At 71.9% G+C, this 55,899-nt stretch carries 51 protein-coding genes (1 of these 51 cut by a window edge); 31 read left to right on the top strand and 20 right to left on the bottom strand.

Going from position 1 to position 55,899, the window contains the following annotated elements:
* On the top strand, nucleotides 1-301 hold the 3' portion of the coding sequence (locus ABCS02_RS02215; protein WP_345833981.1) for a CHY zinc finger protein. 23 nt of this gene lie to the left of the window's left edge; 301 of the gene's 324 nt are visible here — the last part of the coding sequence; its start codon lies beyond the left edge, outside the window; it ends in the stop codon at nucleotides 299-301.
* A 143-nt stretch (nucleotides 302-444) separates the two neighbouring features.
* Complete coding sequence (locus ABCS02_RS02210; RefSeq protein WP_345833980.1) at nucleotides 445-1,119, top strand: hypothetical protein; 675 nt, start codon at nucleotides 445-447, stop codon at nucleotides 1,117-1,119.
* A 1-nt stretch (nucleotide 1,120) separates the two neighbouring features.
* On the opposite strand, the gene ABCS02_RS02205 is transcribed toward ABCS02_RS02210, so the two are convergent.
* From ABCS02_RS02205 to ABCS02_RS02190, 4 genes are all read right to left on the bottom strand, one after another.
* A complete protein-coding gene (locus ABCS02_RS02205) occupies nucleotides 1,121-2,101 on the bottom strand; it encodes an NAD(P)-dependent alcohol dehydrogenase (protein ID WP_345833979.1) in 981 nt (326 codons plus the stop codon).
* A 7-nt stretch (nucleotides 2,102-2,108) separates the two neighbouring features.
* A complete protein-coding gene (locus tag ABCS02_RS02200) occupies nucleotides 2,109-2,327 on the bottom strand; it encodes a helix-turn-helix transcriptional regulator (protein ID WP_345833978.1) in 219 nt (72 codons plus the stop codon).
* Nucleotides 2,321-2,731 (bottom strand): hypothetical protein, encoded by a 411-nt coding sequence (locus ABCS02_RS02195; protein ID WP_345833977.1) that lies wholly within the window; start codon nucleotides 2,729-2,731, stop codon nucleotides 2,321-2,323. The genes ABCS02_RS02200 and ABCS02_RS02195 overlap by 7 nt, the downstream gene beginning before the upstream one ends.
* A 148-nt stretch (nucleotides 2,732-2,879) precedes the next feature.
* Nucleotides 2,880-7,613, bottom strand: a complete 4,734-nt coding sequence (locus ABCS02_RS02190; protein ID WP_345833976.1) for an ExeM/NucH family extracellular endonuclease — start codon at nucleotides 7,611-7,613, stop codon at nucleotides 2,880-2,882.
* 195 nt (nucleotides 7,614-7,808) lie between these two features.
* Here ABCS02_RS02190 and ABCS02_RS02185 point away from each other — a divergent pair, with 195 nt between their 5' ends.
* Nucleotides 7,809-8,681: a LysR substrate-binding domain-containing protein gene (locus tag ABCS02_RS02185; protein WP_345833975.1), complete on the top strand. Its 873-nt coding sequence runs from the start codon at nucleotides 7,809-7,811 to the stop codon at nucleotides 8,679-8,681.
* Between the two features lie 94 nt (nucleotides 8,682-8,775).
* On the opposite strand, the gene ABCS02_RS02180 is transcribed toward ABCS02_RS02185, so the two are convergent.
* On the bottom strand, nucleotides 8,776-9,348 hold the full coding sequence (locus tag ABCS02_RS02180; RefSeq protein WP_345833974.1) for a helix-turn-helix domain-containing protein: 573 nt from the start codon (nucleotides 9,346-9,348) through the stop codon (nucleotides 8,776-8,778).
* A gap of 193 nt (nucleotides 9,349-9,541) precedes the next feature.
* On the opposite strand from ABCS02_RS02180, the gene ABCS02_RS02175 reads away from it, so the two are divergent.
* Complete coding sequence (locus ABCS02_RS02175) at nucleotides 9,542-9,991, top strand: DUF805 domain-containing protein (RefSeq protein ID WP_345833973.1); 450 nt, start codon at nucleotides 9,542-9,544, stop codon at nucleotides 9,989-9,991.
* Between the two features lie 21 nt (nucleotides 9,992-10,012).
* On the opposite strand, the gene ABCS02_RS02170 is transcribed toward ABCS02_RS02175, so the two are convergent.
* Nucleotides 10,013-10,492: a hypothetical protein gene (locus ABCS02_RS02170; protein WP_345833972.1), complete on the bottom strand. Its 480-nt coding sequence runs from the start codon at nucleotides 10,490-10,492 to the stop codon at nucleotides 10,013-10,015.
* Between the two features lie 120 nt (nucleotides 10,493-10,612).
* On the opposite strand from ABCS02_RS02170, the gene ABCS02_RS02165 reads away from it, so the two are divergent.
* Nucleotides 10,613-11,797 carry a toxic anion resistance protein gene (locus ABCS02_RS02165; RefSeq protein WP_345833971.1) on the top strand — a complete coding sequence of 395 codons (1,185 nt, stop codon included), beginning with the start codon at nucleotides 10,613-10,615 and terminating at the stop codon, nucleotides 11,795-11,797.
* Here the strand turns inward: ABCS02_RS02165 and ABCS02_RS02160 are convergent.
* The 3 genes from ABCS02_RS02160 to fdhD form a co-directional block, all read right to left on the bottom strand.
* Nucleotides 11,773-13,362 carry an alpha-amylase family glycosyl hydrolase gene (locus ABCS02_RS02160; protein ID WP_345833970.1) on the bottom strand — a complete coding sequence of 530 codons (1,590 nt, stop codon included), beginning with the start codon at nucleotides 13,360-13,362 and terminating at the stop codon, nucleotides 11,773-11,775. The genes ABCS02_RS02165 and ABCS02_RS02160 overlap by 25 nt on opposite strands.
* Before the next feature lie 140 nt (nucleotides 13,363-13,502).
* On the bottom strand, nucleotides 13,503-15,806 hold the full coding sequence (locus tag ABCS02_RS02155; protein ID WP_345833969.1) for an FdhF/YdeP family oxidoreductase: 2,304 nt from the start codon (nucleotides 15,804-15,806) through the stop codon (nucleotides 13,503-13,505).
* Complete coding sequence (gene fdhD, locus ABCS02_RS02150; protein ID WP_345833968.1) at nucleotides 15,806-16,663, bottom strand: formate dehydrogenase accessory sulfurtransferase FdhD; 858 nt, start codon at nucleotides 16,661-16,663, stop codon at nucleotides 15,806-15,808. Before fdhD ends, ABCS02_RS02155 begins: the two co-directional genes overlap by 1 nt.
* A 99-nt stretch (nucleotides 16,664-16,762) precedes the next feature.
* Between fdhD and ABCS02_RS02145 the strand changes: the two genes are divergently transcribed.
* The 5 genes from ABCS02_RS02145 (at nucleotide 16,763) to ABCS02_RS02125 (ending at nucleotide 22,279) form a co-directional block, all read left to right on the top strand.
* Entirely contained in the window at nucleotides 16,763-17,908 is a 1,146-nt protein-coding gene (locus ABCS02_RS02145) for a molybdopterin molybdotransferase MoeA (RefSeq protein WP_345833967.1), read from the top strand.
* A gap of 96 nt (nucleotides 17,909-18,004) precedes the next feature.
* On the top strand, nucleotides 18,005-20,233 hold the full coding sequence (gene treS / locus ABCS02_RS02140; RefSeq protein ID WP_345833966.1) for a maltose alpha-D-glucosyltransferase: 2,229 nt from the start codon (nucleotides 18,005-18,007) through the stop codon (nucleotides 20,231-20,233).
* Nucleotides 20,234-20,250: 17 nt separating this feature from the next.
* The gene (locus ABCS02_RS02135; protein ID WP_345833965.1) at nucleotides 20,251-20,613 is read left to right on the top strand and encodes a metalloregulator ArsR/SmtB family transcription factor; all 363 of its coding nucleotides are present in this window, start codon (nucleotides 20,251-20,253) and stop codon (nucleotides 20,611-20,613) included.
* The gene (locus tag ABCS02_RS02130; RefSeq protein WP_345833964.1) at nucleotides 20,610-21,662 is read left to right on the top strand and encodes a cation diffusion facilitator family transporter; all 1,053 of its coding nucleotides are present in this window, start codon (nucleotides 20,610-20,612) and stop codon (nucleotides 21,660-21,662) included. Before ABCS02_RS02135 ends, ABCS02_RS02130 begins: the two co-directional genes overlap by 4 nt.
* Nucleotides 21,659-22,279, top strand: a complete 621-nt coding sequence (locus ABCS02_RS02125) for a cation transporter (RefSeq protein WP_345833963.1) — start codon at nucleotides 21,659-21,661, stop codon at nucleotides 22,277-22,279. The genes ABCS02_RS02130 and ABCS02_RS02125 overlap by 4 nt, the downstream gene beginning before the upstream one ends.
* Nucleotides 22,280-22,388: 109 nt before the next feature.
* On the opposite strand, the gene mgtA is transcribed toward ABCS02_RS02125, so the two are convergent.
* Together mgtA and ABCS02_RS02115 are read right to left on the bottom strand one after the other, a co-directional pair.
* Entirely contained in the window at nucleotides 22,389-25,031 is a 2,643-nt protein-coding gene (mgtA, locus tag ABCS02_RS02120) for a magnesium-translocating P-type ATPase (protein WP_345833962.1), read from the bottom strand.
* Entirely contained in the window at nucleotides 25,028-25,936 is a 909-nt protein-coding gene (locus ABCS02_RS02115) for a universal stress protein (RefSeq protein WP_345833961.1), read from the bottom strand. The genes mgtA and ABCS02_RS02115 overlap by 4 nt, the downstream gene beginning before the upstream one ends.
* Nucleotides 25,937-26,060: 124 nt before the next feature.
* Here ABCS02_RS02115 and ABCS02_RS02110 point away from each other — a divergent pair, with 124 nt between their 5' ends.
* Nucleotides 26,061-26,615: a flavodoxin family protein gene (locus ABCS02_RS02110; protein WP_345833960.1), complete on the top strand. Its 555-nt coding sequence runs from the start codon at nucleotides 26,061-26,063 to the stop codon at nucleotides 26,613-26,615.
* A gap of 17 nt (nucleotides 26,616-26,632) precedes the next feature.
* Here ABCS02_RS02110 and ABCS02_RS02105 read toward each other — a convergent pair whose 3' ends face one another.
* From ABCS02_RS02105 to ABCS02_RS02095, 3 genes are read right to left on the bottom strand one after another with little or no spacing between them, the layout of a single operon-like run.
* A complete protein-coding gene (locus tag ABCS02_RS02105; protein WP_345833959.1) occupies nucleotides 26,633-27,091 on the bottom strand; it encodes a universal stress protein in 459 nt (152 codons plus the stop codon).
* Between the two features lie 22 nt (nucleotides 27,092-27,113).
* Nucleotides 27,114-27,533, bottom strand: coding sequence for a pyridoxamine 5'-phosphate oxidase family protein (locus ABCS02_RS02100; protein WP_345833958.1), 420 nt, complete (start codon nucleotides 27,531-27,533; stop codon nucleotides 27,114-27,116).
* On the bottom strand, nucleotides 27,520-28,431 hold the full coding sequence (locus ABCS02_RS02095) for a universal stress protein (RefSeq protein ID WP_345833957.1): 912 nt from the start codon (nucleotides 28,429-28,431) through the stop codon (nucleotides 27,520-27,522). The genes ABCS02_RS02100 and ABCS02_RS02095 overlap by 14 nt, the downstream gene beginning before the upstream one ends.
* A 129-nt stretch (nucleotides 28,432-28,560) precedes the next feature.
* On the opposite strand from ABCS02_RS02095, the gene ABCS02_RS02090 reads away from it, so the two are divergent.
* The 5 genes from ABCS02_RS02090 (at nucleotide 28,561) to ABCS02_RS02070 (ending at nucleotide 33,235) form a co-directional block, all read left to right on the top strand.
* Nucleotides 28,561-29,562 carry a zinc-binding alcohol dehydrogenase family protein gene (locus ABCS02_RS02090; protein ID WP_345833956.1) on the top strand — a complete coding sequence of 334 codons (1,002 nt, stop codon included), beginning with the start codon at nucleotides 28,561-28,563 and terminating at the stop codon, nucleotides 29,560-29,562.
* Nucleotides 29,563-29,575: 13 nt separating this feature from the next.
* Nucleotides 29,576-30,475, top strand: a complete 900-nt coding sequence (locus tag ABCS02_RS02085) for a universal stress protein (protein WP_345833955.1) — start codon at nucleotides 29,576-29,578, stop codon at nucleotides 30,473-30,475.
* A 147-nt stretch (nucleotides 30,476-30,622) separates the two neighbouring features.
* On the top strand, nucleotides 30,623-32,221 hold the full coding sequence (locus tag ABCS02_RS02080) for a GAF domain-containing protein (protein ID WP_345833954.1): 1,599 nt from the start codon (nucleotides 30,623-30,625) through the stop codon (nucleotides 32,219-32,221).
* The gene (locus ABCS02_RS02075; protein WP_345833953.1) at nucleotides 32,218-32,862 is read left to right on the top strand and encodes a response regulator transcription factor; all 645 of its coding nucleotides are present in this window, start codon (nucleotides 32,218-32,220) and stop codon (nucleotides 32,860-32,862) included. The genes ABCS02_RS02080 and ABCS02_RS02075 overlap by 4 nt, the downstream gene beginning before the upstream one ends.
* 70 nt (nucleotides 32,863-32,932) lie before the next feature.
* Nucleotides 32,933-33,235 carry a DUF5652 family protein gene (locus tag ABCS02_RS02070; protein WP_345833952.1) on the top strand — a complete coding sequence of 101 codons (303 nt, stop codon included), beginning with the start codon at nucleotides 32,933-32,935 and terminating at the stop codon, nucleotides 33,233-33,235.
* Between the two features lie 43 nt (nucleotides 33,236-33,278).
* On the opposite strand, the gene ABCS02_RS02065 is transcribed toward ABCS02_RS02070, so the two are convergent.
* A complete protein-coding gene (locus ABCS02_RS02065; RefSeq protein WP_345833951.1) occupies nucleotides 33,279-34,931 on the bottom strand; it encodes an FAD-dependent oxidoreductase in 1,653 nt (550 codons plus the stop codon).
* 107 nt (nucleotides 34,932-35,038) lie between these two features.
* On the opposite strand from ABCS02_RS02065, the gene ABCS02_RS02060 reads away from it, so the two are divergent.
* Both ABCS02_RS02060 and ABCS02_RS02055 read left to right on the top strand, forming a co-directional pair.
* Nucleotides 35,039-35,215, top strand: a complete 177-nt coding sequence (locus ABCS02_RS02060; RefSeq protein WP_345833950.1) for a hypothetical protein — start codon at nucleotides 35,039-35,041, stop codon at nucleotides 35,213-35,215.
* 2 nt (nucleotides 35,216-35,217) lie between these two features.
* Nucleotides 35,218-35,484, top strand: coding sequence for a metal-sensitive transcriptional regulator (locus tag ABCS02_RS02055; protein ID WP_345833949.1), 267 nt, complete (start codon nucleotides 35,218-35,220; stop codon nucleotides 35,482-35,484).
* Here ABCS02_RS02055 and ABCS02_RS02050 read toward each other — a convergent pair.
* Nucleotides 35,468-36,613: a cation:proton antiporter gene (locus tag ABCS02_RS02050; RefSeq protein ID WP_345833948.1), complete on the bottom strand. Its 1,146-nt coding sequence runs from the start codon at nucleotides 36,611-36,613 to the stop codon at nucleotides 35,468-35,470. The two genes, ABCS02_RS02055 and ABCS02_RS02050, sit on opposite strands and share 17 nt — an antisense overlap.
* A 140-nt stretch (nucleotides 36,614-36,753) precedes the next feature.
* Between ABCS02_RS02050 and ABCS02_RS02045 the strand changes: the two genes are divergently transcribed.
* From ABCS02_RS02045 to ABCS02_RS02025, 5 genes are read left to right on the top strand one after another with little or no spacing between them, the layout of a single operon-like run.
* On the top strand, nucleotides 36,754-38,139 hold the full coding sequence (locus ABCS02_RS02045; RefSeq protein WP_345833947.1) for a ferric reductase-like transmembrane domain-containing protein: 1,386 nt from the start codon (nucleotides 36,754-36,756) through the stop codon (nucleotides 38,137-38,139).
* Nucleotides 38,136-38,630, top strand: coding sequence for an FMN-binding protein (locus tag ABCS02_RS02040; protein ID WP_345833946.1), 495 nt, complete (start codon nucleotides 38,136-38,138; stop codon nucleotides 38,628-38,630). Before ABCS02_RS02045 ends, ABCS02_RS02040 begins: the two co-directional genes overlap by 4 nt.
* Nucleotides 38,627-39,385, top strand: coding sequence for an FAD:protein FMN transferase (locus ABCS02_RS02035; protein ID WP_345833945.1), 759 nt, complete (start codon nucleotides 38,627-38,629; stop codon nucleotides 39,383-39,385). The genes ABCS02_RS02040 and ABCS02_RS02035 overlap by 4 nt, the downstream gene beginning before the upstream one ends.
* A 41-nt stretch (nucleotides 39,386-39,426) precedes the next feature.
* Nucleotides 39,427-40,095 (top strand): response regulator transcription factor, encoded by a 669-nt coding sequence (locus ABCS02_RS02030; protein ID WP_345833944.1) that lies wholly within the window; start codon nucleotides 39,427-39,429, stop codon nucleotides 40,093-40,095.
* Nucleotides 40,092-41,309, top strand: a complete 1,218-nt coding sequence (locus ABCS02_RS02025) for a HAMP domain-containing sensor histidine kinase (RefSeq protein ID WP_345833943.1) — start codon at nucleotides 40,092-40,094, stop codon at nucleotides 41,307-41,309. Before ABCS02_RS02030 ends, ABCS02_RS02025 begins: the two co-directional genes overlap by 4 nt.
* Before the next feature lie 63 nt (nucleotides 41,310-41,372).
* On the opposite strand, the gene ABCS02_RS02020 is transcribed toward ABCS02_RS02025, so the two are convergent.
* Together ABCS02_RS02020 and ABCS02_RS02015 are read right to left on the bottom strand one after the other, a co-directional pair.
* Nucleotides 41,373-42,296, bottom strand: coding sequence for a trypsin-like peptidase domain-containing protein (locus ABCS02_RS02020; protein WP_345833942.1), 924 nt, complete (start codon nucleotides 42,294-42,296; stop codon nucleotides 41,373-41,375).
* A gap of 68 nt (nucleotides 42,297-42,364) precedes the next feature.
* Nucleotides 42,365-43,639 (bottom strand): wax ester/triacylglycerol synthase domain-containing protein, encoded by a 1,275-nt coding sequence (locus ABCS02_RS02015; RefSeq protein ID WP_345833941.1) that lies wholly within the window; start codon nucleotides 43,637-43,639, stop codon nucleotides 42,365-42,367.
* A 171-nt stretch (nucleotides 43,640-43,810) separates the two neighbouring features.
* Here ABCS02_RS02015 and ABCS02_RS02010 point away from each other — a divergent pair, with 171 nt between their 5' ends.
* Genes ABCS02_RS02010 through ABCS02_RS01995 form a run of 4 tightly spaced genes read left to right on the top strand, consistent with a single transcriptional unit; the run spans nucleotide 43,811 to nucleotide 47,769 of the window.
* Complete coding sequence (locus tag ABCS02_RS02010) at nucleotides 43,811-44,920, top strand: ABC transporter ATP-binding protein (RefSeq protein WP_345833940.1); 1,110 nt, start codon at nucleotides 43,811-43,813, stop codon at nucleotides 44,918-44,920.
* Nucleotides 44,917-46,125, top strand: coding sequence for an ABC transporter substrate-binding protein (locus ABCS02_RS02005; RefSeq protein WP_345833939.1), 1,209 nt, complete (start codon nucleotides 44,917-44,919; stop codon nucleotides 46,123-46,125). Before ABCS02_RS02010 ends, ABCS02_RS02005 begins: the two co-directional genes overlap by 4 nt.
* 13 nt (nucleotides 46,126-46,138) lie before the next feature.
* Nucleotides 46,139-46,957 carry an ABC transporter permease gene (locus ABCS02_RS02000; protein WP_345833938.1) on the top strand — a complete coding sequence of 273 codons (819 nt, stop codon included), beginning with the start codon at nucleotides 46,139-46,141 and terminating at the stop codon, nucleotides 46,955-46,957.
* The gene (locus ABCS02_RS01995; RefSeq protein ID WP_345833937.1) at nucleotides 46,954-47,769 is read left to right on the top strand and encodes an ABC transporter permease; all 816 of its coding nucleotides are present in this window, start codon (nucleotides 46,954-46,956) and stop codon (nucleotides 47,767-47,769) included. The genes ABCS02_RS02000 and ABCS02_RS01995 overlap by 4 nt, the downstream gene beginning before the upstream one ends.
* 71 nt (nucleotides 47,770-47,840) lie before the next feature.
* On the opposite strand, the gene ABCS02_RS01990 is transcribed toward ABCS02_RS01995, so the two are convergent.
* The gene (locus ABCS02_RS01990; RefSeq protein ID WP_345833936.1) at nucleotides 47,841-48,851 is read right to left on the bottom strand and encodes an aldo/keto reductase family protein; all 1,011 of its coding nucleotides are present in this window, start codon (nucleotides 48,849-48,851) and stop codon (nucleotides 47,841-47,843) included.
* A gap of 81 nt (nucleotides 48,852-48,932) precedes the next feature.
* Complete coding sequence (locus ABCS02_RS01985; RefSeq protein WP_345833935.1) at nucleotides 48,933-49,826, bottom strand: alpha/beta fold hydrolase; 894 nt, start codon at nucleotides 49,824-49,826, stop codon at nucleotides 48,933-48,935.
* A 94-nt stretch (nucleotides 49,827-49,920) separates the two neighbouring features.
* On the opposite strand from ABCS02_RS01985, the gene ABCS02_RS01980 reads away from it, so the two are divergent.
* The 4 genes from ABCS02_RS01980 (at nucleotide 49,921) to ABCS02_RS01965 (ending at nucleotide 55,826) form a co-directional block, all read left to right on the top strand.
* Entirely contained in the window at nucleotides 49,921-50,418 is a 498-nt protein-coding gene (locus ABCS02_RS01980; RefSeq protein ID WP_345833934.1) for a MarR family transcriptional regulator, read from the top strand.
* 47 nt (nucleotides 50,419-50,465) lie between these two features.
* Nucleotides 50,466-51,413 carry an AraC family transcriptional regulator gene (locus ABCS02_RS01975; protein ID WP_345833933.1) on the top strand — a complete coding sequence of 316 codons (948 nt, stop codon included), beginning with the start codon at nucleotides 50,466-50,468 and terminating at the stop codon, nucleotides 51,411-51,413.
* 58 nt (nucleotides 51,414-51,471) lie between these two features.
* Nucleotides 51,472-54,102, top strand: a complete 2,631-nt coding sequence (locus ABCS02_RS01970) for a glucosidase (protein ID WP_345833932.1) — start codon at nucleotides 51,472-51,474, stop codon at nucleotides 54,100-54,102.
* Nucleotides 54,103-54,203: 101 nt separating this feature from the next.
* Nucleotides 54,204-55,826 carry a hypothetical protein gene (locus ABCS02_RS01965; RefSeq protein WP_345833931.1) on the top strand — a complete coding sequence of 541 codons (1,623 nt, stop codon included), beginning with the start codon at nucleotides 54,204-54,206 and terminating at the stop codon, nucleotides 55,824-55,826.
* The last annotated feature ends 73 nt before the right edge of the window (nucleotides 55,827-55,899 follow it).

Below are 55,899 nucleotides of genomic sequence, written 5' to 3'. Positions count from 1 at the left end.
CGGCCCCACGGTGGACGACCAGACGCGCTGCATCCACTACCGGACACCGCTCGACGTGATCGCGATCCGGTTCGCGTGCTGCGGCGAGTTCTACCCGTGCCATGCGTGCCATGCGGAGACCGCCGGGCATCCGGCGCGGCAGTGGCCGGTCGCGGAGCGCGGCGAGCGGGCGGTGCTGTGCGGGGTGTGCAAGGCGACGCTGACCATCGCGGATTACCTGGAGGCCGACTCGTGCCCGGAGTGCGGGGCGGGGTTCAATCCGGGGTGCAAGCTGCATACGGAGTTGTACTTCGAGGTGTGAGGAGTCGCGAGTTATCCACAACTTCGCGTCTGGCCCTGCGAAGGCGCTCGATCGCCGCCCAGAATGATAAATGCCCCGGCGCGGCGACACTTTCGTGTCTCGTCCGGGGCTTACGTAGAAAAGCTTACCGGAAAGCTCCACTGATGTCACAACCTCACGAGTCGATCTGGCGCGGTGGCGTTGCGTCATTGATCGGCGGTCCGCGATTCCAGACCTATCTGTCGGCCACGACCACGCCTGCCGAAGCCATCCGGCTCTACTCGTGGAACATCGAAGTCTCGGCGAGCCTCTGGGGCGGCTTCCACCTCGCAGAGGTCTGCCTGAGGAATGCCCTGAACGACCGATTGGTCGAGCACTTCGGCACACGGGCCTGGTGGGATTCCGCGCAGCTTCACGAATCCGACCTCGCCGTCGTCCGATCAGCCCATCGGCACCTCTTCCGGTCGAGGCCGGGCGAGTTCACCCCGGGTCATGTCGTGGCCGAACTCGGATTCGGCTTCTGGATCGGACTCCTCGGAAATCGCTATCACGCTCGGCTCTGGGAGGCGGCGAAGCTCGACAGCGCCTTCCCGCATTACGCCGGCCGTCGGCGCGACCTGCACACCGCGCTGGAGCGTCTACGCAAATTGCGTAATCGCGTGGCCCACCATGAGCCGATCTTCAACCGAGACCTCGCCTACGATCACGAATTGCTGCTGTCGATCCTGGGCTACCTGAGTTCGGACGTCGCGCGCTGGTGCCGGACGCATTCACGGTTCGGCAGCATCATCCTGCGGAGAGACGCGGTCGTCTCAGGGCTGCACATCCCCGCGTTCTGACCTACAGCACCACCACGACCTTCCCACGCGCTCGCCCCGCACCGACGTGGTCGATCGCCTCGCCCGTCCGCTCCAGCGGATACGTGGTGTCGATGACCGGACGGAAGGCGCCCTCACCGTAGAGGCGGGCGAGTTCGATCAGGTCCTCCTGGTGTTCGCGCGCCATCAGGCCGACCAGGCGCTGGCGGGAGGTCGTGTTCCTCAGGCCGGCCGCCGCGATGCGTTCGGTGCCGCCGAGGATGCTGCCGCCGGCCTCCCCGCCGACCAGGACGAGCGCGCCCTCCGGGGCGAGGCTCGCCCGCAGTGCGCGCAGCGGGCGGTTGCCCGCGGTGTCGATGATCGCGTCCCAGACCCGGCCGAGGCCGAGCGGGTCGGTGGTCGTGTAGTCGATCGCGTCCGCGGCGCCCAGCTCGCGGACGAGCGCGGTCTTCGGGCCGCTGCACACCCCCGTCACCTCGGCGCCGCGGGCGGCGGCGAGCTGCACGGCGAAGTGGCCGACGCCGCCGGCCGCGCCCAGCACCAGCACGCGGTCGCCCTCCCCCACGTCCGCCGCGGCCAGCGCCTGGAGCGCCGTCACCGCTGAGATCGGTATGGCTGCGGCCTCCGCGAAGCCGAGGCCGGCAGGGATCGGGACCACCGCGGCACGCGGGGCGCACACCCGCTCGGCGAGGGCGCCGGCGGCCGAGCCGAACACCGCGTCGCCGGCCCGGAGGTCGTCGACGTCGGCTCCGACGGCCTCCACAACCCCCGCGAAGGCGGCGCCGCGCACGCGCGACGACGGGCGGCGCATCCCGAAGCCCATCAGGCGCATCAGGTACGGGCGGCCGGTGGTGAGGTGCCAGGTGCCCGCGTCGATCCCGGCCGCCTCGACGCGCACGAGCACGTCGGCCGGGCCGATCGACGGGACGGGGACGTCCTCCACGCGCAGCGCAGCGGTGGTGCCGTAGGCGTCCTGGACGACGGCGCGCATCGTGGTGGCCATGATTCCCTCACTCCTCGGGGTACTGGAAGACGTCGTCGAGCGGGACCCCGAACACCCGCGCGAGCTGGAAGGCCGTCTCCAGGGACGGCGAGTACCGGCCCTGCTCGATGGCGATGATCGTCTGGCGGGTGACGCCGACGCGGTCCGCGAGCTCGGCCTGGGTCATCTCCCCCGCGCCGAAGCGGAGGGCACGGATGCTGTTGGTCACGCGGGTGGGCTTCACCATGCCGGCAGCCCCCTGCGGTAGGCGACCAGCGACGCGATCGAGCCGACGACCGCGGACAGCACGAAGGCCGCGTAGACCGCGTTGGCGATCCAGAACCACGGGCCCTGGAACAGCGCCAGCACGAGCGCCGCCAGGGCGCCGGCGATGACGAACGCCTTGCCGACCCGCTCACCGAAGACCTTGATCTCGCGGTCGCGCTGGTCGCGCTTGTCGGCCTCCCGCGGGTTCGCGGTGGAGATGGCGATCCGCGCGACGATATTGGCCACGATCGAGCCGACGACCGTCCAGATCAGCAGCGGCACGTAGTCGCCGGGGCCGTTGACCGCGAGCAGGATCAGATAGGTCGCATAGCCGAGGACGGCGACGACCAGGTAGGCCCACGCGTTCTTCTCGTCGAAGGACACCTCGCACCTCCATGTCAAAGATTGTGTACATGGCGAGTGTAAAGCGAGCGCGACACCGTGTCAATGATTTTTTACACGCTGAGAGTCCCGGAGACAAGCGACCGCCGGGCGCAGCGTGCGCGCCCGGCGGTCGTCGTGTGTCAGGACCTTATTGCTGGTGCCCCACGGCCTTGCCGTTGGACATCTTCAGGTCGTTCCAGCCGATCACCGCGCCGGCGCTGTCCTGCGCCGACAGGGTGTAGTCGCCCTTGGCGAGCGGGTTCGGCACCGTCAGGTGCAGGACGCCGTCCGCCGGGACCTGGATCCAGCCGTCCCCGACAGGCTTGCCGGAGATCCAGACCGAGACCCACTGACCGGCGTACTTCGTGCCGAGGGTGAGGTCGATCGGGTCGCCCGCGTGGTAGGCCTTGTCCTTGAAGCCGACCTTGCCCTGGAGGGCCTTGGTCAACGCGGACGCCGGAGCGGCCTTGGGATCGGTCGTGGGCTTGCCGTCGGTCGGGGCGGCCTCCACCGTGAGCGGGATGCGCACGGTCGTGCCGGACTCCTTCGCGGTGAGCACCAGGGTGCTCGCGCCGGCGGCCGAGGCCGGGACCGTGAAGGTCACGGTCGCGTTGCCCGCGGCGTCCACCGGCACGCTACCGATGACCGCCGAGCCGCCCCAGCTCAGCTCCAGCGAGGTGTTCGCCGGGCTGCCGAGGCTGGTCAGGTTCAGCTTCTGCACTCCGAAGCTCACCTGCTGGCCGCGCGTCAGCGTCGTCGTCGGCACGTCCGTGACGGACACGCCGCGGCGGGCGAAGCTCGGCGACAGCGGGCTGTGCGCGGAGATGTAGCCGATCCAGGCGTCCCGGTCGATGAGACCCGAGTCGCGCGTGTCGGTTCCGGCCGCGAACGCCCGGAAGTTGTCGCCGCCCTGCGCGAGGAACGAGAACGTGCCGATCCGGTACGACTTCGCGGGGTCGATGGGCGCGCCGTTCACGAGGATGCTCGTGATGCGGTCGCCCTCCGGCCGGGTGGCGTCGTACGCGTAGCTGACGTTCTTCGACAGGCCCAGGTTGAGGAACGGCCGGCTCGGCACGGTGCCGTCGGCGTTCCGCTGCCACTGCTGTTCGAGCGCCTGCTTGAACTGCGCTCCGGTGAGGGAGGTCGTCCACAGGTTGTTCACGAACGGCAGCACGGCGTTCGCCTGCGCGTAGGTGACCGATCCGTCCGTGCCGTACAGCAGCTCGGCGCGGAGGCCGCCCGGGTTCACCACGCCGATCTCGGCGCCGCCGAGTTGGGCGGGCGACAGGGTCGACAGCAGCGAGTCGGCGACGAGGTTGCCCAGGGTGGACTCGCTCATCCGGTCGTCGCGGGCGCCGTTGATGTACGCCGTGGTGATGTCGGAGGTGACCGAGCCGACCTTTTGGTTGCCGATGACCGCCGCGTCGGCGAGCGCCTTGTCGACGATCGTCTTCACGGTGGCGACCCGCGGGTAGGCGGCGACGAGGCTCGCGTCGCTGTCCGTGGTGCGCGCCACGTTGCGGTCGGTGTGGCCGGTGACCTGCTTGGTGTCGCCGTCCACGGTCAGCGTGATCTGGCCGATGTTCTCGCCGTAGCTGCCGGTCTGGACGATCGGACGGGTCGCGCCCGCGACACCCGGGACCGGGCCCTCCCACGCGTACTGCTTGTGGGTGTGGCCGGTGAAGATCGCGGAGACCTTCGCGCTGGTCTTGGTCACGATGTCGGCGAAGGCTCCGCCGGCCGCGACCTCCTGGTCGAGCGTCGCACCGTCCGGCGTGCCGAAGCCCGCGCCCTCGTGGTACTCGGCCACGATGACGTCGGCCTCGCCGTTGGCGGGGTCGCCGTCGGTGAGCTGGCCCGCCACGCGGTTCACGGCCTCCACCGGGTCGCCGAAGTCGAGCGTCGAGACGCCGCCGGGCGAGACCAGGGTCGGGGTCTCCTGCGTGACGGCGCCGATGACGCCGACCTTCAGGCCGTCGACGGTGAACACCTGGTACTCCGGCAGCGCCGGGGCCTTCGTGCCCTTCTGGTAGACGTTCGCGCCCAGGTAGCCGAACGTCGCGGCGTCCTTCACCCGGCCGGTGAGGTCGGCGAAGCCCTTGTCGAACTCGTGGTTGCCCACGGCGCTCGTCTTCAGGTCGAGCGCGTTCAGCACGTCGATGGTCGGGACGTCGCCGGCCGAGGCCGAGGCGAACAGGGAGGCGCCGATGTTGTCGCCCGCGGAGAGGAAGAGGGTGTTGCCCTCGCCGCCCTCGGCGCGCAGCTTCTCGACGGTGCCGGCGAACTTCACCGTGTTGCTGTCGATCCGACCGTGGAAGTCGTTGATGTTCAGCAGGCTGAGCGTCACCGGGGCGGCCTTCAGGCCCAGGCCGATCACGACCGGGTCGTGGTCGCTGGAGCGGTACGGGCCCGCCTCATAGAAGTTGGTGACGTTGTAGTTGTAGCGGCTGTACTCCAGGGCCACCGACTCGACGGAGTTGATGTTCCAGACGTCCGCGCCGGTGATCGCCGCGTTGGCCGCGGGCGAGGCGAGGACATGGTCGAGCGAGCCGACCGTCCCGCCGAAGGAGTAGGTCGCCTTCGTGGTGCGGGTGCTGACCTGGTCGATGTAGCCGGCGTCGGTCAGGACCTTGATCGGGTCCTCGTTGAGGTAGGCGTTGAAGTCGCCGATCAGGAGCACCTTGTCGGAGCCGAGCGTGGCCTTGCGCTCGTTCGCGAACGCGACGAGGGCGGTGGCCTGCTTGACGCGGGAGGCGTTGGACGCGCCCTGCCCGTCGCCCTGGTCGGCGTCGGCGCCGGTTCCGGAGCCCTTCGACTTGAAGTGGTTGACGATCGCGATGAACGCCGACGAGTCCTGCGCGCCGACCTTCTTGAAGGCCTGGGCGAGCGGCTGACGGGCGTTCGAGAACGCCGCGTCGTCGAGGATCTTCGATTCGCCGACCGGAGCGGCGACGGCCTTCTTGTAGATGAAGGCCGTGCGGATGACGTCCTCCGAGGCCGGGAGCTTCGACGGGGAGGGCACGAACGCCCAGACGTCGCTGCCGGCCGCGGCGTTGAGCGCGGAGACCAGGGTCTTCAGCGCGTCGTCACGGTTCAGGCCGAAGCGCGCCGAGTTCTCGATCTCCTCCAGCGAGACCACGTCGGCGGTGAGGGCGTTGATCGCGGCGACGATCTTGTCCTGCTGGCGCTTCAGGCTGGTCGCGTCGGCGGCGCCGCGGGCGTCGCAGCCGGAGTTGACGGTGATCTTGTTGCCGTCGCGGTCGGTGTAGAACGTGCAGCCGGTGAGCTGGTCGCCGGTGGTCGGGAAGTAGTTCAGCACGTTGAACGTCGCGAGGCGGAGGTCGCCTCCCACGTTGGCCGGGGCCGCAGTGCGGGTGTTCCCGAAGGTGACGGGCTGGACGGTGGCCGCGTTCGCCGGCGTGAGCTCGGTGGTCGGCTGGAACTTCCAGGCGTCGTTGCGGTAGTCGAGGATGACCGGCGTGGTGAACGTGACCGGCGCGCCGACGCGGACCGGGCTGGTCAGCGACAGGTACGGCAGCGGCTTGGACTTGTTCGCCGAGCTGAGGAAGTTGGTCGAGGCTCCGTCGTCGAGGGTGACCGAGCGGGCCTTGTTGTCGGCGAGGGCCGCGGTGTACGCCGCGCTGCCGGGACGGGCGGTCTCGGTCGCCTGGACCAGCGGCTTGTCGCCGGCCGCGAGGCCGATCTCGCCGTACTGGTTGGCCGAGTAGACGTCGGTGACGGTGAAGGCGCCCTGCGGTGCGATCAGCATCCCCTCCAGGCTCTCGCGCTGCGCGTCGGTGGTCGGGAGGCCGACGGTCGCGGGGGTGGGTGCGGTGGCGGTGCTCTTGTCGAGCTTGTCGACCTTCGTCGCGGTGAGCTCGGTGAGGCCGTTGTACTCGCTGACGGCGCCCGTCACCTGCACGTAGTCGCCCACGGCGACGCCGGAGGCGGCGGAGGAGCCGAAGACGAAGAGGGCGTCGGACGCGGTGTGGGTCGCGAGGTCGATCGCGCCGCCCGTGCCCGGGGTCTGCAGGTAGAAGCCGTTGAAGCCTCCGGTCGGGTAGGCCGCGGTGACGACGCCGACGGTGCTGACCGTCTGGCCGGCCTTCGGGCTGGTGTCACCGGTGCCCTGGATGTCGGAGATGGCGATCGTCCCGGGCGGACCGGGGTCGGTCCCGGTGCCGGGGTCGGTGCCTCCGCCGTCGCCCGGGTTCCCCGGATCGGTGGCCGACGCGGTGTTCTGCGGGGTGATCGTCGCGCTCAACGAGAGGTCCGCGGCGTTGTCGTCGGTGTCCGTGAAGGCCGTCCGGTTGAGAGACTTCACATCCGTGTTGCCACTCGGGGCCGTCGCTGTCTTCGAGCCTTCGAAGGTGTTCGAGGTGCCGTAGCCGATCAGGTCGGCGACGGTCGCGTTGCCGGTGACGGAGCCGGTCGGGAGGGTCACCGCAGTGGCCGACTTCGCCAGGATGAGGGTGCCGGAGGCGCCGGATGGGTTGAGCCCGTTGCTCGCGGCGTCGGGCGTCGGGAGCGCGGCGCCGGCCGTGCCGTTGGAGGACCCGGCGACGAGGTAGTAGCCCTTCGCGGCGATGGTGCCGCTCAGCGGGACGACGCCGTTCGCCGCGCCCGTCCCGGTCGCGGAGCGGTACTGCACGCTCCACCCGGTCAGCGCGACGGGCTGGGTGCCCGGGTTGTAGAGCTCGACGAACTTGTTGGCGTAGGCGGCTCCGGCGCTGCCGCCGGACAGGTACGCCTCGTTGATGACGACACCGGTGCCGTCTGTGCTGGCGAAGGCCGGCGTCGCGGCGAGGGAGCCGGCGGCGAGGCCTGCTCCGACCGCCACGGCGGTGGCAGCGCGCCACAAAGTGCGCAGTCTGGTTGACATTTCTCTCCTCGATCGGAAGGGGGGAACTCGTTCGAGCCCGCGGTCACCTTAGGGATGGCGGAGAACCGCGCACTGTCTTGTGAGTGAACGTACAGAAAACTCGAACAGGGGTAGACCGCTCATTTGAGCACTCGTCCGGGGGACGGCCCGCGCCTCCCGCGGCGGGGCCGGCCCGGGTGGGCCATGATGGTGTGCATGCGGATCGACGAGATCGCCCACTTCCGGGCGCTGGCGACGGAGGGCCATCTGGCGCTGGCCGCCGAGACGCTCGGGGTCTCGCAGTCGACCCTCTCGCGCTCCCTCGCCCGGCTGGAGGCCGAGGCCGGCGTCGAACTGTTCGACCGGCGCCGCGGGCACCTGGAGCTCAACCAGTACGGCGAGATCCTGCTGGCCCACGCATCCCGGGCCGAGGCGGAGCTGGAGACCGCACGCGCCCGCATCGACGCCCTGCGTGACCCGGCCGCCGGGATCGTCTCCCTGGCCTACGTCTCGTCGTTCGGGAGCTGGCTGCTGCCGCGCGTGGTCAGCGAGTACCGCAGCCTGTTCCCGGACATCCGCTTCGCCCTGCGCGGCGGGACCGCGGACACCGTGCTCGACGCGCTGCGCGAGGGCTCGGCCGACCTGGCCTTCCTCAGCCCCGACCCGCGCGACGCCGAAATCGAGTGGGTGCCGCTGACCGCGGAGCGGCTGGTGCTCGGCGTGCCGGAGGGGCATCCCCTCGCCGCGCGCACAGAGGCCTCCTTCGCGGACCTGTCGGCGGCCGAGCTCGTGGCGCTGCGTCCCGGCTCTGGACTGCGGACGATCGCAGACGCCTACTTCGCCGCGCACGGCGAGGTGCTGGCGCCGGTGATCGAAGTCACCGAGCTGTCGACATTGCGGGCGCTGGTGCGCGACGGCGTGGGCGTCGCGCTCATCCCGGATACGCCCGTGGAGCCGGGGATCGTGGCGGTCCCGCTCGCCGACGAGGCGGAGCGGGTGATCGGGATCGCCCGCAACCGCACCCGGTCGCAGCCGGCGGCGGCGGAGCAGTTCGCGCGCTTCGTGCGCGAGGAGCTCACGGCGCTTTGAGGCGGCGCCCTCCATCGAAGGGCACGTTGGTGTCGTTTTCGACGCCCGGAAGCGACAACGACGTGCCCCTCGGCGGGTGGGGGCGTGGGGGTGGTTACGCGGCGGCGAGGAAGCCCAGCACGCTCCAGAGGCGGTCGATGTCGGCGGGGAGCTCGTCGAGGCGGCCGCGTTCGGCCGCGATCATGTAGGCGCCGAAGAAGCCTTGAACCGCCACCACCGCGACCTCGCGGGGCGTGAGTCCCTGGGGCAGCGACGGCTCCTGTTCGAGGTAGCCGGCGACGACGCCCACCCAGTGGTCGTAGGGGTCGGCGTCCGGACCGGGCGGGAGGATGGTCTGCGAGAGCGCCATCGCCGCGCGCACCCGCACGTCCGACGCGAACACGGCGCCGACCCTCCTGGTCAGCTCGGCGGCAGCCGCCACGCCGCGCAGGCCGCTCGCGTCGACCTCGGAGACGATCGCCGGCCAGTTGCCGTACTTCTCCACGACCAGGGCCTTCGCCAGGTCGAGCTTCGACCGGAAGTGGAAGTACACCGCGCCCTTGGTGAGCCCGGTGCGCTCGACGATCCGCTCCAGCCGGGCTCCGGCGTAGCCGTGCTGGTCGAACTCGTCCGCGGCAGCCTCGAGGATGCTGGCGCGGCTGCGCTCGGCGCGCTCCTGACGTGGCATGCGGGGGTCTCGATCCGTTCGATGCGGCGGTCCCCCCAGCGGCCAACTCTAACCCGGGACGGCCCCCGGACTGGGCACGGCGCTCGATTGAGCGGCGAGTCGTGTCGCTGTCGTCCCTCAGCGCGAAGGACGCTGGTGCGCCGGACGGCGCGCCGTCGCATCCTGTACTCGTACCCCACGGGAGGAGGACCCGATGTCGACGCCACCAGCCGCCCCGCTCTGGGCGCCGCTCTACAGCGCGAACATGGGGGACGCGATCCGCCGGTTCTTCACCAAGTACGCCGACTTCACCGGCCGGGCGAGCCGCAGCGAGTACTGGTGGTTCTTCCTGTTCGACGTGCTCCTGGCGATCGTCTACTGGACGTTCGTCGTCGTGATCGGCCGGCTCAGCGGGAGCCTCGGGATGACCGGCTCCACGCGCGCCGTCGGCCCGCTCTTCTGGGTGCTGCTGGCCGTGTGGATCGTGTGGGTGTTCGCGACCCTGGTGCCGCACCTGGCCCTGGTCTGGCGCCGCCTGCACGACGCGAACCTGGCCGGGCCGCTGTACTTCATCTCGTTCGCGCCGTTCGGCTGGGTGGTGCTGCTCGTGCTCACCGCGCTGCCGCCGAACCCGGTGGGGGCGCGCTTCGACCGGCCGCGCTAGGAGGTCAGCCGGTCGCGGAGGTCAGCAGGAGTCCGCGAACAGCCGCCGCGGCCGCTCCGGGTCGGCGTCGTCGAACAGCACGGAGGCGACCTCGCGCGGTGCGCCCAGCGGGTCCTTGCGTCCCGTGGCGACGAACGACCAGTCTGCGTCGCGCTCCGGGTCGTGCTCGATCCAGACCGAGAAGTTCCAGAACCCGCGCAGAGTCTCGCCGAGCAGGCCGGGGCCGTCGACGACGAGGACGCCCTCCGGCGACGCGGTGCGGAACGGTGTCACGACCTCGCTGCGGAGGCTGTCGGGGGTGATGTGCGCCGTCGCGTGGGTGCGCTCGGCCTCCTGTCCCGACGCGCGCAGGGCCTCAGCGAGCGCGTCCGCCGCCGCGGGGAGGTCGGCGCCGGCCACACCCGTGACCGCGATGAAGCGCGGCCCGCGCGTGTAATGCTGGAGGAACTCGGCGGCGAGCCCGTCGAAGAAGGACGCGCGGTCGGTGGTGGTGCTGCCCATGCGGCGAGTATCCCACCGGGACGGGGAGGCTGCCAGCGGGCTCATCCGGCAGACCTTACCGTTCACGCAGGTGCGCGGCCTACCCTGGAGGGGTTGCGGTCCTGGTGGGAGGAGAACGACATGGATGCGGGTCAGGGAGACGAGCTGCAGCCGCCCGAGGCGGTGCCGGAGCTTCCCGACGAGCGCGCGATGGGCATGATGAGCGTCTCGCCGCAGCGGGAGGCCGAGTTGGAGTCCCGGGCGCGCGAGTGGATCCGCGACCTGGCTGCCGCCGACCCGGGCAGCGAGGCGTTCCGCCGCAAGATCACCGGCTTCTCCCGCCTCGGCGACGCGGAGATGCGGGAGTCGAGCGACGCCTCCCGGCAGCTGCTGAGCCGCCCGGCCACAGCGCTGGCGGCGGCGCGCGGCAAGGCGGTCCGGACCGACCCGCAGTACGGCGTCCTGCGCACCCTCCAGGCGCTCCGGGCGACGGTGAGCGACTTCGATCCGCAGCACACCAGCAAGAGCTACCGGATGCTGGCGCGGATGCCCGGCGGCCGCCGCCTCCGCAAGTACGTCGAGCGGTTCGAGTCGGCGCAGAAGCAGCTCGACCAGATCGTGGTCTCCCTCGACCACGGCGAGGAGTGGCTGCGCCGCGACAACGAGGAGATCGAGAACGAGCGCACGGCGCTCTGGAAGACGACCGAGCGGCTGAACGAGTACGTCACGCTGGCCGCCGCGCTCGACCGTGCGACCGTGGAGCGCGCCGACGACCTCCGCCTCACCGACCCGGTGCGGGCGGCGACGCTGGAGAAGGAGGCGCTCTTCCCGATCCGCCAGCGCCGCCAGGACCTGACCACCCAGATCGCGGTGTCCGTGCAGGCGTACCTGGCCCTCGACGTCATCAAGAAGAACAACGTCGAGCTGATCAAGGGCGTCGAACGGGCCAAGACCACCACGGTCTCCGCGCTGCGCACCGCCGTCGTCGTGGCGCAGGCCCTGGAGAACCAGCGCCTCGTCATCGACCAGCTCGGCGCGCTCCACCAGAGCACGAACGCCCTGATCGGCCGCACCGGCGAGGTGCTGCGCGACCAGACCGAGCAGATCCAGAAGGAGCAGACCACCTCCGCCGTCGACGCGCAGGTGCTGCAGCGCGCCTTCGACGACGTGTTCGCGACGATGGACGGCATCGACGTGTACCGCGGGCAGGCCATCACGAGCATGTCCCAGACGGTGGACGCGCTGGAGCACCAGGTGGCGCGGTCGCGGAGCTACCTGAAGCGGGCGCGACCGGAGCGGGGTCAGTCGAGCCAGGCGAACCCGTAGGGGGCGAGCGTCCGGCCGTCCCAGCCGTCCGCCAGCGCCGCGTGGTGCCCGTCACCGATCGCCACCGTCGCCTCCCGGCCGGAGAGGTTGTGCAGGGTGAGGAGGCCGTCGCGCCGCAGGGCGAGGACGGCGGGGTCGCCCGCGTCCACCGTCGTCCAGCCGGCGGCGCCGGCGTGGGCCTCGCGGCGCACCCGGGCCAACTCGCGGGCGAGCGTCAGCAGCGAACCGTCGTCGTCCTCCTGCGCCCGCGCGTTGACCGTGCGGAAGCCGAACGGGCCGTCCACCTGCGCGCCGAGTGTCAACGGCGACACGGAGGCCGCCGTGAAGCCGCCCCACGCGGAGTCGTCCCACTGCATGGTCGTGCGGGCGGCGCCGCGACCCCTGACCCTCAGATCGTCGCCCTGGCCGAGCTCCTGCCCGGCCTGCAACAGTGGGACGCCGGGGAGCGCGTGCAGGAGGCTCAGCGTCATCCGCACGCGGGCGGCGGGCTGGAGCATCGGCGCCCAGCCGCTGCGGATGCCGCGGCCGTAGATCAGGGCGTCCTCGTCCGGGGCGAAGCGCGCGAACACCTCCTGGCGTTCGTCGTCGCTGAGCAGCGACAGGTCGGCCTCGTCGGCGTTTCGGATGAAGTTGAGCCGGGAGTCCGCCGGGATGCTGTGGTCGAGGCGGCTCAGCGCGTCGACGATCGGCTGCGCCCGCTCGCGCGCCAGGCCGAGGAAGGTGGCGTTGTTGAGGCTGAAGTCGATGACCGCGTCGAACCGGTCGTTCTCGATGAGCGACGCCATGGCCTCCGGGGGCTCGGATGCCTCGGCGATCAGCGCGACGTCCGGGCGGATCTCCCGCAGCCGCGCCCGCAGCCGGTCGAAGAACACGGCGTCGTCCACATCCGTGTCCGGCCTCCCCTTTCCCTGCACGAGCAGCAGCGCGGCGTCGATCCGGAAGCCGTCCACGCCGACGCCGAGCCAGAAGGTCAGGAGCTGGACGATCTCCTCGAAGACGTCCGGGTCGGTGGCGTTGATGTCGGGCTGGAAAGAATAGAACTGGTGGTGGTAGTAGCGTCCGGCCTGCTCGTCGAAGGTCCAGACGGTCTCCTCCTCGCCGGGGAACATCGGATGGTCGCCCGGCTCGGTCGAGTCGTCGTCGCTCCAGACGAAGAACTTCCCTGCGCGGCCGTCGGTGTCCTCCCGCGCCGCGAGGAACCACGGGTGGCGGTCGGAGGTGTGGTGCGGCACGGCGTCGATCAGCACGCGGATGCCGTGATCGTGGGCATGGGCGAGGAACGCGCGGAGGTCGTCCAGGTCGCCGAAGCGCGGGTCGACGGCCAGGTGGTCGTCCACGTCGTAGCCGTTGTCCCTCCGCTCGCTCGGGTAGAACGGCAGCAGCCAGATCCAGGTGACGCCGAGGGAGGCCACATGGTCGAGATGGTCCATGGCGCCGGCAAGGTCGCCGAACCCGTCGCCGTCGCTGTCCGCGAACCGTGAGAGGTCGAGGCCGTAGACGAGCGCGCCGGGATCCGTGGCCCAGCCCGCCGGGTTGTCCGGCAGGCGTTCGTGAGTGCTTGGCATGACCCACACATACCCCCGTTCGCTGTCGAAGGGCACGTAAGTGCCCCTAAAACGGCGTTTTAGGGGCGTTTACGTGCCCTTCGGCGTCAGCTGAAGATGGCCCACCCGGTGCGGTCGAGTTGCGTGTCACGCGGTGCGGCCTACCCCGCCACCGGCTCCAGCCGCACGATCACCGCCTTCGACACCGGCGTATTGCTCCCGGTGGCCGCGCTCTGCTGCGGCACCAGCACGTTCGCCTCCGGGTAGTACGCCGCCGCGCACCCGCGCGCGGTCGGGTACGACACCACGCGGTAGTTCCGCAGCACACGGTCGACCTCGTCCGCCCACTCGCTGTGGATGTCGACGCGCTGGCCGTCCGCGAGCCCCAGCTCGGTCAGGTCGTCGGGGTTCACGAAGATCACGTCGCGGCCGTTCTTGATGCCGCGGTAGCGGTCGTTGAGGCTGTAGATCGTCGTGTTGAACTGGTCGTGGGAGCGCAGCGTCTGGAGGATCAGCCGGCCCTCCGGGCGCTCCAGCGGCTCCAGCTCGTTGACCGTGATCATCGCCTTGCCCGTCGCCGTGTCGAAGCGGCGCTCGTCGCGCGGGCCGTTCGGGAGGACGAAGCCGCCCTTGCGGCGGACGTCCGCGTTGAAGCTCCCGAAGCCCGGGACGACGCGGCTGATGTGGTCGCGGATGACGTCGTACTCGGCCTCGAAGCCGGCCCAGTCGAGCTGGGGAGCTCCGTCGCGTGCCGCGAGCGTCGCCTGCGCGAGGCGGCACACGATCGCCACCTCGGACAGCAGCCCGGGCGCGACCGGCGGGATCCTGCCGTGCGTCGCGTGCACGGCGCACACGCTGTCCTCCACCGACAGGAACTGCGGGCCGCCGGCCTGGAGGTCCACCTCGGTGCGGCCGAGCGTGGGCAGGATCAGCGCCTCCTCGCCGGTGACGACGTGCGAGCGGTTCAGCTTGGTGGAGACCTGCACGGTCAGGCCGGCTCCGCGCATGGCCGCCTCGGCGGCGGCGGTGTCCGAGATCGCGGCGACGAAGTTGCCGCCCATCGCGAAGAACACGTCGATGTCGCCGCGCTGGAGGCCCTCCAGCGTCTGCAGCGCGTCGAAGCCGTGCGCGCGCGGCGGGTCGAAGCCGAACTCGGCCTGCAGGGCGTCCAGGAATTTCTCCGGCATCTGCTCCCAGATGCCCATCGTCCGGTCGCCCTGCACGTTGCTGTGCCCGCGGATCGGGGAGGCGCCGGCGCCCGGCTTGCCGATGTTGCCGCGCAGGAGCAGCAGCGTGATCAGCTCCTTGAGCGTCGCGACGGCGTTCTTCTGCTGCGTCAGACCCATCGCCCAGGTGATGATGACCCGCTCGGAGCGGATGTAGAGGTCGGCGAGGAGGTCGATCTCCTCCAGGGTCAACCCGGTGGCCTCCAGCACGGTGAAGTCGTCCAGCGTCGCGATGTGCGCGCGGAACTCCTCCAGGCCGAGGGTGTGCTCGGCGAGGAACTCGTGGTCGAGCACGGTGCCGGGAGCCGCGTCCTCGGCCTCCAGCACCCGCTGCGAGACGGCCTGCAACAGCGCCATGTCGCCGCCCGAGCGGATCTGCAGGAAGTGGTCGGCGATCTGCGTGCCCTTGCCGATGATGCCGCGCGGCTTCTGCGGGTTCTTGTAGCGGATCAGCCCGGCCTCCGGCAGCGGGTTGACCGCGACGATGGTGGCGCCATTGCGCTTGGCCTCCTCCAGCGCCGTCAGCATGCGCGGGTGGTTCGTGCCGGGGTTCTGGCCCATCACGACGATCAGGTCGGCCTTGCCGAAGTCGTCGTAGGCGATGGTCGACTTGCCGATGCCGATGGTCTCGCTGAGCGCCGTCCCCGTCGACTCGTGGCACATGTTCGAGCAGTCCGGGAGGTTGTTGGTGCCGAACGCGCGGGCGAAGAGCTGATACACGAACGCCGTCTCGTTCGCGGTGCGGCCGCTGGTGTAGAACGCCGCCCGGTCGGGCGACGCGAGGCCGTTCAGGCGGTCGGCGATCAGGGCGAAGGCCTCGTCCCAGCCGATCGGCTCGTAGTGGTCGGCGCCCGCCGGCTTGTGCACGGGCTCCACGAGGCGGCCCTGCATCCCGAGCCAGTACTCCGACTTGTCGAGCAGGCTGGTCAGCGAGTTCTCGGCCCAGAAGCCGGTGGGGACTGTGATCGGCGTCGCCTCCCAGGTGACGGCCTTCGCGCCGTTCTCGCAGAACTCCAGGATGTTGCGGTCACCCGGGTCGGGCCACGCGCAGCTCATGCAGTCGAAGCCGTTCTTCTGGTTGATCGCGGTCATCAGCTTCGCGGTGCGGGCCGGACCCATGTCGCGGATCGCCGGCTCCATCGAGTGCAGGATGGCCGGCACGCCGACGGCCCACTTCTTGTTGTGGCCGACCTCCAGGTCGGGGTACTCGTCGCCGGGGTTGACGTCCGTCTTGGGCATCAGGCCATCGCTTTCTGCTTCAGTTCCGTGACAGTGATCCGCTCGCCTCCGGAGTAGACGACCATCGACGACCCGCGGAGGAACCCGACGACGGTGAGGCCGAGCTCCCGGCCCAGATCGACCGCGAGCGACGACGGCGCCGAGACCGCCGCGAGGATCGGGATGCCGGCCATCGACGCCTTCTGGACCAGCTCGAAGCTCGCCCGGCCGGACACCATCAGCACGGTCCCGCTCAGCGGGAGGCGGTCCTCCTTGAGCGCCCAGCCGACGACCTTGTCGACCGCGTTGTGCCGGCCGACGTCCTCGCGCAGCACGAGCAGCTCGCAGGTCGCGGCGTCGAAGAGGGCGGCGGCATGGAGGCCTCCGGTCTTCTCGAACATCGCCTGCCCCTCGCGCAGCCGGTCGGGGAGCGTGGTCAGCAGCTCGTCGGTGACCGCGACCGGGTCGGCGTCGACCGGGTACGCGGAGCGGGTGCGCACGGCGTCGATGCTGGCCTTGCCGCACAGGCCGCAGGAGCTGGTCATGTAGAAGTTGCGGTCGAGGCTCGCGTCCGGCCGCGGGACTCCGGGCGCCAGCGTCACGTCGAGGACGTTGTAGGTGTTCTCGCCGTCGACCGTGCCTCCCGCGCAATAGCGGATGGCGCTGAGCTGGTCGCCATGCGAGATCACGCCCTCGGAGACGAGGAAGCCGGCGGCCAGGTCGAAGTCGCTCCCGGGTGTGCGCATGGTGATCGAGAGCGGCGATCCCGCGACCCGGATCTCCAGCGGCTCCTCGACGGCCAGCACGTCCTCGCGCCGGCTGCGCGATTCGCCGACGACGATGCGCGTGATCTGTTTTCGCGATGTCGTGCGACTCATGCCTCAGGCTTACCACGGCGTAGCGTTGTGACCCTACCGGAATGCCCGCGGCGGTCATTCGAATACTGCGGGAAGAGGATCGGGAATGGGCATGGCGCGGTGAGCGGGCACCACGGACGGCCGTCCTGGCAGGAGGCGCGGGCCATCGCGGCGGCGGCGGGGAGCGCGCTCCCGCCCGAGAGCGTCGCGCTGCACGACGCCATCGGGCGACGGCTCGCCGCCGACCTCGCGACGTCGATCGACCTCCCGCACTTCGCGTCGGCGGCGATGGACGGCTGGCTGGTCGCGGGCGACGGACCGTGGACGCTGGTCGAGGCGGACCCCGGGCGCGGTGAGGCCGCGCCGATCGTCACCGGCGCGCTCGTACCGGCCGACGCGTTCGCCGTGCTGCGCAGCGAGAGCGGCGAGGTCGCGGACGGCGTGCTGCGCTCGACCGTCGCGGGCGAGCCGAGGGCCGGCCACCACATCCGGCACCCCGGCACCGAGGCGCTGACCGGGGAACGGCTGATCGCCGCGGGCGCCCTGCTCAACCCGGCGCACGTCGCCCTCGCCGCGGCGACCGGAGCAGATGAGGTGCTCGTGGCGGCGCTCCCCTCAGTCGCGCTCGTGTTCACCGGCGACGAGGTCGTGACCTCCGGCCTCCCCGCGCCGGGGCGCGTGCGCGACAGCTTCGGTGTGCAGCTCCCCGCGCTGGTCGGGATGCTCGGCGGCCGGGTGACCGGCGTCGCGCGGGTGCCCGACCGGCTGGACGAGACCGTGGCCGCGCTGCGCGACGCCGACGCGGCGCTGATCGTGACGACGGGAGGCACCGGGGCGTCGTCGGCCGACCACCTCCGCGACGCCCTCCGCGCGCTCGGCGCTCGCCTCCTGGTCGACGGCGTGGCGATGCGGCCGGGCGGCCCCACCCGAATCGCGGAGCTGCCGGACGGCCGGCTCGTCGCGGCGCTCCCCGGCAACCCGCTCGCCGCGATGCTCGCGGCGATCACCCTCGGGGAGCCGCTGCTCGCAGGGCTCGCCGGGAGGCCTCCCGTGCCGACGCACCCCGCCGGCGACGCCGAAGCCGAGGGACGGGTGGGGACGACCGTGCTCGTCCCGTACTCAGAAGTCGACGGCCGGGCCGTCGTCGCCCGCTGGCGCGGCGCCGCGATGCTGCGCGGCCTCGCCGCCGCGACCGGCATCCTCATCGTCCCGCCGGACTCCCCCACCGAGTCCCTCCCCCTCCCCTGGCGCACCAACGAGACGTGACCATTCGCGGAAATCGCGGGTGCGATTTCCGCGATTGCTCACGTCTCGGCGGAAAGGGATACGGTGGCAGCGGCCGGAAGGGGCGAGAGGAGAGAGATGGACGAGATTGCGGAGGGTGCAGAGCCCGAATCGACCGAGATCACCTACGACGAACAGCTCTACCCCGCCCGGCCCCGCCGGCTGCGGCCCCGCGCGAACCTGCGTGGCGGCGCGATCCGCCGCACCGTCTCCGACCCGCGGGCGGCGAACGGGCTGAACCCGGCCTACGTGCAGTGGCTGGTCCGCCAGTCGATGCTCAAGGACGCCGACGTGCTCAGCCGTCAGCTCTCCGGTTCTCCGAGCATGTGGCGCAACCCGTACGCGCGGCCGGACGCGCGCCGCGCGGTGTCGACCTCCGACGTCTGGTTCACCGCATACCCGATCTCGCTCATCACCCGCAGAGACCAGAGCTTCCTCGCCGCCCTCGCGGACCCGGAGCTGTGGACCGTGTTCGAGCGGATCGGCATCAACGGCGTGCACACCGGCCCGGTGAAGCGGGCCGGCGGCATCCGGGGCTGGCAGGAGACCCCGAGCGTCGACGGGCACTTCGACCGGATCGGCACCCAGATCGACCCGATCTTCGGCGACGAGGAGACCTTCCAGCGGATGACGGACGTCGCGGAGGAGCACGGCGGCGTCGTCATCGACGACATCGTGCCGGGCCACACCGGCAAGGGCGCGGACTTCCGCCTCGCCGAGATGGCGTACAAGGACTACCCCGGCATCTACCACATGGTCGAGATCCCGCCGGAGGAGTGGCACCTGCTCCCCGAGGTGCCGGAGCACCGCGACTCGGTGAACCTCGACCCGGCGACGGAGGCCTCCCTCGCCGAGCGGGGCTACATCATCGGCGAGCTCCAGCGCGTCATCTTCTACGCCCCCGGCGTGAAGGAGACCAACTGGAGCGTCACCGCGCCGGTCGTCGGCGTCGACGGGGTGACCCGGCGCTGGGTCTACCTGCACTACTTCAAGGAGGGCCAGCCCTCGGTCAACTGGCTCGACCCGACCTTCTCGGGGATGCGGCTGGTGATCGGCGACGCCCTCCACTCGCTCGGCGACCTCGGCACGAGCGCGCTGCGGCTGGACGCGAACGGCTTCCTCGGCGTCGAGAAGAGCGCGGAGGGCCTCCCCGCCTGGTCGGAGGGCCACCCGCTCTCGCACGCGGCCAACCACGTCATCGCCGGAATGGTCCGCAAGGTCGGCGGCTTCACCTTCCAGGAGCTCAACCTGACGGTGGAGGACATCCGCGACACCGGCGCGGTCGGCGCGGACCTCTCCTACGACTTCATCAACCGGCCCGCCTACCACCACGCCCTCGCGACGGGCGACACGGAGTTCCTGCGGCTCACCCTGCGGACCTCGCTGGAGCTCGGGGTGGAGCCGGCGAGCCTGGTGCACGGCCTCCAGAACCACGACGAGCTCACCTACGAGCTGGTGCACTGGGCGACGCTGCACAAGAACGACCTGTATCCGTTCCGCTACCAGGAGCTGCCAGGCGGCGAGCTGGCCGAGCTGATCCGGTCGGAGCTGGTGGAGAAGCTGACCGGGGCGGCCGCCGACTACAACCTCGTGTTCACGACGAACGGGATCGCCTGCACCACGGCCTCCCTCATCGCCGCGACCCAGGGGCACACGACGCTCGACTCCATCACCGAGGCGGACGTCCCGGCGATCCGCGACGCGCACCTGCTGCTCGCCGCGTTCAACGCCTGGCAGCCGGGCGTGTTCGCGCTGTCGGGCTGGGACCTGCTCGGCGCGCTCACCGTCCCGCGGGACCAGGTCGCCGACCTGATCGCCGACGGCGACACCCGCTGGATCGAGCGCGGCGCCCACGACCTGCTCGGGATCGCCCCCGAAGAGGAGCGCTCGGCCTCCGGCATGCCGCGCTCGCGGTCGCTGTACGGCACCCTCCCCGAACAGCTCGCCCGGCCGGACTCGTTCGCGAGCGGGCTCCGCGACCTCCTGCGCATCCGCTCCCGCTACGGCATCGCCACGGCCCGCCAGGTCGACGTGCCGGACGTGGCGCACCCCGGGATGCTGGTGCTCGTGCACGAGCTGGAGTCGCTGGACGAGCAAGGCCTCCCGATCGTGCAGCTCACGGTGCTCAACATGAGCGCGGAGGCGGTGGACGGCACGGTGCGGTCGGACGCGCTGCCGCTCGGCGCGACGGTGATCGACGCGGGCGACGACAGCGAGGTGACGACGGTCGACAACCTGAGCAGCTTCCCGCTCAGCATCGGGCCGTACGGCGTGCGGTTCCTGGTGCTGCGCCGACCGGAGGCGTGATGTGATTTAATCTGCGTATGGATGCAGATAAGCCGATATGCGGACGTCTCCCCGACAGCCAGTTCGTCGAGCTCGCGGTCGAGGTGTTCGGGATGCTCGCCGACGCGACGCGGGTGCGCATCATCCTGGCGCTCCGCGACGCGGGCGAGCTGTCGGTGAACCACCTGGCGGACATCCTCGACAAGCAGCCGGCCGCCGTCTCCCAGCACCTGGCGAAGCTGCGGCTCGCCCGGATCGTGGCGACGCGCCAGGACGGCCAGCGGGTTTTCTACCGGCTGGAGAACGAGCACGCGAGCCGGCTGGTCACCGACGCGATCTTCCAGGCGGAGCACTCGCTCGGCGGGACGCCGCGGCACCACCACGAGGAGGCGTCGGCATGAGCGGGGAGACGCACACCCACCACGCGCACGAGCACGACCGCGGGCACGACCACGAGCACGGGCACGGGCACGGGCACGACCACGACCACGACCACGACCACGACCACCCCACCGGCTTCAAGGGCTTCCTCTACGGCCTCTTCGTCCCGCACTCCCACGACGCCGCCGACTCCATCGACGACGCCCTGGAGGCCAGCACCGAGGGCGTTCGCGCACTGAAGATCAGCCTGTTCGTCCTACTCGGCACCACGCTGCTGCAGGCGATCGTCGTCGGGTTCAGCGGGTCCGTCGCGCTGCTCGCCGACACCGTCCACAACTTCTCCGACGCGCTGACCGCGGTTCCGCTCTGGGTCGCCTTCGTGCTCGGCCGGAGGATGGCCTCCCGGCGGTACACCTACGGCTACGGCCGCGCCGAAGACCTCGCCGGCCTCTTCATCATCGCTGTCGTCGCGCTGTCGGCGGTCGTCGCGGCCTGGCAGTCGATCGACCGGTTCTTCCACCCGCACCCGCTGGAGAACCTCGGTTGGGTGGTCGTCGCGGGCATCATCGGCTTCGCCGGCAACGAGGCGGTCGCGATCTACCGCATCCGCGTCGGCCAGCGGATCGGCTCCGCCGCCCTGGTCGCGGACGGCGTCCACGCGCGCATCGACGGGTTCACCTCGCTCGCCGTGGTGGTCGGCGCGATCGGCGTCATGCTCGGCTTCCCGCTCGCCGACCCGATCGTCGGCCTCCTCATCTCGGCCGCGATCATCGTGCTGCTGTGGGGCACGGTCCGCAGCATCGGCCGCCGGCTCCTCGACGGCATCGAGCCCGAGCTCGTCGGGCGGCTGGAGCACGCGCTCGAAGACACCCCCGGCGTGACCGCGGTGCCGCGCGTGCAGCTCCGCTGGGTCGGCCACCGGCTGCACGGCAGCGCACGGCTGACCGTCGACGCCGCGACTCTGGCCGACGCCCAGCGCATCACCGAGGCCGCCCGGGCGCACGCCACTGCGCACCTCCGCAACCTGGACGAGCTGAGCCTCGAACTCGTCCCTGCGCAGCCTCGATGACCGACGCGGTGCTCGACCACGCGACCCGACGCCGCCTGATCCGGTTCGGCATCGGGCTGGAGGCGGTCACGCTCGGCTGGAACGTGGTCGGCGTGGTCGTGCTCGCCGTCCTCGCCTACACGAGCGCGTCGGTCGCGCTGCTCGGTTTCGGCCTGGACAGCCTGATCGAGATCTTCGCCAGCGTCGTCGTCATCTGGGAGCTGACCGGCGCCGGCGAGCGCCGCCAGCGTCTCGCCCTGCGGCTGATCGGCGTCGCGTTCGTGCTGCTGGCCGCCTACCTCCTCGTCCAGGCGGTCATGGCGCTGCTCGCCGGCCACCGCGCGGCCCCGACCCCCGGCGGCGCGGGCTGGACGGCGGTGACCGCGCTGGTGATGTTCGCCCTCGCCTTCGGCAAGGCCCGCACCGGCCGCCGGCTCGGCAACCCGGTGCTCATCACGGAGGGCCGGGTGACGCTGGTCGATGGCATCCTGGCGACCGCCGTCCTCGCCGGCATCGCACTCGACGGCCTGTTCGGCTGGTGGTGGGCGGACCCGGTGGCGGGGCTCGTCATCGTCGCGTACGCGGTGCGGGAGGCGGTGGCGATCTTCCGGGGCGGGGACAGCCACCCGGCCGAGTAGGACCGCCGTTGCCGCGCAGGAAGACACGTCGGGATCTCCTTCCCAGGAGGCTTCTGAAAGAGTTCCCTCGGCGAGTCAGCCGCATTGTCCTGCCCGCGAGAGCGCGGGGTCAGCCTGCCCGCGGCGAGCGTGTCGTGAACCGCGCGGCCCGCCGCGCCACCCGGTGCGGGTACGCCCGGCGGCGCACCGCGGGCGCCCGCGGGGCGCTCAGCCGGGCGTAGTACCAGACCTTCGCCAACTCCACGAGCACGAGGTACACCAGCACCAGGCCGACCAGCGCGAGGAAGAACAGCGCGGGCAGCGGCGTGAAGCCCAGCAGCCCGGCCAGCGGCGAGTACGGCAGCCAGGCTCCGACGGCCACCACCGCGAGCACCGAGACGGCGAGCGGCAGGGAGGCGCGGCTGCGCAGGAACGGCACCCGCCGCGTCCGGATCACGAACACGATCAGCGTCTGCGTCGCGATCGACTCGATGAACCAGCCGGAGCGGAACTCGGGCGGGGCCGCGTTGAACGCGAACAGCATGAGCCCGAACGTGGCGAAGTCGAACAGCGAGCTGATCGGGCCGAACAGCAGCATGAAGCGGCGGATCGCGCCGATGTCCCAGTGCGACGGGACCCGGAGCTGCTCCGCGTCCACGTTGTCGCTCGGGATGGCGAGCTGGCTGGAGTCGTAGAGCAGGTTGTTGAGCAGGATCTGGCCGGGCAGCATCGGCAGGAACGGCAGGATGACCGACGCGATCGAGGCGCTGAACATGTTGCCGAAGTTGCTGGAGGTCCCCATCAGCACGTATTTGATGGTGTTCGCGAAGATCCGGCGCCCCTCGGTGACGCCGTCGGCGAGGACGTCGAGGTCCTTGTCCAGCAGCAGCACGTCGGCGGCGTCCTTCGCCACATCCACGGCGGAGTCGACCGAGATGCCGATGTCGGCGCTGTGCAGCGCCAGCGCGTCGTTGACGCCGTCGCCGAGGAAGCCGACCGCGCGGCCCTTCTGGCGCAGGGCGCGGATGATGCGCGCCTTCTGCTCGGGCGAGACGCGGGCGAAGACCGTGGCGGCGCGGGCGGACTCCGCGAGCTGAGCGTCGTCGAGGGCGTCGACCGCCTCACCGGTGAGGGTGCCGGTCGCGGGCATCCCGAGCTCGGCGCAGACGCGCTCGGCCACGACGGCGCTGTCGCCGGTGGCGATCTTCACCCCGACGCCGAGGTCCGCGAGCCGCTGCAAGGACGCGCGCGCGTCCGGCTTCACGCCGTCCACGAACGCCAGGAACCCGCGCAGGGTCAGGCCGGTCTCGTCGCCGGGGGTGAGCGCGGTCAAGTCGCCGGCCGCCCTCGTAGCGATGGCGATGACGCGCGAGCCCGCGGCGTAGAGCTGCGACAGCGTGCCGGCCGCCGACGGGTCCGCCTGCGCGCAGAGCGGGAGGACGGACTCCGGCGCGCCCTTCACCACGACGATCGGCGCGGAGCCCGTGGCGGCGACCAGGGCTCCCGCCATCCGGCGCTCGTGGTCGAACGGCACGGCGTCCAGCCTCCGGTACGCCGCGACCGGAGCGGAGGCCGCCTCGGCGCTCTCCCACAGCGCGGCGTCGAGCGCGTTCAGGCCGACCGTCTGGGGCGCGGCGGGGTCGGTGTCGGTGGCGAGGAGGCCGAGCAGCAGCACCTCGTCGGCCTCGACGCCGTCGAGCGGGACCGGGCGGTCGAACACGATCCGGCCGGTCGTGAGCGTGCCGGTCTTGTCGGTGACCAGGAGGTCCAGATCGCCCAGGTCCTCGATGCAGACCATCCGCTTCACGAGCACGCGTCGCCGCGCGAGCGCGCGGGAGCCGGCGGCGAGGCTGGTGCTCACCACGGCGGGCAGCAGCTGCGGGGTGATGCCGACCGCGATGGCGAGCGAGAACAGCAGCGACTCGATGAGCGGCCGGCCGAGGAACAGCGCGGCCACGAAGATCAGGGTGGTCAGGATGATCGCGACCAGCAGCAGGAAGGTCGAGAACTGGCCGAGCCCGCGCTGGAACTCGGTCTGCGGCTGCTGCGTGCCGAGTCCGACGGCGATGCGGCCGAACTCCGTGGTCCCGCCGGTCGCGACCACGACGCCGACGCCGCCTCCGGCGTGGACGACGGTGCCCATCAGGGCGCAGCAGGCGAGGTCGCCGACGCCCGCGCCCTCCGCCACCGGGTCGAGCGACTTGGCCGCCGCGTGCGCCTCGCCGGTCACGATGCTCTCGTCGCACTCCAACCCGTTGGCCTCGATGAGCCGCAGGTCGGCGGGGACGACGGAGCCGACCGAGAGCACGACCACATCGCCGGGGACGAGCTCGGTGACGTCCACGCTGCGGCGCGTTCCGCCGCGCAGCACGATGGCGGTGTGCCTGAGTCGGTCGTGGAGGGCGTCCGCGGCCTGCTCCGCCCGGAACTCGTTGACGAACCCCAGCCCGACGCTGACCACGAGGATGACCGCGATGATGACGGCCTCCGTCCCCTGGCCGACGAACGCGGAGACGATCGCGGTCGCGAACAGCAGGATGAGGATCGGGCTGCGCACCTGACGGCCGAGCACGCGCCACGGGCGGGCGCGGTGGCCGCGGACCGCGTTCGGGCCGACTGCGGCGAGCCGGGCGGCGGCCTCCTCGTCGCTCAGGCCGGCGGCCGCGGTCCCCTGGCCCGCGAGTACGGCCGCTGCGTCCTGACAGGCAGAGACCCGGACCGGACTCGGCGCGGCGGATGCGAGGACCGCCGCCGTGCCCGGCGCCGCGCTCACCCGTCCTCGCGGCGCGCTCGCGCGATCACGACGGGGACGCGGACGTTCAGCAGCACGTCGTGGCCGACCGAGCCGAGCATGACACGCTTGGCGCCGTGGCGATCGCGGGTTCCCACGATCAGCATTCTGCTGCCTTGCGCCGCCTCCACCAAGCCTTGCGCGGGCGCCGCCTCGATCGCCTCGGCGCGGACGTCGATGCCCGGCCGACGCTCGCGTGCGCTCTGGGCGGCCGCGTCCACGATCCGCTGCCTCCGGTCGTCGAGCGACACCTCAGGCACCAGGCCCGCGAGCAGCGGGTTCGCGGTGTAGCCGACGCAGACCAGGCGCAGGCCCTCCCCGAGCGCCGCCGCCTCGTCCGCGGCGAACGCGACGGCCGTCTCGGCGGGCGCCTTGCCGTCCACACCGGCCACGACGCCCGACCCCTGGCCGGCCCAGCCGTGCGGGACGACGGCGACCGGGCAGGCCGCGGTCGACGCGACGCGGAGGTGCAGCGAGCCGGCGAAGCCGCGGTCGCGCTCCGGACGCGAGCGGGCGCCCACCACCAGGATGTCGGCACCGCGGGAGGCCGCCGTCAGCTCGGCGCCGACGTGGCCGTACAGGTACCGCGTGCCCACTTCGAGGCCGGAACGCCGGCGCGGCGCGGGCTCGGGACCGGTCAGGGCGGGCACCCGCGTCGACGCCTCCTCCGCGATCCGGAGCGCCGCCTCCCGCTCCGTCGCCAGCAGGGACTTCGCCGCAAGGATGAGCAGGTCGCTCGGGCCGTCCGCGTCGTCGCCCCAGGCGTGCGCGAGCACGAAGACCAGCTCCAGCCGGGAGCCGTCGCGGACCGCCCGCCGCGCCGCCCACTCCAGCGCCGCCCGGTGCTCGGCCCTGCCGTCGACCCCGACCATGATCGTCCCGGTCATCGCATCCTCCAGCCCTCGATGAACGCGACGAGTCTCGCGGCCCGGGCCTGCGGCGCCCAGTGCCGAAAGTCCCGCGTGACCTTCGGCCCTCCCCGCTGCGCGCGACCCGCGCCAGGGTGGCGGCATGAACGACACCACACCGGCCGCCCGCGCGGCCATCGTCTACGAGTCCATGTTCGGGAGCACCCGCCGGGTCGCGGAGGCCATCGCGGACGGGCTGCGACCGTTCGCGTCGGTGACCGTCCTGAAGGTCAAGGACGCGCCGGAGGCGTTCCCGGACATCGACCTCCTCCTCATCGGCGCGCCCACGCACGTGCACTCCCTGAGCCGGCCGTCCACCCGCGTGGAGGCGGCGAAGTGGGGAGACGACCCCGAGCGCCGGCTCACCCTCGAACCCGACGCCGAGGGCATCGGCGTGCGCGAGTGGCTGGAGACCTGCGGCGACGTGCCTGCGCGGTTCGCCGCGTTCGACACCCGCGCCGACATGACGGAGCTCTTCAGCGGCTCGGCCGCCGCGGCGATCGACAAGCGGCTGCGCAAGCTCGGCTCCCACCGCCTGCTCGCCAAGCACAGCTTCCTGGTCGACAAGGACAGCGTGCTGGAGGCCGGGCAGCTCGATGACGCCCGCGACTGGGGCCGCACGATCGGCGCGGCGATGGGGACTCCCGCCGCGGTCTGAGGCGGCCCCCGATCAGCTCACGACCCGTGGATCACGAGCACCGGGCAGTCCGCGTGCTCGACCACGGACCGCGACACCGAGCCGAGCAGCAGCCCGGTGAACCCGCCGAGTCCGCGGCTGCCCACGATCAGCATCTCGGCGTCCTCCGCCTCGGCGATCAGCTGGCGCGCGGCCGACCCCGAACGGACGACGGTCGAGTACCAGGGCGGCAGGGTGTCGCCGAAGACCTCGCGCGAGGCCTCCTCGGCGATGCTGTGCGCGTCCCGCTCGGGATCCCAGCCGCCCATGACGTAGCCGGGCCAGGACGGCGGGTACTCCCACACCGTCACGCCGACCAGGCTGCAGCCCAGCCGCTCGGCCATCCGCGCGCCGCGGCGCAGTGCGGACAGCGACTCGGCGGAGCCGTCCAGGCCGACGACGATGCGGCCGCCGGGGTGGATGCGGTCCTCGGACTCTTCGCGGGGCGCGTCGCTCATGATGCTTCCTTCCGTGTGCGGTTCACCAGCGCTCGGGCTCCGGCTCGCGCCGGAACCGCCGGCCCGTCATCGTCTCGATGTCGATGTGGACGTAGCGGTACTTGAGGGTCGGGATCCACGGCTTCAGCGGAGCCTTGTCGGCCTCGTCGATCTCCGCCTGATGGTCGAGCTGCCTGGCATGGCCGTGGACGACGACGCTCCATGCCTCCGCGTCGGTCCAGCCGTCGGTCTCGAACGCCACCGTGTCGTGCACGGTCAGCTCCAGCAGCTTGGTGCCGGGGGCGGTCCGGATCAGGATGCTCGACCCGTCGGAGTAGAAGTTGACCGGGTAGATGTCGGGCTCGCCGCCCACGGCCGTCGCCAGCCTCCCGACCGTCGCGCCCTTCAGCACCTCGCGGCACTCGTCGCGGTCCAGCACGTGGACCGGGTCATCCGATGACATGGCTCTCTCCTTCCGTCTTCGGCTGCTCCGCCCGCGCTCCGGCGGCCGGGGCGTGCACCACGATCGTCGGCGAGGACAGGTTGAGCAGCACGTCGTAGGCGACAGCGCCGAGGCTGCCGAGCTGCGCGTGCGCCCGGCGCGAGTCCCCGATCACGAGGAGCTCCGCGCTGCGGGCCAGTTCGTTGAGGGCGGCGCCCGCGGGCCGGCGCACCACGCGGCTGCGGATGACGATGCCGGGCTGCCGCGCCCGCGCCCGCGAGACGGCCGCCGCGAGGAAGCCACGCGCCTCGTCGTCGCGCCGGAGCTGCCAGTCGCGCCGCTCGTCGGTATAGTCCGGGTCGAAGGGGATGTGTGCCTCCGACGAGCGGACGGTCATCAGCTCGCAGTGGTGGTCGCAGGCCAGGTCCGCCGCCAGGTCGACCGCCGCCTCCCCGGCCGGCGTGTCGTCCACGCCGACGATCACCCCGCGCCGCATCCGCGACGCCGCCTCCGGGACGATCGCGACCGGCCCCGTGGCGAGGTTCGCGAGCTGGAGGCTGCGCGAGCCGAACGCGCGCCCGTAGTGGAAGCCGGTCTTGTGGGTGCCGACGACGATCATCGTCCCCTGGTCGCTGAACGAGGCGAGCTCCGCCATCGGGCTGCCGGTGCGGACCTCGCCGTGGATCGGCACGTCCGCCCCGAGGGACCGCGCGTAGGCGACCTCCTCCCCCAGCCGCTTCTCCGCGTCCTGGTCGACCTCGTCGATGAGCAGCGCCCCCACGGCGCCCCACTCGTCGTCGGCGACGTGGACGAGCGTCACACCGAGCCCCCGATCGCGGGCCCCCGCGACCGCCCACCGGATGGCTGCACGGGCCGGGACCGAACCGTCGACGCCGACGATGTACCTGCGGATCTCCATGAGGGGCACCTCCGCCTGCAGTCTGCTCACCCGGCACGGCGGCTCGAAGGGCCATAGGTCCCGTGGGACCTTCGGCCCACCCGGCGCACAGCGGCGGCGCTTGACTCGCTGACGGAACGGAGGCGCACGATGCCGGTGATGAGAGCGTGGCGCACCACGGGGACGAGCGGCGGGCTCGAAGCGGTCGAGGCCACGGTGCCGGAGCCGGAGGCGGACGAGGTGCTGGTCGAGGTGGAGGTGTGCGGGATCTGCCGCACCGACCTCCATGTGATCGACCACGAGATCCCCGTGCACCGGCCGCGGGTGACGCCGGGGCACCAGGCGATCGGCACGGTGGTCGACGTCGGCGAGGACGTGACGTCGCTGCAGCCGGGAGCCCGCGTCGGCGTCGCGTGGCTGCGGCGCACCTGCGGCGAGTGCGCCTTCTGCCGGCGGGGTGCGGAGAACCTCTGCCCGAACTCGGAGTACACCGGCTGGGACGCCGACGGCGGCTTCGCCGAGTACCTGGTGGCGCCGGCCGCGTACGTGTATCCGATCGCGGCGGACGCCGACGCGCTGGAGACCGCACCCCTGCTCTGCGCCGGGATCATCGGCTACCGGGCGCTCCAGCGGGCGCAGCTCCCGCCGGGCGGAACCCTCGGGATCTACGGCTTCGGGTCGAGCGCGCACGTGACCGCGCAGCTCGCGATGGCCGGCGGGGCACGGGTGTTCGCGATGACGCGCGGCGTGCAGAACCGCGAGCTCGCCCGGGAGCTCGGCGTCGACTTCTTCGGCGAGGAGGACGAGGAGCCGCCGGAGCCGCTGGACGCCGCGATCGTGTTCGCCCCGGCCGGCGGGCTCGTCCCGGTCGCGCTGCGGGCCACGGCGAGCGGCGGCACGGTGGTGCTCGCGGGCATCGAGATGTCCGACCTCCCGCCGCTGTCGTACACCGAGTCGTTGTTCCGCGAGCGCGACCTGCGCACGGTCACGGCGAACACCCGGGAGGACGGCGCGCGCTTCCTCGCGCTCGCGCGCAACCTCCGGCTGCGGCCGACGGTGACGGCGGTGCCGTTCGACGGGCTGGCGGGCGCGATCGACGATCTGCGGCGGGGCAGGACCGGCGGCTCGCTGGTGCTGCGCGTCGCCTCGTGAAAGGGAGAGGACGATGACCGACCGGACGGTGGTCTGCTGGGACGGCTCGACGGGAGCGGAGGCGGCGCTCGCCTGGGCGCTCCGCCGCGCGCGCGACGAGGGCTCGACGGTCGAGCTCTTCGACGTGGTCAACGTCGGCACATTCCTGGGCGACGACGCGGCGCTCGACCGGGCGACCGAGCAGGAGGAGGACCGGCTCGACTCCCGGGTGGAGGAGCTCGCGGCCTCCCATCCCGGCCTCGTGTCCGGAGCGGAGCTGCTGGTCGGTGATCCGCTCGAGGTGCTGACCGCCCAGACCCGGGCCGACACCCTCGTCGTGGTCGGCACCCGGCACCGGGTCGGGCCGCGCGTCCGCTACGGCTGGTCGCTCGGATCGCGGCTCGCGACCGCGGCGGCAGGCCCCGTGGCCGTGATCCCGGTCGAGGAAGGGGAGGCCGCGGCGGCACGGACGGGCGTGGTGGTGGGGGTGGACGGCTCCGCGGTGGGCCGGCTCGCCCTGGAGTACGCCGCCCGCGAGGCCGAGGACCTGCGCCAGCCGCTGACCGTCGTGCACTGCTGGGTGGCGCCGCTGTCCGAGCAGCCGCTGGTCGTCCCCGACGACCAGTTCGTCACCTCGCAGGAGAGCGAACGGCAGGACCTGCTCGACGACCACGTGCGCACTGTGAGAGCTGCACACCCCGGCCTCGTCGTGCACGCGGCCCTGCTCCGGCAGAACCCGATCTCGGGCCTCCGCATCCAATCGGAGCACGCGTCGCTGCTCGTCGTCGGCAGCAGGCGGCTCACCGGCTGGAAGCGCACCTGGCTGGGCTCGGTCTCCCATGGTCTCATCCTCGACCTCGCCGCTCCCACCGTCGTGGTCGGTCAGGACACGCAGGTGTACGCGGCACCGCGGGAAGCTACACTCGGCGCGTGAGGGCACGCGCCGCTCCCGGACAGCGGCCCGCTGCCCGCTGCCGAGAGGAGGCGCACCATCCCGAGCGATGAGCCCATCACCTTCCCCGACGCGCCGCGGGCCGAACTGGACCGCGCCCTCGCCGAGCTGGTGGAGCAGGCGCGCAAGGTGCTGGACACCCAGGGCAGGCTGCGCGCGCTCGTCCGGGCGAACCGGGCGGTGGTGTCGCACCTGGAGCTGCCGGTGGTGCTCCGGACGATCATCGAGTCCGCCGTCGAGCTGGTCGGCGCGCGGTACGGCGCACTCGGGGTGATCGCCGAGGGCGGAGGCCTGGAGCAGTTCATCCACGTCGGGATGTCGGACGACGTGGTGGCACGGATCGGACACCTGCCGGAGGGCCACGGGCTCCTCGGCGCCCTCATCGACGATCCGCGTCCGATCCGGCTCGACTCGATCGCCGACGACCCGCGGTCCTCCGGCTTCCCGGATGGCCACCCGCCGATGACGGCGTTCCTCGGCGTCCCGATCGCGGTGCGCGACGCCGTGTACGGCAACCTCTACCTGACCGACCCGGTCGCCGGCGGCTTCACCGAGGACGACGAGCAGCTCGTCAAAGCGCTGGCCGCCAACGCGGGCTTCGCGATCGACAACGCGCGGCTGTTCGCCGAGACCGTCGCCCGGCAGGCCTGGAGCGCGTCCGCCGCCGAGCTGACGGCCGGCATCCTGGGGAGCGACGCGGAGCAGTCGCACGAGGAGCTGGCGACCCGCACGGCGACGCTGGTCGGCGCCGGCGCGGTGCTCGTCCTCAGCGTCGACGCGCACGACGGCGCGTTCCGCGTGCTCGGAGCGAGCGGCGCCGCCGGCGACCCCGACCCGACGGCGACCAGCCGGATCCGCAGCGCGATCGAGGGGGCGCAGCCCACGCGGCTCGACGAGCTGACCGGCATCCTGCTCCCCGACGGGCGCGAATCGGGACCCGCGCTCGTCATCCCGTTCGACGGGAAGACGGGCGACCCCGAGGTGCTGATCGCCGTCCGCGCGGCCGGCGATCCCGCCTTCTCGGCATTCGAGCTGGAGCGGACGGTGACGTTCTCGCGCCAGGCCGCCCTGGCGATGGAGCTCGCGGAGGCGCGGGCCGACCGCGAGCGGGTGGTGCTCCTGGAGGACCGGGCCCGCATCGCCCGCGACCTCCACGACCACGTCATCCAGCAGCTGTTCGGCGCCGGACTGGAGCTGCAGAGCGTCCAGTCGGCGCTCGGCCCCGGGCTGCTGGCCGACCGGATCGACGGCACCGTGAAGTCGTTGGACGACGCGATCGCGCAGATCCGCACGGCGATCTTCTCCCTGTCGCGCCAGCAGGGACCCGCCGAGAGCCTCCGGCACCGGGTGCTCGACATCGTCCAGGAGGTCGGCGAGGCCCTGCCCCGGCCGGCGACGGTCTCCTTCTCCGGCCCCGTCGACCTGGTGTCGGACGCCGCGCTCGCCGACGACGTCGCGGCGTTCGTGCGCGAGGGCCTGACGAACGTGGTCCGGCACGCGGGAGCCGGTACCGCCACGGTCGAGGTGGTGGCGTCCGCGGACGAGCTCACGGTCGACGTGGTGGACGACGGCGCCGGGATGGGCGAGACGAGCAGGCGCAGCGGGCTCGCCAACCTGTCCGAGCGCGCGGAGCGCCGCGCCGGCGCGCTGGACGTCGAGTCGACCCCGCAGGGGACGCGGCTGCGGCTCCGGCTGCCCGTGACCGTCTCCGTCGAGGGCGCGCGATGAGCCCGCCCCCGATCCGCGTCTTCCTCGCGGACGACCACGAGATCGTCCGCCGCGGTGTGGCCGCGCTGATCGACGGGCAGGACGACATGGAGGTCGTGGGCGAGGCGGCGACGGCCGCCCAGGCGCGCGCCAGGATCCTCGCCGTGCGGCCCGACGTCGCCGTGCTCGACGTCCGGCTGCCCGACGGCAGCGGCATCGACGTCTGCCGGGCCGTCAAGCAGGCGGAGCCGGGCATCCGCTGCCTGATGCTCACCGCGTACGACGACGAGGACGCCCTGCGCAGCGCGATCATCGCCGGCGCCGACGGCTACGTGGTCAAGGACATCCGCGCGAGCACGCTGCTGGACGACGTCCGGGCGGCCCACCGCGGCAAGCACCTCATCGACCCGCGCGTCGCGTCGCGCGTCTCTGCGACCCTGCGCGAACCCGCCGACGACCCGCGGTTCGCCTCGCTCGGCCTCCGGGAGCGCCAGGTGCTCGCGCTCATCGCCGACGGGCGCACCAACCGCCAGATCGCCGAGCGACTGGGGCTGGCCGAGAAGACGGTGAAGAACTACGTGAGCTCGCTGCTGGCGAAGCTGGGGCTGGAGCGGCGCACGCAGGCGGCGGTGCTGCATCTGGAGCGGCGCGGGCGGGGGTGAGTTGGGCGGAGGCGAGGCGACCCTTGTTCGACCCTTGCCGTGCCGCGGGCGCGCGCGGTCTGATGGCCGCATGAGAAACCACTACGAAGCGTCCCGCATGGGGATGCACGACGTGCCGCCCGCGGGCCGCGTCCTCGTCGTCGCGGTCGTCGCCTGGAGCCTCGCCTGGAAGGGCGCGTCGCTCTGGCGCGCCGCCCGGAACGGCAGCAAGCCGTGGTTCGTCACGCTGCTGCTGACCAACACGCTCGGCGTCCTCGACGCCGTCTACCTGTTCGGGGTGGACCGCCGCCACGGCAGGGAGGAGCTGGAGGAGGTCGCGATCCTGGAGGTCACCGGCGAGCCGGAGCAGGAAGGCCACACGCAGGAGACCTGAGCCGCCGCGGGACCTTCGGGTCCCCCGCCGACTTCACGTTGCCTTATGCGGCTACGGCCTCCCGCTCCCGAATCGCCGCGCCCGCCGCCCAGGTGCGATATCCCCCGTCCAGGTTCACGACGTCCCACCCGTGCTGGCTGAGGATGCGCGCCGCGGTGTGCCCGCGCTGCCCCACCTGGCAGTGCACGACGACGGGCCCGGCCGGCAGCTCGGCGAGCCGGTCGCGCAGGTCGTCCACGGGGATGTTGACCGCGCCGGGGATCGCGCCGGCCGCGTGCTCGCCCGCAGTGCGGACGTCCACCAGGGTGGCGCCCGCCGTCAGCGCCGCGTCGAGCTCGTGCCACTGGATGGCGCTGGTCGTGCCGGTGCGGAGGTTGTCGGCCACGTAGCCGAGCTGGTTCACCGGGTCCTTCGCCGAGCCGAACTGGGGCGCGTACGCGAGCTCCAGGCGCGCGAGCCCGGAGGCGGTGATGCCGCCCGCCATCGCCACCGCGATGACGTCGATGCGCTTGTCCACGCCCTCCCCGCCGACGAGCTGCGCGCCGAGGATCGCGTCGCTCGCCGGGTCGACCAACAGCTTCATCGACATCGGCTGCGCGCCCGGGTAGTAGGTCGCGTGCGAGGTCGGGTGGGTGTGGATGACGCGGTGCCCGCGGCCGGCCGACACCAGCTGCCGCTCGCTCCAGCCGACCTTCGCGGCGACGGAGTCGAACACCTTCACGATCGCGGTGCCGAGCGCGGGCGTGTTGCGCTCGTCGTGGCCGGCGATCACGTCGGCGACGGAGCGGCCGTGCCGGTTGGCCAGCCCGGCCATCGTGACGAGAGCCTCCTCGCCGGACAGCGCGTCGATCTTCTCGACCCCGTCGCCGACCGCGTAGATGTGCGGGTCGCTGGTGCGGTTGCGCGCGTCGACCGCGATGCCGCCGGTCGGGCCGAGTGCGATACCGGCGGTCCGCGCGAGGTCCACGCTCGGCACCACGCCGGACGCGTCGACGAGGAAGTCGGGGCGCAGCGCGCTGCCGTCGTCGAGGAGGACCACCCCATCCTCGACCGTGTCGATCGTGACGCCGGTGCGCACGTCGACGCCGTGGCTGCGGAGCTGCGCCTCCAGCGGCGCCACCATCTCGGGATCGAGCGGGCTCAGGAGGTGCGACCCGCGCTGCACCACAGTCACGTGGAGGCCGCGCCGCACCAGGTTCTCCACCGCCTCCAGGCCGATGAATCCGCCGCCGACGACCAGCGCCGACGTGTTGTCGGCCGCGGCGTCCACCAGCCGGCCGATCGCGTCCACGTCGTCCACCGTGCGCAGCGTGTGCGTCGGGATGCCGGAATGCCCTGCCGCCTCCCGGGCGGAGGCGCCGACCGCGAGGATCAGCTCGTCGTAGCCCTCGGTGGACGTCTCGCCGGTCCCGAGGTCCAGCACGGTGACGGTGCGCCCGGCGGCGTCGACGTCCAGCACCTCGTGACCGGTGCGGACGTCCAGCCGGAACCGGGAGGCCAGCGACTGCGGCGTCTGCAGCAGCAGCGACGAGCGGTCGCGGATCACGCCGCCGACGTAGTACGGGAGGCCGCAGTTCGCGTAGGAGACGTACGGGCCGCGCTCGAACACGACGATGTCGCGCGCCTCGTCCAGCCGGCGCAGCCGGGTCGCGGCCGACATGCCTCCGGCGACGCCGCCGACGATGATCGTTCTCACTGGGATGGTCCTTCCTCCGTGCACGGGCAGGGGTGGATTGCGGATACCCCCGCCGGTATCGTACTATACCTCCAGGGGTATCCCGAATCCCCGAGAGAGGACCTCCCATGTGTTATCCCGTCACCTGCTCGACCTGCGGCAAGACGACCTGGAACGGCTGCGGCCAGCATGTCGGCGACGTGCGCAAGAACGTCCCGGCGGCGCAGTGGTGCGACGGCCACGCCGACCAGGCCACGACTGCGACCGGCGCCGGCGTCCTCGGCCGCCTGTTCGGGCGGAGCTGACCGTGGACCGCGCCCCCGCCGACATCAAGCCCGTGCTGAACCGGCTCCGCCGCGCACAGGGTCAGCTGAACGCAGTGATCGCCGCCGTCGAGAACGGCGGCAAGTGCCGGGATGTCGTGATCCAACTCGCCGCGGTCTCCAGCGCGCTCGACAAGGCCGGCTTCCAGATCATCGCCACCGCGATGGAGAAGTGCCTGAACGACCCGGACGACACCACCGATCCGATGACCGTCGAGGAGCTGGAGAAGCTCTTCATGACGCTGGCGTAGCCCGGACGGTCCGCCGCACCACCGCCGCCACCGAGACGGCCGACGTCGCCAGGCTGATCAGCGCGCCGAGCAGGATCGCCCCGCCCTCCCCCGGCGCCAGCGTGTGCGTCTGGAGGCCGAGCGTCACGGCCGCGACGGGCACCCCGAGCTGACCGGCGGAGGCGACGGCCTGCGCCCACGGGAGCCCGGCGATCCGCGAGGCCAGGTGCGCCAGCACCGCCCCGACGCCGAGCGCGACGCCGAGCAGGATCATCGCCGGGTGCGCGAGGAGGGCACGCAGATCGAGAGAGGCGCCGAGCCAGACGAAGAAGAGCGGCCCGAAGAAGCCCTCCGTCATCCCGAAGAGCTGCCGCGCCAGCCGGTGCGGCTCGCCCACCGCCGACAGCACCAGCCCGAGCGCGAAGCCGGCGATCATGATGGAGAGCTGCGCGAACTGGGCGATGGCCGCGAAGGCGAACAGCACCAGCAGGCTGAGCCGCAGCTCCAGCGCGAACCGGCGGCGCTCCGAGTACGCGTGCAGCACCCGGCGCCGGCCGGAGCGGACCCAGCGGGTCAGCGCCACCCACAGCCCGACGGAGAGCGCGGCGATGACCAGCACCCCGATCCCGGCGGTCAGCGCCCTCCCCGGCACGACGACCAGCGGCAGGAGGACGACGCACACGACATCCGCGACCGCGATCTGCGCGACGAGCTGGGCGGCCGAGCGCTTGTCCACGTTCACGGACTGCAGCATCGGCAGCACGAGCGCCGCAGACGACGAGGCCAGCAGCACCCCGTAGAGCAGGCCGTTGCCGGAGTGCGCCACGGCGGCGAGCACCGCGGCCAGCACCGCGGAGGCCGCGCCGACCAGTCCCGCGCCGAGCGCACCGCGGGCGAGCGCGGCCCGGACCTCGGGATCGCGCACCGGCACGTGCGAGCCGACCACGACCATCGTCAGCCCGAACCCGATGGAGGCCAGCAGCGTGAAGTCGTCGTTCGCCGGGTCGACCAGCCGGAACCCGGAGACGCCGATCAGGAGGCCGCCGAGCAGCTCCCCCGCCACCACAGGCACGCGCCAGATCGAGCGCGCGGCCGCCAGCGGGCCGAGCAGTCCCACGGCCACCACCAGCGCCAGGAGGGCGAAGCTCATGCGGAAACCGTAGTCGCCCCCGGCGGGCGACCGGCGGCGACACCGCCGTCACGGCGCGCCGCCCCACTCCATAGCCGATCCTTAGGCCGTTCTCAGCCGACGTAAGAATCCACAAAGATTCGACCAGCATCGTTGGAGGCATGACAGAGACCTGGGCCGCGACGACGGCACCCGCGCGGCGGCCCCGTGCCCGCCGCGGCGCCGCGACCCGGCACCGGCGCGGCGCGCTCACCGTGCGCGTCCTGCTCGGCGCCAGCGTCATCGCTGTTCTCGGGATGTGGTGGTTCAGCGTCCCCGCGAACTTCGCCTCCACGCCCGCCAACGCGATCACCTCGCTCGGCGAGCTGAGCGGCCTGGTCGGCGCCCTGCTGGTCTGCTACCAGGTGCTGCTGATCGCCCGGGTGCCGTGGTTCGAGAACGCGGTCGGGCTGGACAAGCTGGTCTCCTGGCACCGATCGCTCGGCGCCTCCGTCATCTTCCTCATCGTCGCGCACGTCGTCTTCATCGTGCTGGGCAGCGAGGTCATCGACAAGAGCACGCCCTGGGACGAGTTCTGGACCGTGTACTACTCGTATCCGGACATGCTGCCCGCTCTCGTCGGGACCGTCGCGTTCCTGGCGGTCGGGCTCTCCAGCGCGCGACTCATCCGGACGAAGCTGTCGTACGAGGTCTGGTACTGGCTGCACCTCACGACCTACGTCGCGATCTTCCTCACCTTCCTCCACCAGCTGAGCGCCGGTGTGCACTTCGTCGGGAACCCGGTCAACCGCGTCCTCTGGATCGGCCTCTACCTCGCCACCGCCTCTGCGGTGCTGACCTGGCGCTTCATCCTGCCGACGATGGACGCCTGGAAGGGCCGGATGCGCGTCGTCGCGGTCGTCCCGGAGGGCCACGGACTCAACAGCGTCTGGCTGGAGGGGCCGCACGTCGACCGGCTCGGCGTCCGCGCGGGCAACTTCCTGCTGTTCCGCTTCTTCGCCTGGGGCCACCTCGGCACGGCGCACCCGTACTCGGTGTCGGCGGTGCCGGCGAACGGGCGGCTGCGCATCACCGTCGGCACGCTCGGGGACCATTCCAGCCGGCTGACCGCGCTGAAGCCGGGAACGCTCGTCTTCGCCGAAGGACCATTCGGGCACTTCACAGCCGACCGGGCCAGCCGCGGCAAGCTGCTCCTGATCGCCGGAGGCGCGGGCATCGGCCCGATCCGGGCGCTCGCGGAGGAGCTGGTCTACCGCGGCGGCCGTCCGGTCGTCCTGTACCGGGTCAGCGCGCCGGAGCAGCTCGCGCTCCTGGGCGAGCTGCAGGCGATGGAGGGCGTCACCGTGATCCCACTCGTCGGCCGACGCGCCCAGCTCGGCTACGACCCGCTCGGCCCCGGCCACCTGGTCCGGATCATCCCCGACCTCCACAATTGGGAGGCGTTCATCTGCGGGCCGGAGGGCATGGCCGAGCAAGTGGAGTCCTCGCTGCGCGAGCTGCGGATGCCCAAGCGTTTCATCCACCGAGAAGAACTGAGCATGTCATGAACAACAAGTCCTGGCGCGGGACCGTGCTGTTCACCATCATCCTGGTGGTGATGGGCGCCACCGTCGGCCTCAAGCTGTACGGGGTCGGCGAGCAGACCACCGCGGCGTCGTCGGTCCACGCGACCACGACCGCGCCGCCGGCCACTCCCACGCCCACCGCGAGCAGCACGCCGACCACGACCCCCACCTCGTCCGCCGCCGCTCCCGCCCCCGCCGCCACCACGAAGACCGTGACGGGGACCGCCGTGGACACCCGCTACGGCCCCGTCCAGGTGAAGGTCACGTTCGAGGGCACCAAGATCACCGCCATCGACGCCATCCAGTACCCGACGGAGAGCGGCCGCGATCAGGAGATCAACTCGCAGGCCATCCCGATGCTGCAGCAGGAGGCGATGTCCTCGCAGTCGGCGAAGATCGACACCATCTCGGGCGCCACCTACACGTCGGAGGGCTACATCCAGTCGCTGCAGTCGGCCATCGACCAGCGATGAGGTTCCTGGAGACGGTCATGGGCATCCCGATGTCGATCGACATCCGGGAGGCCGAGGAGAACGTCGCGGCGGCGGCGGCCGAGCGCGCGTTCCGGGTGCTCCGGGACGCCGACGCGCGCTTCTCCGCGTACCGTCCCGACAGCGAGCTCAGCCGGGTGAACGCCCGCGGCGGCGACGCGTCCGGGGCGAGCGACGACTTCGCGGAGGTCGTCGGGCTCGGCTCGGCGATGGCGGAGGCCTCGGGCGGCGCGTTCCGCATCCGGCGGCCGGACGGCGCCTGGGACCTCGACGGCGTCGTGAAGGGCTGGGCGGCCGACCGCGCGGCGCGCTCGCTCTCGCTGGGCGGCCTCCGGGACTTCTGCCTCAACGCGGGCGGCGACGTCGCGGTCTCCGGCAGCCCGGGCGAGGGCCGGCCGTGGAACGTGGGCGTGCGCTCCCCGGAGAACGCCGCGGAGATGCTGGCGGTGCTGGAGGTCCGGGACGGCGGCGTGGCGACCTCCGGCGCCTACGAGCGCGGCGCGCACATCGTGGACGGCCGCACGGACGGCGCGGCGACCGGGCTGCGCAGCGCGACCGTGGTGGCCGCCGACCTCACGACGGCCGATCTCCTGGCGACGGCCGTGTTCGCGCTCGGCGAGGACGGCATCCGCTGGGCCATCGGCAACGGCGCGCGCGGTGTGCTCGCCGTCGACGCGTCCGGCCGGCTCCTCGGGCTCGGCGAGCTGGCCTTCGCCGGAGCGGAGGAGCCGCGGTGAGCGGCGACGGGCTGGCGGGCGACCCCTCCTATACTGCGGGCATGAGTGAGCGCCGCCGGGTCCTGGCCGCCGAGGACGACAGCCGTCTCGCCGGGATGCTGGAGACGCTGCTGGTCTCCGACGGCTACGACGTGGTGCTCGCCCGCGACGGGCAGCGCGCGTTGCACCTCGGCCTCACCGAGAGCTTCGACGCCGTCGTGCTCGATCGCGGCCTCCCTGCGGTCGACGGGCTCGGCGTGCTGCGCGGCCTCCGCAGCAACGGTGTGACCACGCCCATCCTCATCCTCTCGGCGCTCGGCACCGCCCCCGACCGCGTCGACGGCCTGAACGCGGGCGCGGAGGACTACCTGGCCAAGCCGTTCGACATCGACGAGCTGCTCGCCCGCGTGCGCGCGCTCATCCGCCGGGCGTCGTCGGAGGTCCCGACCGTGCGCTTCCCCGGCGGACAGTTGGACGTCGGCAGCCGCACGGTGACGCTCGGCACCGGCGAGCGCATGGTGCTCTCGGACCGGGAGGCCGGCCTCCTGGAGCTGCTGGCGCGGCGGCCGGAGCAGGTCTTCTCGCGGGCCGTGCTGCTGGACGAGGTGTTCGCCGACGCGGACGACCCCGGCGTGGTCGACACGTACGTGCACCACCTCCGCAAGAAGTTCGGCCGCACCCTCATCGAGACCGTGCGCGGCGTCGGCTACCGGCTGGGCGGGGTCGGATGAAGGCCGACCTCCGCGAGCTGCGCACGGCGTCGGCGCGGCTGGCCCTGCAGTTCGCCGGCATCATCCTGGCGCTCTTCGTCGTGCTCGGCGGGGTCGTCTACATCGTGGTGTCCACCGGCCAGACGGAGGCCGCCAAGCGCGCCCTGGCGGACGCGTCGCAGGTGGACTCCGTGCACGACGCGCCGCACGACCTGCTGGTGACCGTCATCCTCCCGCAGGGACGCGACATCTCGCCGAACATGCCGGACGGGCTCCCCGACGAGCGCGCGCTGCAGGACGTCGCCCAGAACGGCGGTTCGATCACCGAGACGGTCGTGGCCGACGGCAGGGCCTACCTCACCCAGACGGACGTGCGGCGCGGCAAGGTGGTGCAGATCTCCTACGGCCTGGCCGAGCAGCAGGAGGAGATGGGCCGCCTGCTCACCGCGCTCATCATCTCCGGCGTGATCGCGACGGTGGCCGCCGCGCTCGTCGGCCTCCTGCTCGCCCGCCGGTCGATGCGCCCGATGTCGGAGGCCCTCGCGCTGCAGCGGCGGTTCGTCGCGGATGCTGGCCACGAGCTCCGCACGCCGCTGACACTGCTGAGCACCCGCGCCCAGCTGCTGCGGCGGCGCCTCTCCCGCGGCGGCGACGCCTCGGCGGACGAGGACGTGCGGTCGGGGCTGGACGAGATCGTGGACGACAGCCGGGCGCTGACCGAGATCGTGGAGGACCTCCTCACCGCGGCGGACCCGCGCCAGAACACGGACCCGGAGCGGGTCGACATCGGCGAGCTCGCGGCCGTGGTCGCCCGCTCGGCCGAAGGGCGCGCGCACGAGCGCGACATCGCGCTGACCACGCAGGCCACGCCGGGTGCAATCGTCACCGGCGCGCCCGTGTCGCTGCGCCGGATGATCGTCGCGCTGGTCGACAACGCGCTCGACCACGCCGCCTCGCGGGTGACGATCGACGTCTCGACCGACCGCGACGAGGTCGTGCTCGCCGTCTCCGACGACGGCCCCGGCTTCGGCCTCCAGGACCGCGCCTTCGACCGCTTCGCCACGGCGCGCGCGGAGGGCGCCACGGCGGGACGCGAGCGGCACTACGGCCTCGGCCTCGCGCTGGTCGCGGAGGTCGTGGACCGGCATCGCGGGCGCGTCACCGCCGCCGACCGCCCCACCGGCGGCGCCGAGGTCACCGTCCGCCTCCCCCAACCTTCGCCGAAGGGCACGTAATTGTCACTTCCGGGCCGCTGAAGTGACAACTACGTGCCCCTCGGCGGTGGGGGCGGGTGGGAATTAGGCGTCGGTGAGTTCGGTGGGCTCCACTATGGCGTCGACGAGGGCGCCGTTGCGCCAGACGGTGAGCTCCAGCCGCCGCCCGATCGTGCTCGCGATCATCAGCCGCTGGAGGTCCGCGACCGCGTGGATGCGCATGCGGTCGAGCGAGATGAGCACGTCGCCCGGACGGACGCCCGCCAGGTCGGCCGGGCTGTCCGTGACCACCGACATCACCTGGATGCCGGTGCGCGCGCCGGCCTTGCGTGCGATCTCCGGGTTGAGCGTGATCTCCGCGCCCGCGATGCCGAGCCAGCCGCGGCGGACGCGGCCCTCGCGCATCAGGGTGTCCATGATCTGGCGGCTCGTGGCGTTGATCGGGACGGCGAGGCCGAGGCCGGTTCCGGCGACGGCGGTGTTCACGCCGATCATGCGGGCGTTGCTGTCCGCGAGCGCTCCCCCGCTGTTGCCCGGGTTGAGCGCGGCGTCGGTCTGGATCACCTCGTCCACCACGCGGCCCGACCGGGTCGGCAGCGACCTGCCGAGCGCGGAGACGATGCCGGCCGTCACGCTCCCGGCGAGGCCCAGCGGGTTGCCGACGGCGACGACGAGCTGTCCCACCTGGAGCCGCGCAGCGTCGCCGAGCTCGACCGGCGCGGGGACGGGCGCGTCCGCCCGCAGCATCGCGAGGTCGGAGAGCGGGTCACGGCCGATGACGCGCGCCCGCACGCGGGTGCCGTCCTCGAAGGCCAGGTCCACGCTGCCCGCCGCCTCCACGACGTGGGCGCTGGTCAGGAGGTGGCCCTCGGCGGAGATGACGGTGGCGCTGCCGAGGCCGACGCCGCGGAAGGTCCGGGCGGTGACGGCGGCGACGGCCGGGCCGACGACGCGCGCGACGCGCACGACCGCGGCCGAGTAGGCGTCCAGCGCGTCCGAATCCGTCATGAGACGAGTGTGCGCCCGGCGGCAGCCGCGGTGGCCTCCCGTTCGCCGACGGCTGACGACGGGTCTGCTCAGCCGCGGGCGATCGTGTGCAGAGCCTCCGCCACGGCGTCCGCGACCAGCAGTGCCGCGGGGAGGTGGCCGGCATCGGTCTGCACGCTCACCCGGAAGCGTCCGGCGTAGGAGGCCGCCACGAAGCCGGTCCGGACGTTCGCCGAGAGCAGGGCCAGCGGCCACGCGCTCACCAGCTCTGCGCCGTCGAGGCGCAGCGTGCGCACCGGGCCGGGGAACTCGGACGCCACGGCCGAGACCGCGCGCTGGGTGCGCGCGACGCGCATCAGGAGCGCCGCCGAGCGCGGGCCCGACATCCACTCGAACGTCCCGGCGGCCCGGGCCCGCGCCTTCTCCGACCGGGTCTGCGCCGCAACGCGGGCCACCCCCGCGCGCGCGTCGGCGTCGGCCACGGGTACCTGGACGAGCATGACGCCGGTCGCGTTCCCCTCCCCCGGCGGACGCGGGAGGCGCACCGGCGACGAGACCGGCAACGTCGCGGGCAGCTCCTCGCCCGCCGCGACGAGGACGGCGCGCAGCCCCTGCCCGACCGCGGCGAGGAAGGCGTCCCCGATCGTGCCGCCGGCCCGGCTCGCGCCGTCGTGCAGCTCAGCGAGGCCGACGTCGAGGAAGGCGACATCCCGCGTTGCGCCGAGCGGGCCGAGCAGAACGCGGGAACGCACCGTGCGGCGGAACACGGCGGTGGTCTGCGCGGCGACCTCGCGGAGCCGCCGGAGCGGCGACAGCCGTTCCGCCGGCGGGAGGGGGACCGCCGCGGCCGGTCCTCCAGCGACGCCCGCGGCCCCGTCGTCGCAGAGGGCCGCGATCAGGGCCTCCGCCTCCAGACCGTCGGCGAGCGCATGGTGGAGGCGGAAGAGGACACCGCACCGCCTCCCGTCCACGCCGGGCACCAGCAGCAGCTCCCACAGCGGCCGGTCGAGAGGGAGGCCGGTCATCAGGGTCCGCGCGCAGATCTGCTCGAACGTGAGCACATCCGCGCCGTCCGCTCTCGCCCCCCAGAGCCGCACGTGCCGGTCGAGCTCCGGCTGCGACGGTTCCCAGTGCCAGGCCGCGCCGGAGGCCACCGGTCGCCGGCAGAGCGCGGGCGACGACCGCACCCGGACGGCGAGCACCGTGCGCAGCCGCCCGAGGTCCGGAACGCCGCGCGCATCGACGAATCCGCCGGGATCCAGCACGCCCGCCAGCGTCACCACATTGGGTTGCGCGCCCTCCAGCGCGAAGTTGGCCGCGTCCACCGCGGCGATCGCCCCGGCCGGTGCGTCACGCCCCACCATGCCGCCAGGGTAGCCGCGGCACGAGGGGATGCGCACTGAAGATTCGGACTGCATGTCACCCCGCACACGGCTGGAATCGACATTCGTGACCAGATTTTGCTGCGGATCCCGTAGTCAGGCCAACATCCGATCGCATATGATCACTACGCCCACCGTCGAAGGAGACTGGATGTGAGCGAGCAGCCCGCCATCAGGCTGACCGGACTGACCAAACGATTCGGGACGGTCGCGGCCGTCGACGACCTCGACCTGGAGATCGCCGCCGGCGAGTTCTTCTCCATGCTCGGGCCGTCCGGGTCGGGCAAGACCACCGTGCTGCGCTGCATCGCCGGCTTCGAGCAGCCGACCTCCGGGACGATCGAGCTGTTCGGCCAGGACGTGACCGGCAAGCCCGCCGCCGCGCGCGACGTCAACACGGTCTTCCAGGACTACGCGCTGTTCCCGCACATGAGCGTGCTGGACAACGTCGCCTACGGCCTCCGGGTCCGTGGCGTGGGCCGGACGGAGCGGCGCAAGCGGGCGATGGACGCGCTCGCCTCGGTGCAGCTGACAGGCTTCGCCGACCGCAAGCCAGCGCAGCTCTCCGGCGGCCAGCGACAACGCGTGGCGCTCGCCCGCGCGACGGTGGTGCAGCCGAAGGCGCTCTTGCTGGACGAGCCGCTCGGCGCCCTCGACCTCAAGCTGCGCCAGCAGATGCAGGTGGAGCTCAAGCAGCTCCAGCACGAGCTGGGGATCGCGTTCGTGTTCGTCACGCACGACCAAGACGAGGCCCTCACCCTCTCCGACCGGATCGCGGTGTTCAACAACGGGAAAATCGAGCAGCTCGGGACGCCGCGCGAGCTCTACGAGCACCCGAACTCCCGGTTCGTCGCGGACTTCGTCGGCACCTCGAACCTGTTCGACCGCGAGCGCGCCCGCAGCATCCTGGGCCTCGACGGCGAGTACTCCATCCGCCCGGAGAAGCTCGAACTGCACACGCTGCCCGACCACTCCGGCGCGCCGTCCGCGGCCGGGACGCTGGTCGAGTCGGTCTACGCGGGCAACAGCATCCGCCGGGTCGTGGACCTCGACGCGGGCCTGAGGATCTCTGTGCTGGAGAGCAACGACCGCACGCACCGCGCCGAGCTCGAGCGAGGCTCGCGCGTGCACGTGACCTGGAACGACGACGACCTCCGGAGGCTCGGCGGCGGCGCGGAGGACCCGCCGCGCGACGCGCCAGGACACCTCCAGGACGCAGATGTACCTCGCAGCAGAGGTGTAGAAGAGAGGCAGGACTCATGATCCGTGCAACGAAGCGCGTGGCGCGCTCCGCGGCCGCAGCCGCGGCCGTCTCCGCCGCCCTCCTGGTGCTGGCCGCCTGTTCCGGCGGCGGCTCCACCGGCGGCTCGGCCGGCTCGGTTCCGAACGTCCCGATGGCGAAGAAGCTCGGGGCCAACGAGAACCAGCTCAACCTGATCGTCTGGGCGGGCTACGCCGAGGACGGCTCCAACGATCCCAAGGTCAACTGGGTGACCCCGTTCGAGCAGAACACCGGCTGCCAGGTCAACGCCAAGGTCGCCGGCACCTCCGACGAGATGGTGCAGCTCATGCGCACCGGCGACTACGACGGCGTCTCGGCCTCCGGCGATGCGACCCTCCGCCTGGTCTACGGCGGCCAGGTCGCGCCGGTGAACACCAAGCTCGTCCCGAACTACACGACCATCTCCAGCTTCCTGAAGAACAAGGCGTGGAACTCCGTCGACGGCCAGATGTACGGCATCCCGCACGGCTGGGGCGCCAACGTGCTGATGTACAACAAGGCCGCCGTCACCCCGGCGCCCGACTCCTGGTCGGCCGTCTTCGACGACGCCTCGAAGTACGCGGGCAAGGTCACCGCCTACGACTCGCCCATCTACATCGCGGACGCCGCGCTGTACCTGAAGGCCCACGACCCGTCGCTCGGCATCAAGGACCCGTACTCGCTCACCGAGAAGCAGCTCGACGCGGCCGTCTCTCTGCTGAAGAAGCAGAAGACCTCCATCGGCGAGTACTGGTCGGACTACACGAAGTCCGTGCAGTCGTTCGAGTCCGGCAGCAGCGTGGTCGGGACCTCCTGGCAGGTCATCGCGAACCTCATCCAGAGCGACGGCAAGGTGCAGGTCGGCACGACCGTCCCGAGCGAGGGCTCCACGGGCTGGTCGGACACCTGGATGATCTCGTCCAAGGCGAAGCACCCGAACTGCATGTACCAGTGGATGAACTGGATCACCTCCCCGACGGTCAACGCCCAGGTCGCCGAGTGGTTCGGTGAGGCCCCGGCCCAGACGAAGGCGTGCGAGAAGACCCAGGACCCGACGTTCTGCGACCAGTACCACGCGCTGGACGCCGGCTACGCCTCGAAGATCCACTACTGGACCACGCCGCAGACCAAGTGCGTCGACGGCAGCGGCAGCGACTGCACCGCGTACAGCGAGTGGGTGACCAAGTGGCAGGAGATCAAGGGATGACGGGAGTCCGGGGATGAAGGCGCGCCTGGGCTTCCTGCTCGGGCCGCCCCTGCTCTGGCTCGTCGTCATCTACCTGGGCTCGATCGCCGTCCTCCTGGTCTCCTCCTTCTGGACGGTGAACGGGTTCACGGGCGCGGTCGTCCCGACCTTCACGCTCGAGAACTACGCGACGCTGTTCACCGACCCGCTCTACGGGACGGTCGCGTTGCGGACGCTGCTCGTGGCGCTGGGGGTGACGCTCATCGACGCCGTGGTCGCCTTCCCGATGGCTCTGTACATCGCGAAGGTGGCCCGGCCGAGCCGGCGCGCGCTCTACCTCGTCGCCGTGACGACGCCGCTCTGGGCCAGCTACCTGGTGAAGGCGTACGCCTGGCGCATCCTGGTCGAGCCGGGCGGTCCGATCGCGGTCGCGACGGGAGGCTACACGCCCGGGTTCGGCCTGCCGGCGACGATCATGACGCTGGCGTACCTGTGGCTGCCGTACATGATCATCCCGGTCTACGCCGGCTTCGACCGGGTGCCCGACTCGCTGTTCGAGGCCAGCTACGACCTGGGCGCGTCGACCTGGCGCACGATCAGGACGGTCGCCTTCCCGCTGGTGTTCCCGGCGATCGTGGCCGGGTCGATCTTCACCTTCGCGTTGAGCTTCGGCGACTACATCGCGGTGGGGATCGTCGGCGGCAAGACCCAGCTGCTCGCGAACCTGATCTACGGGCAGCTGGTGACGGCGAACAACCAGCCGCTGGCGGCGGCGCTGTCGGTGATCCCGCTCGTCGCGGTCGTGCTCTACCTGCTCGCGGTCCGCCGCACCGGCGCATTGGAGAACGTGTGAAGCTGCTCTCGACCCCCGCGCGGATCTTCGTCGGCCTCTGCATGCTGGTCGGCCTGGTGATCCTCTACGTGCCGCTGCTGCTGATCGTGCTGAACTCGTTCAACAGCTCGCGGACGTTCTCTTTCCCGCCTCCCGGCTTCACGCTGCAGTGGTGGGTGGACGCGTTCCAGTCCCGCGGCGCGGCGGACGCGCTGGCGACCTCCGTCATCGCCGGCCTCTGCGCCTCCGCGATCGCGCTGGTGCTCGGGACGATGGCGGCCTTCGCCGTACAGCGGTTCCGGTTCTTCGGCCGGCAGAGCATCAACTTCCTGGTCGTGCTGCCGATCACCCTGCCGGGCATCGTCACCGGTATCGCGCTGGCGTCGACGTTCACGACGGTGCTCGGCCCGGTCGGCGTGACGCTCGGGATGGCGACGGTCATCATCGGCCACGCCACGTTCTGCATCGTCATCGTCTACAACAACGTGCAGGCGCGGCTGCGGCGGATGGGGACCTCCCTGGAGGAGGCCTCCGGCGACCTCGGGGCGCGCGGCTGGCAGACGTTCCTGTGGGTGACGCTGCCGCAGGTGCGTGGGGCGCTCGCGGCCGGCGTGCTGCTGGCGTTCGCGCTCAGCTTCGACGAGATCGTGGTGACGACGTTCACCGCGGGACCGGCGGTGCAGACGCTGCCGATCTGGATCTTCCAGAACCTGTTCCGGCCGAACCAGGCGCCGGTGGTGAATGTCGTCGCCGCGGTCCTGACGATCCTCGCGATCATTCCGGTGTGGATCTCGCAGCGCCTAGCCGGCGACTCGGTCACGAGCCGCGTCTAGGCGCGCGCACATTTGTGCCGAATGGCGACTCTGGACGCGCCAGAGTCGCCATTCGGCACGAATCGTGAGGGTTAGGCCTCGCGGTGCTGGGGCGAGCGCGTCGCGGTGTGCGCCGCATCGCGCTCGACGGCGCCGCCGAGCACCTCGTCGATGCGGCCGAGCAGCTCGGCGGGGATGGTGACTCCGGAGGCCTTCACGTTCTCCACGACCTGCTCCGGGCGGGAGGCGCCGATGATCGCGGTGGCGACGTTGTCGTTCTGGAGCACCCAGGCGACCGCGAGCTGCGCCGGCGTGAGGCCGAGCTCCTGCGCGATCGGGGCGAGCTGCTGCACGCGGGTGAGCACGTCGTCGGTCAGCCAGCGCTTGACCGCGCCCGCGCCGCCCTTCTCGTCGGTCGCCCGGCTGCCCTCGGGTAGCGGCGCGCCCGGCAGGTACTTGCCGGTCAGCACGCCCTGCGCGACCGGCGACCAGACGATCTGCGAGATGCCGAGCTCCTTGGAGGTCGGCACGACCTCCGCCTCGATGACCCGCCACAGCGCCGAGTACTCGGGCTGGTTCGAGATGAGCTGGAAGCCGAGGTCCTTCGCCAGGGCGTGACCCGCGCGGAGCTGGTCCGCGGTCCACTCGCTCACGCCGATGTAGAGCGCCTTGCCCTGGCGCACGATGTCGGCGAAGGCCTGCATGGTCTCCTCCAGGGGCGTGAAGAAGTCGAAGCGGTGCGCCTGGTACAGGTCGACATAGTCGGTCTGGAGCCGGGTGAGCGAGCCGTCGATGGACTCCAGGATGTGCTTGCGCGAGAGTCCGACGTCGTTGTGCCCCTTGGGACCGGTCGCGCCGAACACCTTCGTGAAGATCTCCAGCGACTGCCGGCGCTCGCCCTTCAGCGTCTCGCCGAGCACGGTCTCCGCCGCGGTGTTGGCGTAGACGTCCGCGGTGTCGAAGGTGGTGATCCCGGCGTCGAGGGCGGCCCGGACGCAGGCGGCGGCCGTCTCGTTCTCGATCTGCGAGCCGTGGGTCAGCCAGTTTCCGTACGTGATCTCGGAGATCTTGAAGCCGGAGTTGCCGAGGTACCTGAACTGCACTGTCGTTCCTTTCGAGGGGAGGTCGAACTCGATCGTAGGCAGACGGGATTCAGCAGGGCCAACAGTGGTTGGTTCTGGGATTCAGTGACTGAGGTGGTGAATCACGATGTCGGCCACCACCTGCGGCTTGCCGCCCTCCGTGACGTTCTGCGTCGCCGAATGCCCGACACCGGCGATCGTGCCGAAATCCGCCCCCGGCAGCAGCTCCCGCAGCCGCTCTACCGCGTGCCGGAGGTACGCCGGCGACTTCTCGGCCGTCACGAGCAGCACCGGCCCGCGGATCGCCGCGTAGTCGTCGATCCGGTCAGCCCGCTGCGCGACGATCCTCATGTCGTACGGCACCGCCGTCGCCAGCTCGTGCATGGTCGCGCCGCCGACCGGGACGACGCCGCCCTTCGCCAGCATCTTGCGCGTGCTCGACTCCAGCATCCGCCGCGGGAAGAACCGCAGGAACGCCGGCCCCATCTGCGTGCCCAGCAGCGCGGTGACCATGTAGGCCGGGACGTCGCCGCGCGCGGCCTCCGGCTCGAAGCGGGCCAGGAAGGCGTCGAGGTCGAGGGAGTCGTCGGCGACGAGCGCCGGCTCGAACAGCACGACGGCGAGTCCGGGGTGCGCGAGCGCCACCTCGGCAGCGATGATGCCGCCGGAGCTGATCCCCATGATCGTGGTGGCGCCCGTCGCGGCGACGACGGCCGACGCGTCCGCCACGTCGAGCGCGAGGTCGTACCGGTCGAGCGCGGGATACGCGCCGCTCCTCCCGCGGCCGCGTCGGTTCATCAGGTGCACGGTGAACGACCCGGCGAGCGCCGCCGCGAGCTCGCTCTGGCTGGCCGCTGACTGCATGGTTCCGTGGACGATCACGAGGCCGGGCCCCGTGCCGGTGCTGAAGTACTCGATCGGCGTGCCATCCTCGGAGGACACCAGGTGCGAGGTGAGCGGATCGGTGGATGGTGCGGTGCTGACGGTGCGGGACATCGGATGCCCTTCCTTCCTGGTTCGCCGACCTCGCGGCCGGGCACTGAAATTGTCTTAGTGACTAAGATAATGAGTGACTGAGAGGATTGCAAGAGTGGATTCGACCGAACCCGACTCCGGAGCGCGCGCCGAGCTGATCGCCCGCCTGACCGACCTCGGCGCGCAGTCCGCCAGCCTGACCGGCCTGTTCCAGCAGCGAGCGGCGGCGAGCTACGGCCTCGGGGTCAGCGACATGAAGGCCCTCGACGTGCTGATGCGCAACGGGCCGCAGACCGCCGGGCAACTCGGCGCGGCGCTGAACCTGACCTCCGGCGCGGTCACCGGGATCGCCGACCGCCTGATCAAGCGCGGGCTCGCCCGCCGCGAATCCGACGCCGCCGACCGACGCCGGGTGCTGATCAGCGCGGATTTCGCCGCCCTCCAGTCCGGCCAGAACGTGTACCAGTCGATCGGGGAGGCCTTCCGGCGACTGCACGAGTCGCTGACCACCGAGCAGCTCGCGTTCCTCGCGCGCTACCAGGAGGAGTCGATCGCACTCACCCAACAGGCTGTCGACGCGCTCGGCAGCGCGCCGGAGCCGCCGCGGGAGTAGACCGCACCCCCTACCGCGAGCCCGCAGGCGCGGCTACCGTTCACGTCGTGCCGGTCACACGCATGTCGATGGCGTCGCGGGAGCCCGACGTGGCTCTCGCGGTCATCCGCGGCCTCCAGCCCGGCTTCGACTTCGCCCGCGACGGCGACGACGCCGCCTTCTCGTTCGCGGTGAGCCATCTCGGGGATGAGCGGCTCTCGCTCGACCGGCTCCACCTGGTCTGCACCGCCCGCGGAGTCGCCGACCCGATGACCACGTTCAACGTCTGCGAGGCGAGTCCCGGGATGCACCTGGAGGTCGGCCGCGAACAGCTCGACATCGGCCGGCCGTTCCTATACCCGTTGGCGCCGATCGAGTCGAGCTGGGAGCACGAGGCACGCGCGCACTCGGTCCGGGTCGACATCGACGCTGTCGAGACACTCGCGCGGGAGTACTTCGGCCGCCCGGGGTTGCAGGTCCGCTTCACCGGCAGCGCGCCCCTCGACCCCGCCGCGGAGCGGCACTGGAGGAGCGTGGCGACGCACCTGCACGGGCCGGGCAGCGAACCGGAGGTGTTCGACAACGTCCTGCTGCGCGACGCCCTGTTCCGGACGGTCGCCGCCGCGCTGCTCTCCGACTTCCCGAACGACACGCTCGACCTCCCGCCGGCGCACGACGGCGGGGTCGCGCCGCCTGCGTCGATCCGCCGGGCCATCGCGTACATGGAGGAGCACCTCGCCGAGCCGATCGGGCTGGTCGACATCGCCGCGGCGTCGCGGCTCTCGCCGCGCGGGCTGCAGGACGCCTTCCGCCGCATTGTCGGGGTGTCCCCCACCCAGTACCTCCGCTCGCTGCGGCTGAGCGCCGCGCGCGCCGACCTCCTGGCGGCCGACCTGGTGCACAGGGACACCGTCTCGGCCATCGCCCACCGCTGGGGCTTCACGCACGTGCCGCGGTTCGCCGCCGCCTACCGCGCCGAGTACGGCGAGTACCCGCACGAGACACTGGCGCGGTGAGCGGAGGGCGCCCGATGCCCGCTGGACCGGCGCGCCGCCGAGCGTCGAGAATGGCCCCATGACCCAGGTGAACCCGGCCGAGCCCGGCGCCGAGCGCGAGCGCATCCTCCAGGCGGACGACGGGACGGCCGCCTGGCGCGACTGGGGACCGTACGTCGCCGAACGCGCCTGGGGCACGGTCCGCGAGGACTACAGCGCCGACGGCGAGGCCTGGGACTTCTTCCCGCACGACCACGCCCGCAGCCGCGCCTACCGCTGGAACGAGGACGGCATGGCCGCGTTCTCCGACCTGAAGCAGAACTGGTGCCTCGGCCTGTCGCTCTGGAACGGGCAGGACACCATCCTCAAGGAGCGGATGTTCGGCCTGAGCGGTCCACAGGGCAACCACGGCGAGGACGTCAAGGAGTACTGGTGGTACCTCGACGGCACACCGACGCACTCCTGGAACACCTGGCGCTACCACTACCCGCAGGCGCCGTACCCGTACGAGGACCTGATCGAGACGAACACGCGCCGCGGCAAGCTGGAGCCGGAGTACGAGCTGGTGGACGCCGGGATCTTCGACGACGGCCGCTACTGGGTCGTCACCGTCGATTACGCGAAGGACGGCCCGCACGACCTCCTGATGCGCGTCACGATCGAGAACGCCGGACCGGAGGCCGCGACGCTTCACGTGCTGCCGACGCTCTGGTACCGCAACACCTGGTCGTGGGGGTACGACGTCGAGAAGCCGTCGCTGCGATTCGAGGGCGGCCGCGTGCTCGGGTCGGGGCCGGGCGGGGCGCTGGCCTTCAGCGGGGAGGACCAGCCCGACGCGCTGTTCTGCGACAACGAGACGAACACCGGACGACTGTTCGACGCGGCCGACTCGCCCGCGTATCCCAAGGACGGGATCGAGGGCCACGTCATCCACGGCGCGGCGACCGTGAACCCGGAGCAGGTCGGGACGAAGGCCGCCCTCCACTACGCGGTGACGGTCGGGCCGAGCGAGACGCAGGTCCTCCGGCTGCGGCTGACCGGCGGCGCGGACGACGCGTCCGCCATCCCCACCCAGGACCTCGGCACCGGCTTCGACCGCGTCGTCTCCGCACGCAAGGCCGAGGCCGACGCCTTCTACACCGGCCTGGAGAACGCCCCGGCCGACCCCGACGAGGCGCGCGTGCTGCGCCAGGCGTTCGCGGGCCTGCTCTGGTCGAAGCAGTACTTCCACTTCAACGTCGACAAGTGGCTGGACGGCGACCCCGCCGGTCCCCCGCCGCCGCCCGGCCGCGCCGCCGTGCGCAACGGGCAGTGGCGGCACTTCGACGCGGACGACGTCATCCTGATGCCCGACCCGTGGGAGTACCCGTGGTTCGCGGCCTGGGACCTCGCCTTCCACTGCGTGACGATGGCGCACATCGACCCCGCGTTCGCCAAAGCGCAGCTCGTGCTGCTGCTGCGGGAGTGGTACATGCACCCGAACGGGCAGCTCCCGGCCTACGAGTGGAACTTCTCCGACGTGAACCCGCCGACGCACGCGTGGGCGGCGATCCAGGTGTTCCTCATCGACGGCGGCCGGGATTTCGGCTTCCTCGCCCGCATCCTCCACAAGCTGCTGATCAACTACACCTGGTGGACGAACAGCAAGGACTCCGACGAGGACGACCTGTTCGAGGGCGGCTTCATGGGGCTCGACAACATCGCGCCGCTGAACCGGTCGACGCTGCCGCCGGAGGTCGGGACCATCGAGCAGGCCGACTCGACCGGCTGGATGGCGACCTACGCGCTCGACCTGCTGGAGATCGCACTGCGGCTCGCCCGCGAGGACGACGTGTACGAGGACGTCGCCGTGAAGTTCGGCGAGCAGTTCCTCCGCATCGCGGGCTCGGCCAACAACTCGGGCATGTGGGACGACGAGGACGCCTACTTCTACGACGTGCTGCACCTGGCCGACGGCCGGGACGTCCCGCTCAAGGTGCGCTCGCTCGTCGGGCTCGTGCCGGTCGTCGCGTCGCTCGCCTACGACGAGCCGGGAGTGCGGACGCTGCCCGAGTTCCGCCGCATCCTCAACCACTACCTGGTGAAGCATCCCGAGCTCGGGGCGGGCTTCCACCGGCGGGTGATCGGCACGGAGCAGGTCTACCTGCTCGCGCTGGTGTCGCCGGAGCGCCTGACCCGCATCCTGAAGCAGGTCTTCAACCCGGACGGGCTGCTCAGCGACCACGGCATCCGCGGCGTCTCGGCCTACCACCGCGAGCACCCCTTCACGGTGGAGGTCGACGGAGTGGAGGCCTCCGTCGACTACGAGCCGGCCGAGTCCACGACCGGTCTGTTCGGTGGCAACTCGAACTGGCGCGGACCCGTCTGGTTCCCGCTCAACGCGCTGCTGGTCGCGGCCCTGCAGCACTACCAGTCGCACGGCGAGACGGGCGTCCGCATCGAGGACCCGCTGGGCTCGGGCAACTCCCTGACGCCCGGGGAGGCGGCCGACGACCTGTCCCGGAGGCTGATCGCGCTGTTCCTCCCCGGACCGGACGGGCGGCGGCCGTCCGACGCGCGGTACCCGCTGCTGTCGACAGACCCGCGCTGGAAGGACAACGTCTTCTTCTACGAGTACTTCGACGGCGACACCGGGCAGGGGCTGGGGGCGTCGCACCAGACGGGCTGGACGGCGATGGTCGCGCACCTGATCCTGACGCGGGGGCGATAGCGGGACGAATTCCCCGATTGTTCACCTGCCGGCCCCGCCGGGCGCCCTCGGGAAGGTGTGGTCTGTCCTCTGCCCCGTTAGTTAACACAGAGGAACGATCAATGAAGCGAATGTCTCCCGCACGAACGCTCACGGCCGGCGCGCTGCTCTGCGCCGTGGGCGCCTCCCTCGCCGTCGCGGCGCCGGCCACGGCCGACCCGCGCCCGGGCCTGATCCCCGGCGACCTCCTGGTCAGCCGCCTGCACTACACCGGCGCCCCCGACCTGATCACGCCCGGCGTGACCGTCCTCCCGACCGGCGCGACCGCCATCGCCGACGGCTCGTACGAGCACGTCTGGGACAACGCCACCGTCGACGCCAACTTCGGCGTGACGGCCCCGATCTCGCTCGACCAGCTCACGACCTCCGGCGCCGCGGTGAACACCACGGCCGTCCCGACCGGCGCGCCTGGCTCGTCCAGCACCGGCCACGACGTGCTCTCCGGGAGCTTCTCCTCCAAGTCGGAAGGCGCGCTCAACCTGTCCACCGGCGGCAGCGCCGTGACGTTCATGGGCTACGTCAGCCCGAGCAACGTGCTGGACGCCTCCAACGGGAACACGCCGGGCGTCTTCGACCCGACCAACCCGGACGCGCAGTCGGTCTACCGCGGCGTCGGGCAACTCGACGCGAACGGGCGCTTCTCGTTCACCTCGACCAACGCCTACAGCGGCGACAACGGCCGCGCGGCGATCCTGGACGAGAGCACGGGGAAGTACTACGCCGCGGGCAACTCGAACAACGGCGAGGGCACGGCCACCCCCGGCGTCATCTACGGCACCGGCGCGCAGCTCATCACGCCGGCCGGCACCCCGCAGCAGGCGCAGCAGCCCGGGCAGCCCACCCCGGTCGGCGGCTTCGGCGTGACCCAGCTCGACGTCACGAAGGCCGACAAGCTCGGCAAGGACACCAACTTCGCGGCCGTGGCCATCCACGACGGCGTCGTCTACTACACCAAGGGCAGCGGCTCGAACGGCGTGGACACCGTCTACTTCGTCGACACCACCGGGACGGCGTGCCCGACCGGCGTCGGCACCCCCGTCCCCGGCGCCGCGACTCCGGCCACCCCGGACGCCGTCGACCCGGTGACCGGCGAGCCGGCCCACAACATGTGCGTGCTCGCCGGCTTCCCGACGGCGCTCGCCAAGTCGATCAAGACACCGGAGGTCGGCGGCCCGCAGAACAGCACGGCGTTCGGCGCCCTGTGGTTCGCGAACGACACCACGCTCTACGTGGCCGACGCCGGCAACGGAACGGACACCTTCAGCGGCGGCAGCTACACCGCCGCGGCGGCCCAGAGCCTCGCGGGCATCCAGAAGTGGTCGCTGGTCGGCGGCTCGTGGAAGTACGACTACACGCTGCAGTCCGGCCTGGGCCTCGGCACCCCGTACACGGTGGCCGGCCTCCCGACGGGCACCAACCCGCTCACCGGCGTCCCGTGGACCCCGGCCGTGGACGGCATCAAGAACTTCACCGGGAAGGTGAACGCCGACGGCAGCGTCAGCCTCTACGGGGTGACGACGAGCATCGGCGGCGTCAGCGACTACGGCGCGAACGCGAACAAGCTCGTCACCGTGACTGACCAGCTCACGGCCGGGACCGTCCCGAGCACCGCCACGTTCCACACGCTCCGCACGGCCGCCGCCGGCGACGTGTACCGCGGCGTGTCCTTCACCCCGGGTTCCTGACCCCGCAGATTCGTGCCGAAAGGCGCGAAACGCCAGCGGTTTCGCGACATTCGGCCCGTATGCCCGACCCGAG

Source organism: Microbacterium sp. X-17, from assembly GCF_039615055.1.
This window is presented reverse-complemented; position numbering and strand designations above follow the sequence as displayed.

Coding starts and splice junctions, on each gene's coding strand:
- ABCS02_RS02135 (WP_345833965.1), top strand. CDS start 20,251: ATGGATGCAGATAAGCCGATATGCGGACGTCTCCCCGACAGCCAGTTC.
- ABCS02_RS02125 (WP_345833963.1), top strand. CDS start 21,659: ATGACCGACGCGGTGCTCGACCACGCGACCCGACGCCGCCTGATCCGG.
- ABCS02_RS02105 (WP_345833959.1), bottom strand. CDS start 27,091: ATGAGCGACGCGCCCCGCGAAGAGTCCGAGGACCGCATCCACCCCGGC.
- ABCS02_RS01965 (WP_345833931.1), top strand. CDS start 54,204: ATGAAGCGAATGTCTCCCGCACGAACGCTCACGGCCGGCGCGCTGCTC.
- ABCS02_RS02110 (WP_345833960.1), top strand. CDS start 26,061: ATGAACGACACCACACCGGCCGCCCGCGCGGCCATCGTCTACGAGTCC.
- ABCS02_RS02005 (WP_345833939.1), top strand. CDS start 44,917: ATGATCCGTGCAACGAAGCGCGTGGCGCGCTCCGCGGCCGCAGCCGCG.
- ABCS02_RS02210 (WP_345833980.1), top strand. CDS start 445: ATGTCACAACCTCACGAGTCGATCTGGCGCGGTGGCGTTGCGTCATTG.
- ABCS02_RS02025 (WP_345833943.1), top strand. CDS start 40,092: ATGAAGGCCGACCTCCGCGAGCTGCGCACGGCGTCGGCGCGGCTGGCC.
- ABCS02_RS01970 (WP_345833932.1), top strand. CDS start 51,472: ATGACCCAGGTGAACCCGGCCGAGCCCGGCGCCGAGCGCGAGCGCATC.
- ABCS02_RS02075 (WP_345833953.1), top strand. CDS start 32,218: ATGAGCCCGCCCCCGATCCGCGTCTTCCTCGCGGACGACCACGAGATC.
- ABCS02_RS02030 (WP_345833944.1), top strand. CDS start 39,427: ATGAGTGAGCGCCGCCGGGTCCTGGCCGCCGAGGACGACAGCCGTCTC.
- ABCS02_RS02160 (WP_345833970.1), bottom strand. CDS start 13,362: ATGCCAAGCACTCACGAACGCCTGCCGGACAACCCGGCGGGCTGGGCC.
- ABCS02_RS02015 (WP_345833941.1), bottom strand. CDS start 43,639: ATGGTGGGGCGTGACGCACCGGCCGGGGCGATCGCCGCGGTGGACGCG.
- ABCS02_RS02050 (WP_345833948.1), bottom strand. CDS start 36,613: ATGAGCTTCGCCCTCCTGGCGCTGGTGGTGGCCGTGGGACTGCTCGGC.
- ABCS02_RS02060 (WP_345833950.1), top strand. CDS start 35,039: ATGTGTTATCCCGTCACCTGCTCGACCTGCGGCAAGACGACCTGGAAC.
- ABCS02_RS02175 (WP_345833973.1), top strand. CDS start 9,542: ATGTCGACGCCACCAGCCGCCCCGCTCTGGGCGCCGCTCTACAGCGCG.
- ABCS02_RS02155 (WP_345833969.1), bottom strand. CDS start 15,806: ATGCCCAAGACGGACGTCAACCCCGGCGACGAGTACCCCGACCTGGAG.
- ABCS02_RS02085 (WP_345833955.1), top strand. CDS start 29,576: ATGACCGACCGGACGGTGGTCTGCTGGGACGGCTCGACGGGAGCGGAG.
- treS (WP_345833966.1), top strand. CDS start 18,005: ATGGACGAGATTGCGGAGGGTGCAGAGCCCGAATCGACCGAGATCACC.
- ABCS02_RS02170 (WP_345833972.1), bottom strand. CDS start 10,492: ATGGGCAGCACCACCACCGACCGCGCGTCCTTCTTCGACGGGCTCGCC.
- ABCS02_RS02200 (WP_345833978.1), bottom strand. CDS start 2,327: ATGGTGAAGCCCACCCGCGTGACCAACAGCATCCGTGCCCTCCGCTTC.
- ABCS02_RS02165 (WP_345833971.1), top strand. CDS start 10,613: ATGGATGCGGGTCAGGGAGACGAGCTGCAGCCGCCCGAGGCGGTGCCG.
- ABCS02_RS02095 (WP_345833957.1), bottom strand. CDS start 28,431: ATGGAGATCCGCAGGTACATCGTCGGCGTCGACGGTTCGGTCCCGGCC.
- ABCS02_RS02045 (WP_345833947.1), top strand. CDS start 36,754: ATGACAGAGACCTGGGCCGCGACGACGGCACCCGCGCGGCGGCCCCGT.
- ABCS02_RS02100 (WP_345833958.1), bottom strand. CDS start 27,533: ATGTCATCGGATGACCCGGTCCACGTGCTGGACCGCGACGAGTGCCGC.
- ABCS02_RS02090 (WP_345833956.1), top strand. CDS start 28,561: ATGCCGGTGATGAGAGCGTGGCGCACCACGGGGACGAGCGGCGGGCTC.
- ABCS02_RS02180 (WP_345833974.1), bottom strand. CDS start 9,348: ATGCCACGTCAGGAGCGCGCCGAGCGCAGCCGCGCCAGCATCCTCGAG.
- ABCS02_RS02000 (WP_345833938.1), top strand. CDS start 46,139: ATGAAGGCGCGCCTGGGCTTCCTGCTCGGGCCGCCCCTGCTCTGGCTC.
- ABCS02_RS02040 (WP_345833946.1), top strand. CDS start 38,136: ATGAACAACAAGTCCTGGCGCGGGACCGTGCTGTTCACCATCATCCTG.
- ABCS02_RS02070 (WP_345833952.1), top strand. CDS start 32,933: ATGAGAAACCACTACGAAGCGTCCCGCATGGGGATGCACGACGTGCCG.
- ABCS02_RS02205 (WP_345833979.1), bottom strand. CDS start 2,101: ATGGCCACCACGATGCGCGCCGTCGTCCAGGACGCCTACGGCACCACC.
- ABCS02_RS02130 (WP_345833964.1), top strand. CDS start 20,610: ATGAGCGGGGAGACGCACACCCACCACGCGCACGAGCACGACCGCGGG.
- ABCS02_RS02190 (WP_345833976.1), bottom strand. CDS start 7,613: ATGTCAACCAGACTGCGCACTTTGTGGCGCGCTGCCACCGCCGTGGCG.
- ABCS02_RS02035 (WP_345833945.1), top strand. CDS start 38,627: ATGAGGTTCCTGGAGACGGTCATGGGCATCCCGATGTCGATCGACATC.
- ABCS02_RS02185 (WP_345833975.1), top strand. CDS start 7,809: ATGCGGATCGACGAGATCGCCCACTTCCGGGCGCTGGCGACGGAGGGC.
- ABCS02_RS02020 (WP_345833942.1), bottom strand. CDS start 42,296: ATGACGGATTCGGACGCGCTGGACGCCTACTCGGCCGCGGTCGTGCGC.
- fdhD (WP_345833968.1), bottom strand. CDS start 16,663: ATGAGTCGCACGACATCGCGAAAACAGATCACGCGCATCGTCGTCGGC.
- ABCS02_RS02115 (WP_345833961.1), bottom strand. CDS start 25,936: ATGACCGGGACGATCATGGTCGGGGTCGACGGCAGGGCCGAGCACCGG.
- ABCS02_RS01985 (WP_345833935.1), bottom strand. CDS start 49,826: ATGTCCCGCACCGTCAGCACCGCACCATCCACCGATCCGCTCACCTCG.